Source organism: Microvirga lenta (assembly GCF_020532555.1).
GTDB lineage: Bacteria > Pseudomonadota > Alphaproteobacteria > Rhizobiales > Beijerinckiaceae > Microvirga > Microvirga lenta.
This window is the reverse complement of record NZ_JAJBBR010000001.1, coordinates 437303-492751: the sequence shown is the minus strand read 5'-3', so window position 1 is coordinate 492751 and position 55449 is coordinate 437303. Positions and strand designations below refer to the sequence as shown.

At 66.2% G+C, this 55449-nt stretch carries 55 protein-coding genes and 1 other RNA gene (2 of these 56 only partly in view); 28 read left to right on the top strand and 28 right to left on the bottom strand.

The genetic code is table 11. The annotated features are described in order from the left end of the window. A protein-coding gene (gene pip / locus LGR44_RS02610; protein ID WP_226736887.1) for a prolyl aminopeptidase crosses the window boundary here: on the bottom strand, positions 1–577 show its 5' portion. 368 nt of this gene lie to the left of the window's left edge; the window shows 577 of its 945 coding nt (coding positions 1–577); its start codon is at positions 575–577; its stop codon lies off the left edge, out of view. A gap of 189 nt (positions 578–766) precedes the next feature. Here pip and LGR44_RS02605 point away from each other — a divergent pair, with 189 nt between their 5' ends. From LGR44_RS02605 to LGR44_RS02590, 4 genes are all read left to right on the top strand, one after another. Next, a complete protein-coding gene (locus tag LGR44_RS02605) occupies positions 767–1840 on the top strand; it encodes an extracellular solute-binding protein (RefSeq protein ID WP_226736885.1) in 1074 nt (357 codons plus the stop codon). 68 nt (positions 1841–1908) lie between these two features. Then, on the top strand, positions 1909–2994 hold the full coding sequence (locus tag LGR44_RS02600; protein ID WP_226736883.1) for an ABC transporter ATP-binding protein: 1086 nt from the start codon (positions 1909–1911) through the stop codon (positions 2992–2994). Further along, a complete protein-coding gene (locus LGR44_RS02595; protein ID WP_226736881.1) occupies positions 2991–3854 on the top strand; it encodes an ABC transporter permease in 864 nt (287 codons plus the stop codon). The genes LGR44_RS02600 and LGR44_RS02595 overlap by 4 nt, the downstream gene beginning before the upstream one ends. Before the next feature lies 1 nt (position 3855). Continuing rightward, positions 3856–4695, top strand: a complete 840-nt coding sequence (locus tag LGR44_RS02590; protein ID WP_226736879.1) for an ABC transporter permease — start codon at positions 3856–3858, stop codon at positions 4693–4695. Between the two features lie 10 nt (positions 4696–4705). Here LGR44_RS02590 and LGR44_RS02585 read toward each other — a convergent pair whose 3' ends face one another. From LGR44_RS02585 to LGR44_RS02560, 6 genes are read right to left on the bottom strand one after another with little or no spacing between them, the layout of a single operon-like run. Beyond that, complete coding sequence (locus tag LGR44_RS02585) at positions 4706–5776, bottom strand: dipeptidase (RefSeq protein WP_226736877.1); 1071 nt, start codon at positions 5774–5776, stop codon at positions 4706–4708. Between the two features lie 36 nt (positions 5777–5812). Then, positions 5813–6583, bottom strand: a complete 771-nt coding sequence (locus tag LGR44_RS02580; RefSeq protein ID WP_226736875.1) for an ABC transporter ATP-binding protein — start codon at positions 6581–6583, stop codon at positions 5813–5815. A gap of 8 nt (positions 6584–6591) precedes the next feature. Further along, positions 6592–7431 carry an ABC transporter ATP-binding protein gene (locus tag LGR44_RS02575; RefSeq protein WP_226736873.1) on the bottom strand — a complete coding sequence of 280 codons (840 nt, stop codon included), beginning with the start codon at positions 7429–7431 and terminating at the stop codon, positions 6592–6594. Next, the gene (locus LGR44_RS02570; RefSeq protein WP_226736871.1) at positions 7428–8360 is read right to left on the bottom strand and encodes an ABC transporter permease; all 933 of its coding nucleotides are present in this window, start codon (positions 8358–8360) and stop codon (positions 7428–7430) included. The genes LGR44_RS02575 and LGR44_RS02570 overlap by 4 nt, the downstream gene beginning before the upstream one ends. Next, entirely contained in the window at positions 8360–9400 is a 1041-nt protein-coding gene (locus LGR44_RS02565; RefSeq protein ID WP_226737108.1) for an ABC transporter permease, read from the bottom strand. The genes LGR44_RS02570 and LGR44_RS02565 overlap by 1 nt, the downstream gene beginning before the upstream one ends. A gap of 22 nt (positions 9401–9422) precedes the next feature. Further along, the gene (locus LGR44_RS02560) at positions 9423–11018 is read right to left on the bottom strand and encodes an ABC transporter substrate-binding protein (RefSeq protein WP_226736869.1); all 1596 of its coding nucleotides are present in this window, start codon (positions 11016–11018) and stop codon (positions 9423–9425) included. A gap of 237 nt (positions 11019–11255) precedes the next feature. Here LGR44_RS02560 and argH point away from each other — a divergent pair, with 237 nt between their 5' ends. From argH to LGR44_RS02545, 3 genes are all read left to right on the top strand, one after another. Then, a complete protein-coding gene (gene argH / locus LGR44_RS02555; protein WP_226737106.1) occupies positions 11256–12620 on the top strand; it encodes an argininosuccinate lyase in 1365 nt (454 codons plus the stop codon). Between the two features lie 198 nt (positions 12621–12818). Continuing rightward, positions 12819–13253, top strand: coding sequence for an Hsp20 family protein (locus LGR44_RS02550; RefSeq protein WP_226736866.1), 435 nt, complete (start codon positions 12819–12821; stop codon positions 13251–13253). A 23-nt stretch (positions 13254–13276) separates the two neighbouring features. After that, complete coding sequence (locus LGR44_RS02545) at positions 13277–13543, top strand: BQ00720 family protein (protein WP_226736864.1); 267 nt, start codon at positions 13277–13279, stop codon at positions 13541–13543. Between the two features lie 15 nt (positions 13544–13558). Here the strand turns inward: LGR44_RS02545 and LGR44_RS02540 are convergent, their stop codons facing one another. After that, positions 13559–14320 carry an alpha/beta hydrolase gene (locus LGR44_RS02540; protein ID WP_226736862.1) on the bottom strand — a complete coding sequence of 254 codons (762 nt, stop codon included), beginning with the start codon at positions 14318–14320 and terminating at the stop codon, positions 13559–13561. A gap of 99 nt (positions 14321–14419) precedes the next feature. Here LGR44_RS02540 and LGR44_RS02535 point away from each other — a divergent pair, with 99 nt between their 5' ends. The 6 genes from LGR44_RS02535 to pheT all read left to right on the top strand — a co-directional run bounded on the left by LGR44_RS02535 (position 14420) and on the right by pheT (position 20796). Continuing rightward, the gene (locus LGR44_RS02535) at positions 14420–15634 is read left to right on the top strand and encodes a glycosyltransferase family 4 protein (RefSeq protein ID WP_226736860.1); all 1215 of its coding nucleotides are present in this window, start codon (positions 14420–14422) and stop codon (positions 15632–15634) included. A 139-nt stretch (positions 15635–15773) separates the two neighbouring features. Beyond that, on the top strand, positions 15774–16295 hold the full coding sequence (infC, locus tag LGR44_RS02530) for a translation initiation factor IF-3 (protein WP_226737104.1): 522 nt from the start codon (positions 15774–15776) through the stop codon (positions 16293–16295). A gap of 199 nt (positions 16296–16494) precedes the next feature. Further along, positions 16495–16695: a 50S ribosomal protein L35 gene (gene rpmI, locus LGR44_RS02525; protein WP_226736858.1), complete on the top strand. Its 201-nt coding sequence runs from the start codon at positions 16495–16497 to the stop codon at positions 16693–16695. A gap of 39 nt (positions 16696–16734) precedes the next feature. Beyond that, complete coding sequence (rplT, locus tag LGR44_RS02520; RefSeq protein ID WP_226736856.1) at positions 16735–17106, top strand: 50S ribosomal protein L20; 372 nt, start codon at positions 16735–16737, stop codon at positions 17104–17106. A gap of 170 nt (positions 17107–17276) precedes the next feature. Continuing rightward, positions 17277–18359 (top strand): phenylalanine--tRNA ligase subunit alpha, encoded by a 1083-nt coding sequence (gene pheS, locus LGR44_RS02515; RefSeq protein ID WP_226736853.1) that lies wholly within the window; start codon positions 17277–17279, stop codon positions 18357–18359. Between the two features lie 13 nt (positions 18360–18372). After that, the gene (gene pheT, locus LGR44_RS02510; RefSeq protein WP_226736851.1) at positions 18373–20796 is read left to right on the top strand and encodes a phenylalanine--tRNA ligase subunit beta; all 2424 of its coding nucleotides are present in this window, start codon (positions 18373–18375) and stop codon (positions 20794–20796) included. Between the two features lie 121 nt (positions 20797–20917). Here pheT and LGR44_RS02505 read toward each other — a convergent pair whose 3' ends face one another. After that, positions 20918–21211: a GIY-YIG nuclease family protein gene (locus LGR44_RS02505; RefSeq protein ID WP_226736849.1), complete on the bottom strand. Its 294-nt coding sequence runs from the start codon at positions 21209–21211 to the stop codon at positions 20918–20920. Beyond that, on the bottom strand, positions 21204–22040 hold the full coding sequence (locus tag LGR44_RS02500) for a HesA/MoeB/ThiF family protein (protein ID WP_226736847.1): 837 nt from the start codon (positions 22038–22040) through the stop codon (positions 21204–21206). Before LGR44_RS02500 ends, LGR44_RS02505 begins: the two co-directional genes overlap by 8 nt. Before the next feature lie 153 nt (positions 22041–22193). On the opposite strand from LGR44_RS02500, the gene LGR44_RS02495 reads away from it, so the two are divergent. From LGR44_RS02495 to LGR44_RS02450, 10 genes are all read left to right on the top strand, one after another. Continuing rightward, positions 22194–23198, top strand: coding sequence for a BMP family lipoprotein (locus LGR44_RS02495; RefSeq protein ID WP_226736845.1), 1005 nt, complete (start codon positions 22194–22196; stop codon positions 23196–23198). A gap of 119 nt (positions 23199–23317) precedes the next feature. Continuing rightward, positions 23318–24841 carry an ABC transporter ATP-binding protein gene (locus LGR44_RS02490; RefSeq protein WP_226736843.1) on the top strand — a complete coding sequence of 508 codons (1524 nt, stop codon included), beginning with the start codon at positions 23318–23320 and terminating at the stop codon, positions 24839–24841. Continuing rightward, entirely contained in the window at positions 24841–25275 is a 435-nt protein-coding gene (locus LGR44_RS02485; RefSeq protein WP_226736841.1) for a VOC family protein, read from the top strand. Before LGR44_RS02490 ends, LGR44_RS02485 begins: the two co-directional genes overlap by 1 nt. Next, entirely contained in the window at positions 25272–26375 is a 1104-nt protein-coding gene (locus tag LGR44_RS02480; protein WP_226736838.1) for an ABC transporter permease, read from the top strand. The genes LGR44_RS02485 and LGR44_RS02480 overlap by 4 nt, the downstream gene beginning before the upstream one ends. A gap of 4 nt (positions 26376–26379) precedes the next feature. Next, positions 26380–27285: an ABC transporter permease gene (locus LGR44_RS02475; RefSeq protein WP_226736836.1), complete on the top strand. Its 906-nt coding sequence runs from the start codon at positions 26380–26382 to the stop codon at positions 27283–27285. A gap of 1 nt (position 27286) precedes the next feature. Next, entirely contained in the window at positions 27287–27691 is a 405-nt protein-coding gene (cdd, locus tag LGR44_RS02470) for a cytidine deaminase (RefSeq protein ID WP_226736834.1), read from the top strand. A 10-nt stretch (positions 27692–27701) separates the two neighbouring features. Further along, the gene (locus LGR44_RS02465) at positions 27702–28517 is read left to right on the top strand and encodes a purine-nucleoside phosphorylase (RefSeq protein WP_226736832.1); all 816 of its coding nucleotides are present in this window, start codon (positions 27702–27704) and stop codon (positions 28515–28517) included. Next, complete coding sequence (gene deoC / locus LGR44_RS02460; RefSeq protein ID WP_226736830.1) at positions 28510–29271, top strand: deoxyribose-phosphate aldolase; 762 nt, start codon at positions 28510–28512, stop codon at positions 29269–29271. Before LGR44_RS02465 ends, deoC begins: the two co-directional genes overlap by 8 nt. A gap of 1 nt (position 29272) precedes the next feature. Continuing rightward, entirely contained in the window at positions 29273–30595 is a 1323-nt protein-coding gene (gene deoA, locus LGR44_RS02455) for a thymidine phosphorylase (protein WP_226736828.1), read from the top strand. Beyond that, complete coding sequence (locus LGR44_RS02450) at positions 30592–31533, top strand: 2-hydroxyacid dehydrogenase (protein WP_226736826.1); 942 nt, start codon at positions 30592–30594, stop codon at positions 31531–31533. Before deoA ends, LGR44_RS02450 begins: the two co-directional genes overlap by 4 nt. Here LGR44_RS02450 and LGR44_RS02445 read toward each other — a convergent pair. The 16 genes from LGR44_RS02445 to LGR44_RS02370 all read right to left on the bottom strand — a co-directional run bounded on the left by LGR44_RS02445 (position 31530) and on the right by LGR44_RS02370 (position 49627). Beyond that, positions 31530–32381 (bottom strand): C40 family peptidase, encoded by an 852-nt coding sequence (locus LGR44_RS02445; RefSeq protein WP_226736824.1) that lies wholly within the window; start codon positions 32379–32381, stop codon positions 31530–31532. The genes LGR44_RS02450 and LGR44_RS02445 overlap by 4 nt on opposite strands. Next, complete coding sequence (locus LGR44_RS02440; protein WP_226736822.1) at positions 32378–32725, bottom strand: MarR family transcriptional regulator; 348 nt, start codon at positions 32723–32725, stop codon at positions 32378–32380. The genes LGR44_RS02445 and LGR44_RS02440 overlap by 4 nt, the downstream gene beginning before the upstream one ends. Positions 32726–32799: 74 nt before the next feature. Next, positions 32800–34182, bottom strand: a complete 1383-nt coding sequence (locus tag LGR44_RS02435) for a leucyl aminopeptidase family protein (RefSeq protein WP_226736820.1) — start codon at positions 34180–34182, stop codon at positions 32800–32802. 36 nt (positions 34183–34218) lie between these two features. Further along, entirely contained in the window at positions 34219–35136 is a 918-nt protein-coding gene (locus LGR44_RS02430) for a 2-dehydro-3-deoxygalactonokinase (RefSeq protein ID WP_226736818.1), read from the bottom strand. A 47-nt stretch (positions 35137–35183) separates the two neighbouring features. Then, positions 35184–35813: a uracil phosphoribosyltransferase gene (gene upp / locus LGR44_RS02425; protein WP_226736816.1), complete on the bottom strand. Its 630-nt coding sequence runs from the start codon at positions 35811–35813 to the stop codon at positions 35184–35186. Positions 35814–35849: 36 nt separating this feature from the next. Then, positions 35850–37103, bottom strand: a complete 1254-nt coding sequence (locus LGR44_RS02420) for a URC4/urg3 family protein (protein WP_226736814.1) — start codon at positions 37101–37103, stop codon at positions 35850–35852. A 93-nt stretch (positions 37104–37196) separates the two neighbouring features. Further along, positions 37197–38459, bottom strand: a complete 1263-nt coding sequence (locus tag LGR44_RS02415) for a GTP cyclohydrolase II (RefSeq protein ID WP_226736812.1) — start codon at positions 38457–38459, stop codon at positions 37197–37199. 125 nt (positions 38460–38584) lie between these two features. Continuing rightward, positions 38585–39805, bottom strand: coding sequence for a phosphopentomutase (locus tag LGR44_RS02410; RefSeq protein WP_226736809.1), 1221 nt, complete (start codon positions 39803–39805; stop codon positions 38585–38587). Positions 39806–39847: 42 nt separating this feature from the next. Then, positions 39848–40852 (bottom strand): cation diffusion facilitator family transporter, encoded by a 1005-nt coding sequence (locus tag LGR44_RS02405; RefSeq protein ID WP_226736807.1) that lies wholly within the window; start codon positions 40850–40852, stop codon positions 39848–39850. A gap of 17 nt (positions 40853–40869) precedes the next feature. Then, on the bottom strand, positions 40870–42498 hold the full coding sequence (locus LGR44_RS02400; RefSeq protein WP_226736805.1) for an ABC transporter ATP-binding protein: 1629 nt from the start codon (positions 42496–42498) through the stop codon (positions 40870–40872). Then, entirely contained in the window at positions 42495–43661 is a 1167-nt protein-coding gene (locus tag LGR44_RS02395) for an ABC transporter permease (RefSeq protein WP_226736803.1), read from the bottom strand. Before LGR44_RS02395 ends, LGR44_RS02400 begins: the two co-directional genes overlap by 4 nt. Position 43662: 1 nt before the next feature. Continuing rightward, on the bottom strand, positions 43663–44775 hold the full coding sequence (locus LGR44_RS02390; protein ID WP_226736801.1) for a microcin C ABC transporter permease YejB: 1113 nt from the start codon (positions 44773–44775) through the stop codon (positions 43663–43665). Further along, complete coding sequence (locus LGR44_RS02385; RefSeq protein ID WP_226736799.1) at positions 44775–45179, bottom strand: DUF4260 domain-containing protein; 405 nt, start codon at positions 45177–45179, stop codon at positions 44775–44777. Before LGR44_RS02385 ends, LGR44_RS02390 begins: the two co-directional genes overlap by 1 nt. Before the next feature lie 2 nt (positions 45180–45181). After that, positions 45182–47047, bottom strand: a complete 1866-nt coding sequence (locus LGR44_RS02380; RefSeq protein ID WP_226736797.1) for an extracellular solute-binding protein — start codon at positions 47045–47047, stop codon at positions 45182–45184. After that, positions 47044–48888 (bottom strand): extracellular solute-binding protein, encoded by a 1845-nt coding sequence (locus LGR44_RS02375; protein ID WP_226736794.1) that lies wholly within the window; start codon positions 48886–48888, stop codon positions 47044–47046. Before LGR44_RS02375 ends, LGR44_RS02380 begins: the two co-directional genes overlap by 4 nt. A gap of 139 nt (positions 48889–49027) precedes the next feature. Then, a complete protein-coding gene (locus LGR44_RS02370) occupies positions 49028–49627 on the bottom strand; it encodes a c-type cytochrome (RefSeq protein ID WP_226736791.1) in 600 nt (199 codons plus the stop codon). 289 nt (positions 49628–49916) lie between these two features. On the opposite strand from LGR44_RS02370, the gene LGR44_RS02365 reads away from it, so the two are divergent. From LGR44_RS02365 to LGR44_RS02355, 3 genes are read left to right on the top strand one after another with little or no spacing between them, the layout of a single operon-like run. Beyond that, the gene (locus LGR44_RS02365; protein WP_226736789.1) at positions 49917–50660 is read left to right on the top strand and encodes a 3-deoxy-manno-octulosonate cytidylyltransferase; all 744 of its coding nucleotides are present in this window, start codon (positions 49917–49919) and stop codon (positions 50658–50660) included. Further along, positions 50657–51511, top strand: a complete 855-nt coding sequence (locus LGR44_RS02360; RefSeq protein ID WP_264196278.1) for a prephenate dehydratase — start codon at positions 50657–50659, stop codon at positions 51509–51511. The genes LGR44_RS02365 and LGR44_RS02360 overlap by 4 nt, the downstream gene beginning before the upstream one ends. Next, positions 51508–52044, top strand: coding sequence for a GNAT family N-acetyltransferase (locus tag LGR44_RS02355; RefSeq protein WP_226736786.1), 537 nt, complete (start codon positions 51508–51510; stop codon positions 52042–52044). The genes LGR44_RS02360 and LGR44_RS02355 overlap by 4 nt, the downstream gene beginning before the upstream one ends. Positions 52045–52049: 5 nt before the next feature. Here the strand turns inward: LGR44_RS02355 and nudC are convergent, their stop codons facing one another. Both nudC and LGR44_RS02345 read right to left on the bottom strand, forming a co-directional pair. Next, entirely contained in the window at positions 52050–52952 is a 903-nt protein-coding gene (nudC, locus tag LGR44_RS02350) for an NAD(+) diphosphatase (protein ID WP_226736785.1), read from the bottom strand. Positions 52953–52958: 6 nt separating this feature from the next. Continuing rightward, the gene (locus LGR44_RS02345) at positions 52959–53375 is read right to left on the bottom strand and encodes an HIT family protein (RefSeq protein ID WP_226736783.1); all 417 of its coding nucleotides are present in this window, start codon (positions 53373–53375) and stop codon (positions 52959–52961) included. 306 nt (positions 53376–53681) lie between these two features. Here LGR44_RS02345 and ffs point away from each other — a divergent pair. Both ffs and LGR44_RS02335 read left to right on the top strand, forming a co-directional pair. Beyond that, positions 53682–53778: signal recognition particle sRNA small type (ffs, locus tag LGR44_RS02340), an RNA gene on the top strand. Between the two features lie 46 nt (positions 53779–53824). Beyond that, on the top strand, positions 53825–55449 hold the 5' portion of the coding sequence (locus tag LGR44_RS02335) for a DNA polymerase III subunit gamma/tau (RefSeq protein ID WP_226736781.1). The gene runs 205 nt beyond the window's last position; the window shows 1625 of its 1830 coding nt (coding positions 1–1625); its start codon is at positions 53825–53827; its stop codon lies beyond the right edge, outside the window.

Sequence of the window (55449 nt, the reverse complement as noted above, 5' to 3'; positions counted from 1 at the left end):
CTTCCATCTGGATCACGGGATCCTCGTGGGTGAGGCGCTTGCGGTAGGCGGCCATGAGGTCGCCGTGCTCCTCCGGGGGAATAGGCGCCAGGAACCGCTCCCACTTGTCCGGAAACATCCAGGACGCGCCTTCCTGGTAGTACCAGAGCAGCTCTGCGCGGCGCAGGGTGAAGATGCCCCGCAGCACCAGTTCGCTCACCCGTTCCGGGTGCGTTTCCGCATAGGCGAGCGCAAGGGTGCTGCCCCAGGACCCGCCGAAGACCATCCACTTCTCGACGCCCAGCATCTCGCGCAGGCGTTCGATATCCGCCACCAGATGCCAGGTGGTGTTGGCCTCGAGGCTCGCATAGGGCGTGGAGCGCCCGCAGCCGCGCTGGTCGAACAGCAGGATGCGGTACTTCTCCGGATCGAACAGCCGGCGCTGCGTCGGCGAGCAGCCTCCGCCAGGTCCGCCGTGAAGGAAGACGACAGGCTTGCCGTCGGGGTTTCCGCAGAGCTCCCAATAGACCCGGTGTCCGTCGCCCACATCGAGCAGGCCATGATCGTAGGGTTCGATTTCGGGGTAGAGGGTGCGCATCGGGAGGGCTCCAGGAATGAATGCTCTTCAATAGCCGGGCACCCGGCTCCTGTCAGCCGGCGCCTTCTCTCCTGAGCCGGCTCAGGAAATCAGGACAACTTGCTTAAATCAGTAGCGCGTCGTCGGAGTGTCATATAATTTTGCAACTGGGGAACACGGGCCGAACCCGGACCACAATGGAGGAATATGATGTTGACCAAGCGCGCCGGCTTGAAGCTGGCCACGGCCTTTGCCGCACTCATGGTCGCAGGCACGGCGCACGCCGCCGAGAAGCTGCGGCTCCTGACCTGGGCTGATTACGCTCCGAAGGACATTATCGAGCAGTTCACCAAGGAGACGGGCATCGAGGTCGAGGTCACGCTCTCCAACAACGAGGAGATGATCTCGAAGCTGCGTGCCACTCAGGGGGCCGGCTTCGACCTCGTGCAGCCGAGCCAGGACCGCATTGCCGGGCCGCAGCAGGAATTCGGCATCTACAAGCCGCTCGATCTTTCCAAGATCAAGACGGACCAGTTCATCGGCTCGATGCTCGAAGCCACGAAGAAGAACACGACCGTCGACGGCAAGGTCTACGGCGTACCCCACATCTGGGGCACGGACGGCTTGGTCGTGAACACCAAGGCGGCTCCCAACGTCGCCGACTACACCGACCTCTGCAGCGATGCGGTCGCCGGAAAGGCGAGCTTCCGCGCCAAGCGTCCGACCCTTATCGCCTTCGCGTTCGCCAACGGCATGGATCCCTTCGCCGCCTACAACGATCCGAAGGCCTACACGGAGATGATGGAGAAGGTCGGCGCCAAGCTCGCGGACTGCAAGAAGAACGTGAAGTTCTTCTGGGACGGCAAGGACCAGCTCCTCAATGCCATCCGGTCCGGCGAAGTCGTCGCCGCCATGGCCTGGGATACGGGCGGCTGGAAGCTCAACTCCGAAAACCCGGAGATCAAGTTCGTCGCTCCGAAGTCCGGTGCGCTGGGCTGGGTCGATACCTATGCGATCCCGGCCAAGGGCCGCAACGACGACGCAGCCTACAAGTGGATCAACTTCAACATGCGTCCCGAGATCGCCGCGAAGGTGGCGGCTGCCGCCGGCAACTTCACGGCCTCCAACGGCGCGGACAAGCTCATGCAGGGCAAGCTGAAGGATCAGTTCGCCGAGAGCTTCCCGAAGGCCGCCATCGACAACATCAAGTGGTACCCGGCGGTGCCGGCCGGCATCGAGGAAATCGAGGGCAAGATCCTCGACCGTCTGAAGGCCGGCTCGTAACCACCTCCTCTGCGGATCACCATCCCCCGGCCGGTCCGGGGGATGGCTTTTTTACGTTTGTGGCGTCCATGACATCTCCTCCGGATCTCGACCTTCTCAACATCACGAAACGGTTCGGCTCCCATCGGGCCGTCGACGACGTGACCTTCAGCGTCGCTCCCGGCGAGTTCTTTTCCATCCTCGGGCCGTCCGGATGCGGCAAGACCACGCTCATGCGCATGATCGCGGGTTTCGAGGATCCGACATCGGGGGATATCCGCATTCGCGACAAGTCCATGATCGGGGTTCCGGCCAATCGCCGTCCGGTCAACATGGTCTTTCAGAGCCTCGCGCTCTTCCCGATGATGAGCGTCGGCGAGAACATCGCCTACGGGCTCACGTGCCGCGGCGTCGCCCGCGCCGAAGCGGAGAAGCGGGCCAACCGCATGCTGGAGCGCGTCGGCCTGAAGGGTTTCGGCGACCGTCGGGTGACCGCGCTCTCGGGCGGCCAACGTCAGCGCGTGGCGATTGCCCGCTGCCTTGTCCTGGAGCCGACCCTGGTTCTTCTCGACGAGCCCCTCGGGGCGCTCGACCTCAAGCTGCGCGAGCACATGAAGATCGAGCTCAAGCAGCTGCAGGCGACCTTCAACACCACCTTCGCCTACATCACCCACGACCAGTCCGAAGCCCTCGTCATGTCGGATCGCATCGCCGTCATGAACCAGGGGCGCTTCGAGCAGGTGGGAAGTCCGCGCGAGCTCTACCACAACCCGGCCACGCCCTTCGTGGCGAGCTTCGTGGGCGAGACGAACCGCTGGCAGGGTGAGATTGCTTCCACCGCGGGCGGCACGGTCGCATTGCGGCTTCCCTCCGGCGCGACAATCATGGGGGAGGGGGCTGCTTCGCAGAAATCCGCTCTTGCCTTCGTCCGCCCGGAGGCCATCGCCCTGTCCCAGGATCAGGCTGCTCTCGGCACGCTTCCGAACCGTTTCGAGGGCCGCGTCGCTGCGGTGCTGTTCGACGGGGCCAATTCGAGCCTGCTCGTCGAGACGCCCGGCTTCGACGAGCCCGTGCGCGCGGTGCTGCCCCAGGCCGGGCCGCTGGCCGGCATCGCGGTCGGCGCGCCGATCCATCTCGGCTGGGCGTCCCAAGCGACGAAGGTCTTCGCCGCATGAGATCGGCGCAGCGCCTGACCCTCTTCCTCCTGATGGCTCCGGCCGTGCTCTGGCTGGGGCTGCTCATCGTCCTGCCGCACGTGGAGATCCTCATCCTCTCCTTCAGCGAGAGGGTGGCGCCGCGGGTCTATGCCTTCGGCGCCGGAAACTATCTCGAATTCTTCACCGAGCCGCTCTATTGGCGCACCTTCGCCCGCACGGCGATCATGTCGATCCTCGTCACGGCGATCACGCTCGTGCTGGCTTTTCCCATCGCGCTCTACATCGCCCGCGTGGCGCGGGGACCGACGAAGGCGATGCTCCTCCTCCTGTGCCTGCTGCCGTTCTGGGTGTCGGAACTCGTGCGCACGCTGGGCTGGATGATGCTGCTGCGGGAGACCGGGGTGATTTCCTATCTGCTGCGCATGACCGGCCTCGCCGATCAGCCGGTCGAGATGCTCTACAACGACGGAGCCGTGATCCTCGGCCTCGTCTATGGCGGGCTGCTCTTCATGATCGTGCCGCTCGCCAACGCGCTGGAGAGCCTGGAGCCCGCCGTGGTCGAGGCGGGCTTCGATCTGGGCGGCAGCCGATGGACCGTGCTCCGGCGCATCGTCATTCCCCATGCGATGCCGGGCATCGTCGCGGGCTCGATTATCGTCTTCATGCTGACGGTGGGCAATTTCGCGACGCCGGTGCTGCTCGGCGGCAAGAACGGGCTGTGGTTCACGGAGCAGATCTACGCCCAGTTCATCACTCGCTTCAACTGGCCGCAAGGAGCCGCCTTCGGCATGCTCCTCCTGCTGCTGTCCTCCACCATCGTGTGGGTGGGCCTGCGCCTGACGGGGCAGAGCCTGGGCACGACCTTGAGGCAGGCCTGAGATGAACCGTCCGTCCTTCGTCTGGAAGCTCTACATCGCGGCGTTCTACGTGTTCCTGTTCGCGCCGCTCCTGGTCGTGGCGATCTTCGCCTTCAATGCCAGCCCGTTCCCCTCGCCGCCGTGGCGGGGCTTCACCCTGGCCTGGTTCATCGGCGACGGATCCGCCTTCGGCAAGCCGGGGGTCCTGATGGACCCGATCTGGCTCACGAGCATCGGCAACAGTCTCAAGGTGGCGATTCCCGTCGCCCTGCTCGCCGTCGTCGTCGGCACCGTGAACGCCTGGGTGCTCGAGCGGGCGGAATTCCGCGGCAAGACCTTTCTGGCCATGATGATGCTGTGGCCGCTGGTCATCCCCGGCGTCGTGCTCGGCATCTCGATCCTGGCCTTCTTTTCCCGCGTCGCGAACGGGCTCGAGGACTGGCTTCAGACCGATCTCGATCCTCTCCGTCCGGGCCTGCCGCTCGTGATCCTCGGGCAGCTCTCGTTCATTCTCACGATCTCGACCCTGATCATTGCGGCGCGGCTGCGGAAGTTCGACCGCTCGCTGGAGGAGGCGGCGCTCGACCTCGGGGCCAGCCGGGCGAGGGTCCTGCGGACGATCACGCTGCCGTTCCTGAAACCCGCCCTCATCGGCGCGGGTCTCGTCGCGCTCCTCATGTCGTTCGAGAACTTCAACACGACCCTGATGCTCGTCGGCTCCGACGCACCGCTGCCGATCACCATGTACGGCCAGATGCGCGAGGGCGCCTCGCCGGCGATCAACGCTGTCAGCCTCTTCCTGATGCTCGGGGTCGGCGGGATCGCGAGCCTCTTCGCCCTGACCTCGAAGGCGGAGGCTTGAGGCCCGGGGCTCAGTAGCCCCAGGTCCGCTCCAGGACGTTGACCCAGTTCTCGTAGCAGAGCTTGCGCACGGTGGCCTCGTCGTAGCCGTGGCGGCGCATGGCATCGACGAGGCGCGGCAGGCCGCGCACGTCGCCGATCTCGGCCGGGATCGTCGCGCCGTCGAAATCCGAGCCCAACCCGACGCCGTCAACGCCCACATGCTCGATGAGGTGATCCATGTGGCGGATCATCTCTTCCAGCGGCGTGTCGTCGTTGCGCATCCCGTCGGGGCGGATGAAGGAGGTCGCGAAGTTGACGCCGACCATGCCGCGGCTCTCGCGGATGGCGGCGAGCTGCTTGTCGGTCAGGTTGCGGGAATGGGGGCAGACCGCATGGGCATTGGAGTGGGTCGCCACCAGAGGCGCATCGCTCATCTTCGCGACGTCCCAGAAGCCCTTCTCGTTGAGGTGCGAGAGGTCGAGCATGATCTTGAGCCGGTTGCAGGCCCGGACGAGTTCCCGTCCGTGGTCCGTCAATCCAGGACCTGTATCCGGAGACGACGGATAGCGGAACGGGACGCCATGGCCGAAGATGTTGGAGCGGCTCCAGACCGGCCCGATCGAGCGCAGGCCGCTGCCGTAGAGCACGTCCAGCATGTACAGGTCCGGGTCGATGCCTTCGGCCCCTTCGATGTGGAGAATGGCCGCGAGTATCCCGCTGTCGATGCAATGGCGGATGTCGGACGCGCTCCGGCAGACCTTCACCTCGCCCTTCGAGGCGCGCTCGATCCGCAGGAGCAGGGACGCCATGTGCACCGTCACCTGCTGGCTCGGCGAGAGCTCGAGCTGGGGCGGCAGGGGCACGTCGTATTGCGGCCGGGCCATGAGGGCATCGATGTCGATGCCGCCCGTATTATCGGACGGGACATAAACGGCGAAGAACCCGCCGACGAAGCCACCCTCCTTCATCCGGGGCCAGTCGAGGTGGCCGATATTGTCGCCTTCGAGAAAAGCCTTCTCGGGCTCGGCCCTTCCGCGCATCAGGCGAAGAAGAACGTCGTTGTGGCCATCGAAGACCGGCATCAGGGGAGTGCGGGGCATGGGTCAGTTCAACCGGGTTGACGTCGGACGGAAGGATCAGATGGCCAGAGGTGCAGGCGCCTCTCGCGAGAAGCCCTGGCTCGCCTGGATCAGCGATTGCGTGTAGCTGTTCGAGGCTTGGCCTGACCGGAGCGCCACGGAGGTGGTCTCCTCGACGGCTTCGCCGTGCTGCATCACCAGCAGCCGCTCGCAGAGATGCGCGACCACGGCAAGGTCGTGGCTCACCAGAATGTAGGTCAGCCCCAGCTCGCGCCGCAGGTCGTCGAGCAGATTGAGGATTTCCGCCTGCACGGAGGCGTCCAGCGCCGAAGTCGGCTCGTCGAGCAGCAGAACCTTCGGGCGCAGGATGAGCGCGCGGGCGATGGCGACGCGCTGGCGCTGGCCGCCGGAGAGCTGGTGCGGATAGCGGAACCGGAAGGAGGGGCCGAGCCCCACTTCCTTCAGTGCCTGGAGGATCCGCGCCTCCGCATCCTTCTCCCCATGGATGGCGAGGGGCTCCGAGAGGGTCCGATCCACCGTGTGACGGGGGTGGAGCGAGGCATAAGGGTCCTGAAACACCATCTGGACCGTGCGATAGAAGCTCTTCTCGCGCGGCGTCTTCACTTCCTTTCCATCCACCCGGACATGCCCGCCCGAGATCGGCGCCAGACCGCAGATGGCGCGCAGGACCGTCGACTTGCCGGATCCGGATTCGCCCACCAGCCCGTAGGACGCGCCGGCCTCCACATGAAAGCTGACGTTCTTGACCGCCTCGACGCGAAGGCGGCCCGTTCCGTAGACGACTTTGAGGTTCTGAATATCGAGCATCGGATCTGTCACTGCGCCCAGGCGGGGTCGCGGTTCAGGGTGGGAAGCGGACGCACGTCGTTCGCCAGCGTCGGCAGGCAGCTCATGAGCCCCTGGGTATAGGGGTGCTTCGCCTCACGCAGATGCTTGGCCTGCAGTTCCTCGACCACGCGGCCCGCATACATCACGAGCACCCGGTCGCAGAATGAGGAGACCAGCTTCAGATCGTGCGAGATGAAGATGAGCCCCATGCCGCGCTCCGAAACGAGTTCGTCCAGGATGCGCAGGACCTCCATCGAAACGGTCACGTCCAGGGCCGAAGTCGGCTCGTCGGCGATGAGGAGGTCCGGCTCGGTCACGAGCATCATGGCGATCATGGCCCGCTGCCCCATGCCGCCCGACACCTCGTGCGGATAGAGAGCGAAGACGCGGCCGGGATCGCGCATCTTCACGGCTTCCAGCATGGCGAGAGCCCGGTCCCGCGCCTCGCCGCGGCCGGCCTTCCTCGCATGGGCCCGGTAGGCCTCGATGATCTGCTCGCCGATGGTCATGACCGGGTTCAGCGAGTATTTCGGGTCCTGCATCACCATGCTGATGCGCCCGCCGCGCAGCTCGCGCAGCGTCCGCTTCGAGGCGGTGAGAAGATCGATGCCGTCGAACGCGAGGCGCTGGGCCGTCACCTCGCCGGGCGGCGGGGTGAGACCCAGGATCGCGCGCCCGGTCTGCGACTTGCCGGAACCCGACTCGCCGACGATGCCGAGGCGCTCGCGGCCGAGTTGGAACGACACGCCCCGCACCGCTTCCACGGTGCCGGTGCGAAGGTGGAAGCGGACGCGCAGGTCTTCGACGTCGAGAAGCGGCTTGGTCATTTGGCGGCCTTCGGATCGAGAACGTCGCGCAGGCCGTCGCCCAGCAGGTTGAAGCCGAGGCTCACCACGAAGATGGCGATGCCCGGCATGGCGGCGACCCACCATTGGTCGATGAGGTAGTTGCGTCCGGTCGCGACCATGGCGCCCCATTCGGGCATCGGCGGCTGAGCGCCGAGGCCGAGGAAGCCGAGGCCGGCGGCGGTCAGGATGATGCCCGCCATGTCGAGGGTGACGCGGATGATGAGGGACGAGATGCAGAGCGGCACCACGTGGCCCAGGATGATCCGCGGCGTCGAGGCACCCTGGAGCTTTACCGCCGCGATGAAATCGCTGTTGCGGATGGTGAGGGTTTCGGCGCGTGCGATACGGGCATAGGGCGGCCACGAAGTGATGGCGATGGCGATCACCGCGTTCTCGATGCCCGGACCCAGGGCGGCCACGAAAGCCAGCGCGAGGATCAGGCGCGGGAAGGCGAGGAAGATGTCGGTGATCCGCATCAGGACCGTATCGACCCAGCCGCCGAGATAGCCGGACACCGTGCCGACCAGCAGGCCGATCGGTGTCGCGATGAGAGCCACCAGCACGATGACCCACAGGGTGATGCGGGAGCCGTAGACCACGCGCGAGAAGATATCCCGCGCCAGGTCGTCCGTGCCGAACCAGTGTTCCGCGCTCGGCGGCAGAAGCCGCTCCGTTCGCAGATCTCCGCCCGCGATCGGGGAATAGGGCGCGATCAGGTCGGCGAAGATGGCGACCAGGATCAGCAGCACGACGATGCCGAGGCCCAGCACGGCCAGCGGGTTCTTGGTGAAGGCGCGCCAGCCGAGATAGCCGCGGCCGAGGCGAGCCTGCCAGCGGGAGCTCGGCTCCGGCGAAAGAAGCCAGGCCTGCGTGGCGGACGGTTGCGGAAAGGGAGGGGCGCCGACCATCAGCGTGTCCTCGGATCAAGAAGGCGGTAGAGCAGATCGGACACCAGGTTGAGCAGCACGAAGACGGCGCCGATCACGAGGGTGCCGCCGAGCACGGCGTTCATGTCCGCATTCTGCAGGGAGTTGGTGATGTACTGGCCGAGTCCCGGCCAGGCGAAGACCGTCTCGGTCAGCACGGAGCCCTCGAGCAGGTTCGCGTAGGAGAGGGCGATCACGGTCACGAGGGGAACGGCCGCATTGCGCAAGGCATGGCGCCAGATTACCCGCATCTCCGAGAGACCCTTCACCCGCGCGGCGATCACGTATTCCTGCGCCAGCTCGTTCAGCATGAAGGAGCGGGTCATGCGGCTGATATAGGCGAGCGAGAAATAGCCGAGGAGGCAGGCCGGAAGCGCGATGTGCGAGACCGCGTCCCAGAACGCATCCCACTGCCCCTGCATCGCGGTGTCGAGAAGAACGATGCCCGTGACGGGGGTATAGAGATAGGAATAGGTCACGTCGATGCGGCCCGGCCCGCCGACCCAGCCGAGTTTCGCGTAGAACAGGAGCAGGCTCATGAGGCCGAGCCAGAAGATCGGCACGGAATAGCCGACAAGGCCGAGAAGGCGCACGAGCTGATCGATGAGGCTGCCGCGTTTCACGGCGGCCAGCACACCGAGCGGGATGCCGAGCAGCGTTCCGATGATCGTGCCGAGGGTGGCAAGCTCGAGGGTCGCGGGAAACACGTTCGCAATGTCCGTCATCACCGGATTGGTGGTCAGGACGGAATTCCCGAAATCGCCGGTGACGGCCTTCTTCACGTAGATGCCGAATTGCTGGATCAGCGGCAGATCGAGACCCAGTTCCTCACGCGCCCTCTCGTAGACATGGGCCGGAGCACGGTCGCCGACGATGGCGATGACCGGATCGATCGGCACGACGCGGCCGATGAAGAAGGTGACGGCAATCAGACCGAGCAGGGTCGTCGCCAGCACGAGAAGGAACTGTGCGGTCCTTTTAAGGAAGGAGCGGAGGGCATCGTGCCCTCCGCTCCGAGTCATCGTTTCAGAAGCCATTGAAAATTTAGTTCTTCTTGGCCTGGGCCACGCTGTTGGTATCGAACGAAGGACCGATCACGACGCCATCCACATTCTTGCGCATGGCCATGTTCTCGATCTGCTGCAGGAAGATCACGTAGGGGCCGTCGTCGAGAACCGCCTGCTGCAGCTCCTTGTACATCTGAGCGCGCTTCTCGGGGTCCTTCTCCATCACCGCAGCGCGGGTCTTGGCCGTCAGCGGGCCCGGATCCCAGGCATTGCGCCACGCCAGCGGCTTCGCCGAAGCATTGTCCGCGTTGTTGTCGTTCGCCGCGAAGGTGTCGGCGTTGGTGTTCGGATCCTGATAATCCGCGCCCCACTGGCCGATATAGATGTCGTGCTGGCGGGCACGATACTTGGTCAGGGTCTGCTTGCCGTCGCCCGGGATGATCTCCAGCTTGATGCCGGCCTGCGCGAAGGTCTGTTGGATCGCCTGCGCCATGGCCGTGATGTCGGCGGTGGAGCGGGTATCCATGGTCACCGTGAAGCCGTCCTTCAGGCCGGCCTGGGCCAGAAGCTCCTTCGCCTTGGCGACGTCGAGCTTGTAGGGGTTCTCGTTGACCGCGCCGAGGAAGCCCTCCGGCAGGAAGGCCTGATGGACCTCCGCCTTGTTCTTCATGATCGTGTCCGCGATCGCGGCATAATCGACGAGATATTTCAGGGCCTTGCGAACCTCGGGCTTGGCGAGGTTCGGGTTCTTCTGGTTCAGGCCCAGGTAGTACAGCGTACCCTTGGCGCCGGAATCGACCTCGATGTTCGGGTCCTTCGAGACGGCGGCGAGCTCCTCGGGGTTGAGGTTGCGCGCGATGTCGACGTCGCCCTTCTCCAGCAGGAGGCGCTGGGTGGCCGTTTCCTTGATATGGCGATAGATCACGCGGGCCAGCGGGGTCTTCTTGTCGTAGTTCGGGTTGCGCTCGAGAACGACGACCTCGTTCGCCTTCCAGTCGCGGATCGAGAACGGGCCGGAACCGGCATAATGCGTCTTGAGCCAGTTATAGCCCAGGTCGCCGTCCTTCTCGTTCTGCATCACGAGCTTCTTGTCGACGACGGAGGCGACGGTGGAGGTCAGCGCGTAAAGGACGAAGCTCGGCGCATAGGCCTTGTCGAGCTCCATGGTGACCTCGTACGGGCCGGTCTGCTTGATCTTGTCCTTCACGTTGTCCTTCGTCAGCCCGAACTGGCCGAGGATGAAGGCCGGGGACTTGTCGAGGATGACGGCGCGCTGAAGGGAGAACGCCACGTCCTCGGCGGTCAGCGGGTTGCCGGAGGCGAACTTCTTGCCTTCGCGGATCTTGAAGGTGATCGTCTTCCCGTCGGGGGAAACCGTCCAGGACTCGGCCACCTCGCCATAGATCTTCGAGACGTCCTTGGGATCGTAGTTGATCAGGCGCTCATAGGTGTTGCCGGCGATCTCGGAGGCGGTGAACTCGAAGATCTCGGCCGGATCGAGCGTGATGATGTCGTCGATCTGCCAGGCCTGGACGAGCGTGTCCGGCGGCGTCGCCGCCTTCACGGCCGAGAACGACGTCGCCATGGTGGCCACCATGGCGGCTGATAGGAGAAATTTCGGAAGTCGCTTCATCGTCAATTCCCTCGCGGCGCTGGGGTGCGCCTGTTGTGCGTCGGTAAGAATGCAAATCAAACAGGCTCTGTCGAGTCAATCAACTGGTTTTAAACTGGCAAACATTGCGCAAGGTGATTAATGCACGGGCACGAGGATGCGGCTTGGCGGCAAGGCCCGGCTGTGGCAAAGCTCCTGAACCTCAATCCTGGATGAAACAAAGTGTCCGACGAAGCCAAGAAGCCCGGTGCCAACACCATGTGGGGAGGGCGCTTCTCCTCATCGCCCAGCGCGCTCATGGAGGCGATCAATGCCTCCATCGATTTCGACAAGCGCTTGGCCTCACAGGACATTCAGGGCTCGATCGCGCACAGCGCCATGCTGGCGAAACAGGGCATCATCGCCGAGAGCGACCGGGACGCGATCCATGCGGGATTGCAGCGGGTCCTGGGGGAGATCGAGACCGGCGGCTTCGCCTTCTCGAAGGCCCTCGAAGACATTCACATGAACGTGGAGAGCCGTCTGCGGGAGATCGTCGGAGACCCGGCGGCGCGGCTTCACACCGCACGCAGCCGCAACGATCAGGTCGCCACCGACACGCGTCTCTGGGTGCGCGACGCCCATGACCGCACCGACGAGCAACTGACGAAGCTCCTCACCGCGCTCCTCGACAAGGCCGAGCCGCACGCCGCGACCGTCATGCCCGGCTTCACCCACCTGCAGAGCGCCCAGCCCGTGACCTTCGGTCACCATCTCATGGCCTATGTGGAAATGTTCGGCCGCGACCGCGGCCGCATTCGCGACTCCCGCAGGCGCCTGAACGAGAGCCCTCTCGGCGCCGGCGCCCTGGCCGGAACCTCGTTCCCCATCGACCGGCACATGACCGCGCAGGCGCTGGGGTTCGACGGCCCGACCCGCAATTCCCTCGATTCCGTGTCCGACCGGGACAGCATCCTGGAATTTCTCTCGATCGCCTCGATCTGCGCCGTCCACCTGTCGCGGCTGGCGGAGGAGATCATCATCTGGATGTCGGCGCCCTTCGGGTTCGTGCGGCTGCCGGACCGCTGGACCACCGGTTCCAGCATGATGCCGCAGAAGCGCAACCCGGACGCGGCCGAACTGGTACGCGGCAAGACCGGGCGGATCGTCGGCTCGCTCATGTCCCTCCTGACCGTGATGAAGGGTCTTCCGCTCGCCTATGCGAAGGACACCCAGGAGGACAAGGAGCCGCTGTTCGATGCCGCGGACACCCTCGAGATCGTCCTTGCCGCCATGACGGGCATGATCCAGGACCTGGAGCCGGTGCCGGAGCGCATGGCCGCCGTGGCCGGAGCCGGCTACTCCACCGCTACCGATCTCGCCGACTGGGTCGTGCGGAGTCTCAACATTCCCTTCCGTGATGCTCACCACATCACCGGGCGGATCGTTTCGGAGGCGGAGCGGCGCGGCTGCAGCCTCGAAGACCTGCCTCTCGACGCCATGCAGGCGGTCGAGCCCCGGATCCATCAGGGCATCTACGATGTTCTCGGCGTGGAGAACTCCGTCCGTTCGCGCACGAGCTTCGGCGGCACCTCGCCCGTCCGCGTGTCCGAGCAGATCGCCTGGTGGCGGGAGCGCCTCTGATCCGGCGCGTCCGCCGCCGCACGCTTGAAAGACAATTTTAGCCATAACCGGGCGGCCGCGAAGGGCTTGCCGGGCGTGGGGCTTGATCGCCCCCTTGAGCATATCCATATTGCTGAGAGCGAACCTGTCATGGTCGCTTGAGTGCCGCAGGAGCGGGCTCAAAACCACCCGAAGTGCCTCTAACCTTGGGCTTCGAACATGTCGCGTCAGTCGCCTTTTGGGCATCCGTTTCTGTTAGGCTTCGATGAGATCGAGCAGGCGCTCGACCGGGTCGCAAAGGCAGCAGGGGACGGGTATCCGCCCTACAACATCGAGCGTCTGGCTCGAACCGAGCACGCCCCCGAGCGTCTCCGGATCACTCTTGCGGTCGCCGGCTTCACCCGGGACCAGCTGGAGGTGACTTTGGAGGAAAACCAGCTCGTCATCAGGGGGCGGCAGACCGACGACAAGGCAAGGCACTTCCTACATCGCGGCATCGCCGCCCGTCAGTTCCAGCGCGCCTTCCTCCTCGTCGACGGCATGGAGGTTCTCGGCGCCGACTTGTCCAACGGATTGCTGTCGATCGATCTGGCCCGTCCCGAGCCGGAGCGGATCATCCGCAAGATCGATATCATCAGCCAGGACAAGGCGTGACGGCGTCCGCAAAGGAGAGGACCATGAACCACAACACCAAGATCCATCCTGAGATCCCCCTGAACGCGGCGGAATTGGCCACGTTGGGCGAGGGCCAGATGGCCTATGTGAAGCCCCTGCGCTCGGACGACGTCGCAAGGCTCTTCCCCCAGGCGCCGAAGATCCAGCCCGGCCTGCAACTCTTCGCACTCCTGTCCGCCAGCGGCGAGCCCATCGTCCTGACCGACACCCGCGATGCGGCCGTGGCCAATGCCTGGGCCCACGATCTCGAGACGGTGAGCCTCCACTAAGGCTCACCTCTCGCCTCAGACGATCGCCTCGATCGCCCCGATCAGGCGCTCCAGATCCTCCGGCCGGGAAAGGCGGTGATCTCCATCCTTGATGAGGGTAAGAGAAACGCTGTCCCCCGGCAGGTGCTCCACGAGCTGCAGCGCGTGCTGCCACGGCACGTCGGGATCCTCCATCCCCTGCAGGATGTGGACGGGGCAGCCCGTCTGGATCGGCCCGCCGAAGAGAAGATGATGGCGGCCGTCCTCGATCAGTCCCTTCGTGATCGGATAGGGATCCTCCGAGTACGCCGAGGGGCGGTGATAGACGCCGGTCTCCTCGACGGCCCGCTTGATGTCTTCCGGAAACCGATCCCACATCAGTCTTTCCGTGAAATCCACCGCGGGAGCGATCAGCACCATTCCCACCGGGCTGAGGTCCGGACGCGCCGCCATCAGGCGCCGTGCGGTCAGAAGGGCGATCCACCCTCCCATCGAGGAGCCGACGAGGATGGGCCTGCCGGTGACGAACCGCTCCAGGACCTGGAGCGTATCCTCCAGCCAGCGGGAGATGGTGCCGTCCTCGAAGGCTCCGCCCGACTCGCCATGGCCGCTATAGTCGAAGCGCAGGAAACTGCGCCCGGTTCGCTCCGCCCACTCGTCCAGAAAGGCCGCCTTCGTGGAACGCATGTCCGATTTGAAGCCGCCGAGCCAGACGACCGGAGGGCCCTTGCCCTCCCGTATGAGCACAGCAATCTGACGCGCCTCGGCCCCCTGGCCGACGGTGTGGCTTTGCGGCATGGTTAACTCATCCTCAACTGCTTTGACGCAACGTTTACGCATGATTCTCCGACAAAGGCTCTTACATCTGTGAGTTTTTCAACGCGACCCGGCGGAGGGATGGCGTTTCCGACCTCCCAGTTCCATCCGCTGGCGGGACGGACGATCCTCCAGATCATTCCAGAGCTCGAGGCCGGCGGTGCGGAGCGCACCACCGTGGACATCGCCGAGGGGCTTGCCCAGGCGGGAGCCCGGGCCCTGGTGGCGACCGAAGGCGGGCGCCTCGTCGGCGAGCTTCAGGCCAAGGGCGGCGTCTGGATACCCTTTCGCGCCGCGACCAAGAATCCGTTCTCCATGATGGTCAACGTGCGGCGGCTCGCCCGCATCTGCTACCACGAGAGAGTGGCTCTCATCCACGCCCGCTCCCGTGCCCCCGCCTGGGTCGCCCTGGGGGCTGCGCGCTCGCTCAACCTTCCCTTCGTGACGACCTATCACGGAAGCTATTCCGGCCGGTCGTCGGTGAAGGTTCTCTACAATTCCGTGATGGCGCGCGGCGACGCGATCATCGCCAACTCATATTATACGGGCGACCTGATCCGGTCGGTCTATCCCCAGGCCGCGGATCGGATCCGGGTCATCCATCGCGGAACGGACTTCTCCGTGTTCTCGCCCTCCGCGGTCGCTCCCGAGAGGGTGGAGAACCTGCGGAAGGTCTGGAACGTCGCTCCTCACGAGCGGATCGTGCTTCTGGCGGCGCGCCTGACGGGCTGGAAAGGCCAGAAGATCCTCATCGAGACGGCGGCCAAGCTTCGCGACCAGGGGGTGAGGGACGTGGCCTACATCCTGGCCGGCGACCCCCAGGGACGCGATTCATACGTTCGTGACCTGGAAAATCTCATCGAAGCCCGCAAGCTGACGGGTGTCGTCCGCCGGGTGGGGCACTGCACCGACATGCCGGCGGCCTTCCTGGCCGCGTCGGTCGTGACCGTTCCCTCCACGGAGCCGGAGGCCTTCGGCCGTTCGGCCGTGGAGGCCCAGGCCATGGGAACGCCCGTCGTCGTGTCGGATCTCGGCGCCGTGCCGGAGACGGTCCTGTCCCCGCCCGCGGTCCAGTCCCATGAACGGACGGGCTGGCGGATCCCGCCGGCCGATGCGGATGCCCTGGCGGAGGCCGTGGGCGAGGCCCTGGGGCTGGGCGCCAGCGCCCGAATCGCGCTGGGAGCCCGTGCGCGGGCTCATGTGGAGCACCACTTTTCGCTGGAGCGGATGGTCGCCAGCACGCTGGATGTGTATTCCGAGCAGCTGGAAGGCCATTTCACGCGCAGAACAAGTTGACTTCGCGCGCATTTGCGCGAAATGTCAGGTTATCCGTGGCAAAAGTCGAGCATGAGTCAGCGGGCCCCGTCAGTGGCCGCCATTCCCGACTGAGCCCGTCAAACAGGAGATACGAGCCATTCGCAGACCAATGAGACCGATGCCGGTTCCGCAGAAAGACGGACCGCGCGCCAACCGAGACATTCGCGGTGTTCGCGAAGTGCAGCTGATTGACGAATCCGGCCAGAACAAGGGTGTGATGCCCTTCTTCGACGCATTGCGCCTGGCCGAGGATGCGGGGCTCGATCTGGTGGAGATCGCCCCCAACTCGTCCCCGCCGGTCTGCAAGATCCTCGACTACGGCAAGTATCGCTTCCTGGAGCAGAAGAAGGCCGCCGAGGCGCGCAAGAAGCAGAAGACCGTCGAGGTCAAGGAGGTCAAGCTGCGCCCGGGCATCGACGATCACGATTACGACGTCAAGATGCGGGCCATGAAGGGCTTCTTCGAGGAAGGGAACAAGGTCAAGATCACCTTGCGCTTCCGCGGCCGCGAGATGGCGCACCAGGACCTGGGCCTGAAGGTCCTGGACCGGGTCAAGTCCGACGTGGGCGATCTCGCTAAGGTCGAGCAGGAGCCGAATTTCGAAGGCCGTCAGGTCGTCATGGTCCTGGCGCCGCGGTAAGCCGCCGGCCGGGACGGAATTCGTGGCCGTCGGGCAACCGGCGGCCATTGCTTTTTGGGCGGTCTTCTGCCATAAGCCGCCCTTCATCGAACCGCCCGGCTGATTAAGGGCTGCCGTGGCGGTTTGTTTTGCTCATAGCAGCAATGAAAAGGCCGAAAGGGCGGTTCGCCCCCTCGCGGCCTGTCCAAAGGAGAGCCAAATGCCCAAGCTGAAGACGAAGTCGGGCGCGAAAAAGCGCTTCAAGATCACTGGCACCGGCAAGGTCGTTTACGCCCAGGCCGGCAAGCGCCACGGGATGATCAAGCGGACCAACAAGCAGATCCGCAACCTGCGCGGCACCAACGTCCTGTTCGAGGGCGATGCGTACAACGTGAAGAAGTACTTCCTGCCGAACGGCTAAGGCGGTCTCTTACATCCCTGATTTTGAAGGAGTTTTTAAATGGCCCGCGTCAAACGGGGCGTTACCGCCCACGCCAAGCACAAGAAGGTTCTGAAGGCCGCCAAGGGTTTCTACGGCCGCCGCAAGAATACTATCCGCATCGCCAAGCAGGCGGTCGAGAAGAGCATGCAGTATGCTTATCGCGACCGTAAGAACAAGAAGCGCACGTTCCGCGCTCTGTGGATCCAGCGTCTCAACGCGGCGGTCCGCGAGCACGGCCTGACCTATTCCCGATTTATCGACGGTCTCGGCAAGGCCGGGGTCGAGGTCGATCGCAAGGTCCTGTCCGAAATGGCCATCCACGAGCCGGCGGCCTTCGCCGCTTACGTGGAGCGCGCCAAGGCCTCCCTGCCTCAGCAGGCGGCTGCGTAAGGACAACCTGGCTTCGGCGCGGCGGGGATCTCCCGTCGCGCCGCCCTTTCCCGCCACCGAGACCATCCGCACCGACGGCCCGAAGGCCGTCATTGACATTTTGCGGCTCGGAAGGCTTGACGGTTCCCGTGCCGCGCATCACTCAAGCGCTTGCATCTGGCAAGGGACCGATGACCGATCTCAATCAACTCGAACGTGACCTGCTGACCCAGGTCGAAGCTGCCGGCGACGAAGCGGCTCTCGAATCCGTGCGCGTCTCCGCGCTCGGCAAGAAGGGCTCCGTCTCCGAACTGCTCAAGACCCTCGGCGCCATGACGCCCGAGGAGCGCAAGGAGCGCGGCCCTCTCATCAACGGCCTGCGCGACAAGGTGCAGACCGCCATCGCGGCCCGGCGGGACACCCTGGCCGAGGCAGCCCTCGAGGCCCGGCTCGCCGCCGAGCGCATCGACGTGACGCTGCCCGTGCCGGAGGCTCCCGAGAGCCGCGGGCGCATCCACCCGATCAGCCAGGTGATCGAGGAGCTGACGGCGATCTTCGCCGATATGGGCTTCTCCGTGGCCGAGGGGCCGGACATCGAGACGGACTACCTCAACTTCACGGCCCTGAACTTCCCCGTCGGCCACCCGGCCCGGGAGATGCACGACACCTTCTTCCTCGCCCCGGACGAGAAGGGCGAGCGCAAGGTGCTGCGCACCCACACCTCGCCGGTGCAGATCCGCACCATGACCAGCCAGGCGCCGCCGATCCGGGTCATCATCCCGGGCCGGACCTACCGTCATGACTCCGACCAGACCCACACGCCGATGTTCCATCAGGTGGAGGGCCTCGTCATCGACAAGCAGGCCAACATCGCGCACCTGAAGTGGATCCTGGAAGAGTTCTGCAAGGCCTTCTTCGAGGTCGACCAGGTGAAGATGCGCTTCCGCCCGTCCTTCTTCCCCTTCACCGAGCCTTCGGCCGAGGTGGACATCCAGTGCTCGCGCAAGGGCGGCGAAATCCGCTTCGGCGAGGGCGAGGACTGGCTCGAAATCCTCGGCTGCGGAATGGTGCACCCGAACGTGCTGCGCAATTGCGGCCTCGATCCCGACGAGTACCAGGGCTTCGCCTGGGGCATGGGGATCGACCGCATCGCCATGCTGAAATACGGCATGCCGGATCTGCGCCCCTTCTTCGAGGCGGATGTGCGCTGGCTGAACCATTACGGCTTCCGCCCGCTCGACATTCCGAGCCTCGTGAGCGGCCTGACGGCGTAAAAGGAGAGCAACGATGAAATTCACCCTCTCCTGGCTCAAGGATCACCTCGAGACCACGGCTTCTCTCGACGAGATCGTGGAGACGCTCACCCGCATCGGCCTGGAGGTCGAGGGCGTGGAGGACAAGGCGAAGACCCTGGCGCCCTACAAGGTGGCCTATGTGGTCTCCGCCGAGCAGCACCCCAATGCCGATCGCCTGCGCGTCTGCGTGGTCGATACGGGCGAGGGCGCCCCGATCCAGGTGGTCTGCGGCGCTCCCAATGCCCGCACCGGCATGAAGAGCGTGTTCGCGCCTCCCGGCACCTACATTCCGGGCAAGAACATCACCCTCGGCATCGGCACGATCCGTGGCGTCGAGAGCCGGGGCATGCTGTGCTCGGCCGCGGAACTCGAGATCTCCGACGATCACGACGGCATCATCGACCTGCCCGAGGATGCGCCGGTCGGTCAGGCCTACGCGGCCTATGCGGGTCTCGACGACCCGGTGATCGAGATCAACCTCACGCCGAACCGGCCGGACTGCACCTCGATCCACGGCATCGCCCGCGATCTTGCCGCTGCGGGTCTCGGCACGCTCAAGGACGGAACGGTTCCGTCCGCCGCGGGGAAGGGGGCCTGCCCGGTCTCGGTGACCCTGGACTTCGCCTCCGGGGACGAGAATCTGTGCCCGACCTTCGCGCTCCGCCTCGTGCGCGGCGTGAAGAACGGCCCGTCCCCCGAATGGATGCAGCGCCGGCTTCTCTCCATCGGCCTCCGGCCGATCAACGCGCTCGTCGACATCACCAACTACGTGACCTTCGACCGGGGCCGTCCGCTCCACGTCTTCGACGCCAGGAAGGTGAAGGGCAACCTCACCGTCCGGCGGGCGAAGGAGGGTGAGGAGGTGCTGGCCCTCGACGGGCGCACCTACAGGCTCGATCCTGGCACCGTGGTCATCGCCGACGAGGCCGGCGTCGAGTCGATCGCCGGCATCATGGGCGGCGAGCATTCCGGCTGCGACGAGACCACCACGGACGTGCTGATCGAATCCGCTCTGTGGGACCCGCTCAACATCGCGCAGAGCGGCCGGAAGCTCGGCATCATCACCGATGCCCGCTACCGCTTCGAGCGCGGCGTCGATCCGGAATTCACCGTGCCGGGGCTCGATCTGGCGACCAAGCTGGTTCTCGATCTCTGCGGGGGCGAACCGACGGAGGCCACGGTGGCGGGCGAGGTGCCCGACACCAGCCGGGCGATCGACTTCCCCTGGTCGGAGGTGCCGCGCCTGTCGGGGCTCGACGTGCAGCCGTCGGAATCGAAGCAGATCCTGGAAAAGCTGGGCTTCGGCCTGTCCGGCTCGGGCGACCGGGTCAGCGTCACGCCGCCGTCCTGGCGGCCGGATATCGAGGGCAAGGCCGACCTGGTCGAGGAGGTGATCCGCATCGCCGGCGTCGACCGCATCGAGCCGAAGCCGCTGCCGCGCCTCGAGGCTGCGGTCGCCAAGCCGATCCTGACCCTGATCCAGAAGCGCACCCGGCTCGCCAAGCGCACGCTGGCGGTCCGCGGTCTGGTGGAGGCCGTGACATGGTCCTTCATCGCCAAGCACGAGGCGGAGCTTTTCGGGGGCGGCGATGCGCGTCTGGCGCTGGCCAACCCGATCGCATCCGAGCTTTCGGACATGCGCCCGAGCCTGCTGCCGGGCCTGATGAAGGCCGCGCAACGCAATGCGGATCGCGGATTCGGCGATGTCGCCCTGTTCGAGGTCGGCCAGACCTTCTCTTCGGATGAGCCGGAGGGCCAGAACGTCAAGGCGGCGGCCGTCCGTCGCGGCACCGCAAGGGCCGAGGGCGTGGGCCGCCATTGGAACGGCGGCGGGCAAACCGTCGATGCCTTCGATGCCAAGGCCGATGTCATGGCGCTGCTGGCGACGCTCGGCATTCCGGCCGGCGGCCTGCAGGTCGTCGCCGGCGGTCCCGCCTGGTTCCATCCCGGCCGCTCGGCCACCCTCCAGTTCGGCCCCAAGAACGTGGTCGGCGCCTTCGGCGAAATCCACCCGAAGGTGCTCAAGGCGCTCGATCTCAAGGGGCCCCTGGTCGGCTTCGAGCTGAACCTGGATGCACTTCCGCCACCGAAGGCGAAGCCCACCAAGATGAAGCCGAAGCTGGCGCTGTCCGATTTCCAGCCGGTCACCCGCGACTTCGCCTTCGTGGTGGGCCGTCAGGTGCAGGCCGGAGACATCGTGAAGGCGGCTCAGGGCGCCGAGCGCCAGCTCATCGTGGGCGTCGACGTGTTCGATATCTACGAAGGCACCGGCATCGACCCGGACAAGAAGTCCGTCGCCATCGCCGTGACGCTCCAGCCGACCGAGAAGACGCTGACCGACACCGAGATCGAAGCCGTCTCGGCCAAGATCGTCGGCGAGGTCTCCAAGAAGACCGGCGCGGTCCTGCGGGGGTGACCCCTTGGCAGTCATCCCGGGGCCGCGCAGCGGAACCCGGGATCGCCCTCGGAACAGGGCGCTTTACTCGTCCTTCAATCCCGGATCGCGGTTCTGCCCGATTCGGGATGCCGATTGGGATCTAGGGAACGAACTCTTCCGCCAAGTCGCGCCACTCGGGGTTGTCGCGCTCGATCAGCTCAATTTTCCAGGCTCGCCGCCATTTTTTGAGCTGCTTTTCACGGGCAATGGCCGTCAAAGGGTCGTCGAAGACTTCGAAGTAAACGAGCCGATCCACATTATAGCGGGCGGTAAACCCAAGGATGGTATGGGTTTTATGCTCAAACACCCGCTTATGCAGATCGCTGGTTATGCCGATATAAAGCGGCCCGTCCTTTCGCGTCGCCAAGATATAGACGTAGAAGGCTTCAGCCATCTGCGAGCTTTCCGAACGATCCCGGATCTTCGCTGCGCTCCGTCCGGGATGACGCCGGTGGGGTACCGCTCAACGGATTGTTCTCGTCCCAGCCGTAGCGGACCGTATCGAACCGCATCGAGCGGGCATCCACCATCAGAAGCCGGCCGACGAGGCTCTCGCCGAAGCCGGTGATCTCTCGGATCGCCTCCATGGCCATCAGGCTGCCCATGACCCCGGCCAGCGCCCCCAGGACGCCGGCCTCGGCGCAGGTCGGGATCGCACCCGGCGGAGGCGGGGAGGGGAAGAGGCAGCGATAGGTCGGGTTCGGCCGCCCGTCCGGTCCCGCCTCATGGGCCCGGATCGTGGTAAGCGAGCCGTCGAACTGCCCGAGGGCCGCCGTGACGAGGGGCTTGCCCTCGAAGAAACAGGCGTCCGAGACCGCATAGCGGGTCTCGAAGTTGTCCGATCCGTCCGCCACCACATCGTATGAGCCGACCAGGCTGCGGGCATTCGTCTCCGTCAGGCGGCTGGCATGAACCTCCACGGCCACGTGGGGGTTGATCCGCCGGACCGCCTCCGCCGCGCTCTCCGCCTTGGGGCGTCCGAGGTCGGCCATTCCATGGATGACCTGCCGCTGAAGATTGGACAGGGAGACCTCGTCGTCGTCCACGATGCCGATCGTGCCGATCCCCGCCGCGGCCAGATACTGGATCAGCGGCGCACCCAGGCCGCCGGCGCCGATCACGAGTATGCGAGCGGCCTTGAGCTTGAGCTGCCCGGGGCCGCCGATATCGCGAAGGACCAGATGCCGGGCGTAACGTTCGATTTCGTCGCTGGAGAGGGTCATGGCCAGACCTTATCGACATGCGCGCGCCTATCAACCATTCTGGGAGGAATTGACCGGTGCGGCTTGACAGGCGCTTGGCGGCATGGCCCTTCCCGTGCCATCGTCAAGGCGCAACCGGGTAACAAAGCCGGCGTCAAACAGGGAACTTTGCCGATGACAGTCACCAAATTCGGTCTTGCACTCGCAGGCCTCGCTTTTTCCGCTACGGCAGTTTTTGCTCAGCAGCCAGCCTTCAAGCCCGCCGTCGTCTACGATCTCGGCGGCAAGTTCGACAAATCCTTCAACGAAGGCGTTCACGCGGGCGCGGAGAAGTACAAGAAGGACACGGGCACCGAATATCGCGATTTCGAACCCCAGAACGATGCGCAGCGTGAGCAGGCGCTCCGCCGCTTCGCCCGCGACGGCTACTCGCCGATCGTGGCGGTGGGCTTCAGCCAGGAATCGGCCCTGAAGAAGGTGGCCGAGGAATTCCCGAAGACGCAGTTCGCCATCATCGACGCCGTGGTCGAGAAGCCGAACGTGCAGTCCATCGTGTTCAAGGAGCACGAGGGCTCGTTCCTGGTCGGTCTCCTCGCCGCCATGGCCTCCAAGACCGACAAGGTCGGCTTCGTCGGCGGCATGGACATTCCGCTCATCCGCAAATTCGCCTGCGGCTACGTCCAGGGCGTGAAGCACGCCGAGCCCAACACCGAAGTGTTCCAGAACATGACCGGCACCACTGGCGCTGCCTGGAACGACCCTGTGAAGGGCGGCGAACTCGCCAAGAGCCAGATCGACCGTGGCGCGGACGTGATCTACCACGCGGCAGGCGGCACCGGTGTCGGCGTTCTGCGCGCTGCCGCGGATGCGGGCAAGCTCGGCATCGGCGTCGACTCCAACCAGAACGGTATGCACCCGGGCAAGGTCCTGACCTCGATGGTCAAGCGTGTCGACAACGCCACTTACAACGTGTTCGATCAGGCCAAGAAGGGCACCTTCAAGTCCGGCGTCTCCGTGCTCGGCCTCAAGGAGGACGGCGTGGCCTGGGCGCTCGACGAGCACAACAAGGCGCTCATCACCCCCGAGATGAAGGCTGCTGCCGACAAGGCCGCCGAGGGCATCAAGTCCGGCGCCATCAAGGTCCACGACTACATGTCGGACTCGAAGTGCCCGGTCTAAGATAAAGTCTCGCCGGACGCCGGTTTTCATGCCGGCGTCCGGAACTGTTTTGACGATAGTTTCTTCATGTTTCTGATCCCGGCATCCACGCGCACCGGCCGGGAGGATGTTTGAGGCTCATGTCCCCCGCCATCCAACTGTCCGACATCAACAAGCGCTTCGGCGAGGTTCATGCCAACAAGGACGTGAATCTCACCGTCGAGCGCGGCACGATCCACGGCATCGTCGGCGAGAACGGCGCGGGCAAGTCGACGCTCATGTCGATCCTCTACGGGTTTTACGAAGCGGATTCCGGCGAGGTCCGGGTCGGCGGCAAGCCCGTCGCGATCCGCTCCCCCGCCGACGCCATTCATGTGGGCATCGGCATGGTCCACCAGCACTTCATGCTGGTGGAGACATTGACCGTGGTCGAGAACGTGATGCTCGGCGCCGAAGGCGGGACGATGCTGCGCGCGGGCGAAGCGAAGGTGCGGGCAGAGCTCGCGCGTCTGGCGCGGGACTACGGCCTGGAAATCGACGTGGATGCCATCGTGGGCGACCTCTCCGTCGGCCTGCAGCAGCGCGTCGAGATCCTCAAGGCTCTCTATCGCGGGGCGGACATCCTCATCCTCGACGAGCCGACGGCGGTGCTGACGCCGCCGGAGGCGGATGCGCTTTTCGAACTGCTCCAGGCCCTGAAGGGCCAGGGCAAGACGGTCATTCTCATCACCCACAAGCTGCGCGAGATCATGGCCGTGACCGACCGCGTCTCGGTCATGCGCCGCGGCGAGATGGTCGCCACCGTGGAGACCAAGGATACATCTCCGCCGGAGCTTGCGGAGCTCATGGTCGGGCGGCGCGTCCTGCTGCGGGTCGAGAAGTCCGAACGCCAGCCGGGAGCGCCCCTGCTCGAAGTCGAGAACCTCTCCGTCATCGACCATCGCGGCGTGCAGCGGGTTGCGAGCGCCTCCTTCAAGGTCCATGCGGGCGAGATCGTCGGTATCGCCGGCGTCGCCGGCAACGGACAGAGCGAATTGCTCGAAGCGCTCGCCGGAATGCGGCAGCCCACGGTCGGCACCATCCGGTTCGAGGGGCGCCACATCCGCCTCAGGGACTACAATCCGCACCACATGCGGCAGCTCGGGCTGCTCCACGTGCCGGAGGACCGGCTGCGCATGGGGCTCGTTCCGGCCTTTCCGGCTTTCGAGAGCGCGGTGCTCGGCTTCAGCGACGAGCCGCATCTCGGCCGCGGGCCGATCCTCGACCACGACCGCATGGTCGCGGATCTCGCCGCCAAGATGGAGCATTACGATGTCCGCCCGCCGGCGCCCCGGCTGAAGACGTCGAAATTCTCCGGCGGCAACCAGCAGAAGATCGTGCTGGCCCGCGAGATCGAGCGGAACCCGAAGGTGCTTCTGGTCGGCCAGCCGACACGCGGCGTCGATATCGGCGCCATCGAGTTCATCCACCGCCGCCTGATCGCCCTGCGGGATGCCGGCGTCGGCATCCTCCTCGTCTCGGTCGAGCTCGACGAGATCATGAACCTGTCCGACCGCATCCTCACCATGTGCGGCGGCCAGATCACCGGCGAGCGCAAGCCTTCGGAGACCAGCGAGCAGGATCTCGGCCTCCTGATGGCCGGCGTCGCCGACGAGGCCGCGTGATGCAGCCACGCCTTTCCCTCGTCACCCTGGGCGTCGCCGACATCGCCAGATCGCGTGCCTTCTACGAGGCCTGGGGCTGGAAGGCGTCCTCGATCAGCCAGCCGCAGGTCGTCTTCTTCCAGGCGAACGGGCTGGCGCTTGCGCTCTTCGGCCGTGGGGATCTCGCGAAGGATGCCGGCGTGGAGGATCGCCCGACCGGGTTTTCCGCCGTCACGCTGGCCTACAACGCGCGCTCGAAGGCGGAGGCGGATCAGGTCTATGCCCGCGCCGTCGAGGCCGGAGCTCATCCCGTCAAGCCGCTGCAGGATGTGTTCTGGGGCGGCTACTCGGGCTATTTCTCCGATCCGGATGGGCACCTTTGGGAGGTGGCCTGGAATCCGTCCTTTCCTCTCGATGAGCAGGGCCATCTGTTCCTGCCGGATAGTCTGACGTGAGCGCTCCCATCGACCTGCCCAAATGGGCCGACACCGTCGTCGTGCCTGCTCTCTCTGTCGTTGCGGCCTTTCTCGTCGCCGGTCTCGTCGTGCTGGGCATCGGCGAAAACCCGCTGACGGCGACGCGCGTGCTCCTTCAGGGAAGTCTCGGCACAGGGGAGGGGCTCGGCTTCACCCTGTTCTACATGACGGATTTCATCTTCGTCGGGCTCGCCGTGGCCGTGGCCTTCCATGCGGGCCTGTTCAACATCGGCGGCGAGGGTCAGGCGACCCTGGCGGGGCTAGGGGTGGCGCTCGTTCTCAACAACCTCACCTTCCTGCCGGGCTTCCTGCTGATCCCGCTCGGCATCTTGGGCGCAGCCGCCTTCGGCGCGGCATGGGCCGCGATCCCGGGCTATCTCCAGGCCAAGCGCGGCAGCCACATCGTCATCACGACGATCATGTTCAACTGGCTCGCCAGCGTGCTGATCGTCTATCTGCTCGTGAACGTGCTGCGCGAACCGCAATCCATGAACCCGGAAACGCGGGCCTTTCCCGAGCAGTCCTACATTCCGTTCATGCACGAGGCGCTGGGCGCCTTCGGCATCCAGGTGCCGCCGTCCCAGCTCAACCTCACCCTGTTCCTGGCGCTGGCCGCCGCCTACGGCGTGTGGCTCCTCATCTACCGCTCGCGTCTTGGCTATGCGATCCGCGTGGTCGGCGCGAACCCGACGGCGGCGGTCTATGCAGGCATCTCTCCCGCACGGATCATCATCATCGCCATGGTGATCTCGGGCGCCCTCGCCGGAGGCCTCGCGGTCAACGAACTGATGGGCTACCAGCATCGCCTGCTGCTCGAGTTCACGGCGGGTTACGGATTCGTGGGAATCGCGGTGGCCCTGATGGGACGTGCGCACCCGGTGGGTATCATCCTGGCTTCGCTGCTGTTCGGCATCCTCTATCAGGGCGGCGCGGAACTCGCCTTCGAGCAGCCTGCCATCACCCGCGACATGGTGGTGGTCATCGGCGGCATCATCATTCTTTTTGCGGGAGCCCTGGACGGGCTGTTCCGACGCCTCGTGGCCCAGGCCATGACGCGGTCGCGGTTGGCGAGGGCCTGAAGCCATGGATCTCGGCACCATCGTCACCATCTTCGACTCGTCCCTGCGGCTGTCCATTCCTCTTCTGGCCGCGTGTCTGGCGGGCCTCTGGTCCGAGCGCTCGGGGGTGGTCGATATCGGCCTCGAGGGCAAGATGCTGGTCGCGGCCTTCGCGGCCGCCGCCGCATCCTATGCGTTCGGCTCGGCCTGGATCGGCCTTTTCGCCGGCATCGGAGCCTCCATCGTCTTCGCCCTGATCCATGGCTTCGCCTCCATCAGCCAGCGCGGCAATCAGATCGTCTCCGGCGTCGCCATCAACATGCTCGCCGCGGGACTGACGGCCATCGTCGGCAACGCCTGGTACGGACAGGGCGGACGGACGCCGCCGCTCGAGGGCGAGCAGCGCTTCGGGGACGTGATCCTCGGGCATTCGGCGCTGGTCTACATCGTGCTCCTCGCCGTGCCGCTGACCTGGTTCGTGCTGGGGCGCACTCGCTTCGGGCTGCGCCTGCGGGCAGTCGGCGAGAACCCGGCCGCCGTCGATACGGCGGGCATCTCGGTCACGGGTCTGCGCTATGCCGCGGTCGTCATCGGCGGTGTCCTGTGCGGCTTCGCGGGAGCCTATCTGTCCGTCGGCCAATCGGCGGGCTTCCTGCCCAACATGACGGCAGGCAAGGGCTTCATTGCGCTTGCGGCGCTGATCTTCGCCAAGTGGCGCGCGTGGCCGGCGCTCGGAGCCTGCTTCCTGTTCGGCCTTCTGGACGCGGTCGCCATCCGCCTCCAGGGTATCGCGCTCCCCGGCATCGGCGAGGTGCCGGTGCAGGCCATCCAGGCCTTGCCGTATCTCATGACCGTCATCCTGCTCGCAGGCGTCATCGGAACCGCCATTCCGCCTCGCGCGTCCGGCATTCCCTACGTGAAGGAGCGCTGACATGCCCTCGATCGATGCGCTTTTCGAAGCCGCGAAGGCGATTCAGGCCAAGGCCTATGCCCCCTATTCCCGCTTCAAGGTAGGGGCCGCCATCGCGACGCCCGATGGCAAGGTCTTCACCGGCTGCAACGTGGAGAACGCGGCCTATCCGGTCGGGAGCTGCGCGGAGGCAGGCGCCATTTCGGCGATGATCGCGGCCGGCGGGAGCCGTATCGCGCAGATCGTCGTGATGGGCGAGGGCGAGAATCTGGTCACGCCCTGCGGCGGCTGCCGCCAGCGCATCCGCGAATTCGCGATGCCCGATACGCCGATCCACATCGCGGGACCCGAGGGAATCCGGAAGAGCTTCACGCTCGATGAGCTGTTGCCCTTCTCGTTCGGACCCGACAATTTAGGTGCTCGATAAGAGATTTGAGATGCAGCAGAACGTTCAGGAGGCGGCCGAATTCGCGCGCGCCCGCGGCTTCGACGGCCGCTTCGACGCCGCCTTCGTGCTCGGCACCGGGCTCGGCCCTCTGGTCGATGAGCTCAGCGACCCGGTGAGCCTGCCTTACGCGGAGATTCCGCACTTTCCCAGGAGCGGCGTGTCGGGCCATGCGGGCCGCCTCGTGGCCGGCACCCTGGAAGGCAAAAGGGTTCTCCTGTTCCAGGGACGGGCGCATTACTACGAGACGGGCGATGCGGGCGCCATGCGGGTGCCGGTCGCCTTCGTCAAGGAACTCGGTGTTTCCACCCTTGTCCTGACCAATGCCGCCGGCTCCGTCCGCCCGGAGATACGCCCGGGCAGCCTCGTGGCGATCGGCGATCATCTCAATCTCTCGGGCAGCAACCCGCTGCTGCGCGATCACACGGAGGGGCGCTTCGTCTCCCTCACGGGCGCCTATGACGAAGACCTGCGCCGGACGCTGCAGAAAGCAGCCGGAAAGATCGGCCTCGAACTGCCCGAGGGCGTCTATGCGTGGCTCTCCGGCCCGAGCTTCGAGACGCCCGCCGAAATCAGGATGGTTCAGATCCTGGGCGGCGATCTCGTCGGCATGTCCACGGTGCCGGAAGTGATCCTCGCGCGCTATTACGGCCTCCGGGTCGCGGCGGTGTCCGTCGTCACCAACCTGGCGGCCGGAATCGAGGGAGCCTCGCCCTCGCATCAGGAGACCAAGGACACGGCGGCCGAGGCCTCGGACAAGTTCAAGCGTCTCATTCGTGCATTCGTTGCGGAGCTCTCCCATGTCTGATGTCGGAACGGCCGAGCGCGCCTTGCGCTGCCTGGATCTCACGGACCTGACGGACAACTGCACCGATCAGGCCATCGACGCCCTCTGCGCCAAGGCTCTCGATCCGCGCGGGCCTGTGGCTGCGGTCTGCGTCTGGCCGCAATTCGTCGTCCGTGCGCGGGAGACGCTGCGCGGCTCGTCCGTTCGCATCGCGACCGTCGTGAACTTCCCCGGCGGCGGCGAGGATGTGGGACGCGTCACGGACGACGTACAGGAAGCGCTGGCCGACGGCGCGAACGAGATCGACCTCGTGCTGCCCTACGATGCCCTGCGCCGCGGCAATCCTGCGATTGCGGCCGAGATGATCGAGGCCGTGCGTGAGATGACCGATCAAGGCCGCCTGCTCAAGGTCATCCTGGAAACCGGTGAGTTGAAGGAGCCGGCCCTGATCGAGAAGGAGAGCCGCCTCGCGGTCGATGCCGGGGCGGACTTCATCAAGACCTCGACGGGAAAAACGCCGGTTTCGGCCACGCCCGAAGCCGCCGAGATCATGCTGAACGTCATCAAGGCGTCCGGCCGCCCTGTCGGGCTGAAGCCCTCGGGCGGCATCCGCACGCTCGCCGACGCCAAGATCTATCTCGACCTTGCCGACCGCATCATGGGACCGGGCTGGGCGACGCCGCAGACATTCCGCATCGGCGCCAGCAGCGTCTATGATGCGCTCATCGCCGCCATCGAGGGACGGGCCAGCACGGCAGCCGTCGGAACCTACTGACATGACCCACCTCCCGCAGGAAATCATCCGCCGCAAGCGCGACGGCGGCGTGCTCGCAGCCGAGGACATCCACAGCTTCATCGAAGGCCTCACGTCGGGCCGCGTCTCCGAGGGGCAGGCGGCATCCTTTGCAATGGCGGTGTTCTTCCGCGGCCTTTCGATTCCGGAGCGCGTGGCGCTGACCCAGGCCATGACGCAATCGGGGGAAGTGCTGAAGTGGAACCTGCCCGGGCCGGTGCTCGACAAGCACTCCACGGGCGGCGTGGGCGACACGATCAGCCTCGCGCTCGCTCCCGCCGTGGCCGCGTGCGGCGGCTATGTGCCGATGATCTCGGGCCGAGGCTTGGGCCATACCGGCGGAACGCTCGATAAGCTCGATTCCATTCCCGGCTACGTGTCGCAGCCCGACATCGAAACGTTCCGGCGCGTCACCGCCGAGATCGGCTGCGCCATCATCGGGCAGACGGCCGATCTCGCACCGGCCGACAAGCGCCTGTACTCGATCCGCGACGTGACCGCGACCGTGGAATCCATCGATCTCATCACCGCCTCCATCCTGTCCAAGAAGCTCGCCGCCGGCCTGCAGGGCCTCGTCATGGACGTGAAGTTCGGCTCCGGCGCCTTCATGGACAATGCCGCCGACGCACGCGCCCTGGCGGAGAGCCTCGTTCTCGTCGCGAACGGCGCCGGACTGCCTACGAGCGCGCTGCTGACCGACATGAACGAACCCCTGGCATCGGCCGCCGGAAATGCGGTCGAGGTCCGGTACATCGCCGATTACCTCACGGGCCGCCGCCGCGAGGCCCGCTTTCACGAGGTGAACGTGGAGCTGTGCGCGGAAATGCTCGTTCTGGGCAGGCTCGCCTCGGGCATTGCGGACGCCCACGCCAGGATCGAGGACGCCATCTCGTCGGGCAAGGCGGCTGAGATTTTCCAGCGCATGGTCGTTGCGCTCGGCGGGCCTGCCGACCTTCTCGATCACCCCGGCCAGCATCTCAAGGCCGCTCCCGTCATCCGCCCGGTCCATGCGGAGCGGCCGGGCACCGTGCAGACGATCGCGACCCGCGACGTCGGCGTTGCCGTCGTGGCGCTCGGCGGAGGACGGACCCGGCCGCAGGATCCCGTCGATCATGCGGTCGGCCTGACCGATCTCGCCGGGATCGGAGAGACGGTCGACCGGGAGCGCCCGCTCGGCATCGTCCATGCCCGCAGCGAAGAGGCCGCAGAAGCCGCCGCTCGCCATCTTCGCGCCGCCTACGGCGTCGGCGACGGAGCGGTCGAGCCCGGCGCCATCGTCCTCGAACGGATCGGAGCTTCCGCGTGACCTTGCTCGTTGCTCTCACCTGGCAGCCGGAGCCATGGGTGGAACGCTTCAGGGCGCACCTGCCCGGGCGCGAGATCGTGGTGCTCGGCGAGGATCTCGACAGAAGCAGCGTGCGCTATGTGGCGACCTGGGGCCCCAAGCCCGGCAGCCTCTCGGGGCTGCCCGCGCTGGAGGCGATCTTCTCGCTCGGGGCCGGCGTCGATCATCTGATGGGCTATCCCGATCTGCCTGACGTGCCCATCGTGCGCGTCTCCCAGGACGATCTCACCCATCGCATGAGCGAATACGTGGTGATGCACTGCCTCATCCATCTGCGCGACCAGCGCCGCTACGATGCCGATCAACGCGCCAGGCGCTGGGACGGGGAACGGGCTCCGCCGATTGCGGGCGATGTGCGCGTCGGCGTGATGGGCTTCGGCGTCCTGGGCCAGGACGCGGCGAGAAAGCTCAAGGTCATGGGCTTCGATGTGGCCGGCTGGAGTCGCAGCCCGAAATCGGTCGAAGGCTTCGAGGTCTATTCGGGAGAGGATGGCCTCCGCGCATTCCTCGCCCGCACGGACATCCTGGTGAGCCTGCTCCCCCTCACTCCCGAGACACGCGGCATCCTCAATCGCAGCCTGTTCGAGAAGCTTGCCCGCGACGGGCGCCTCGGCGGACCGATCCTGATCAATGCCGGGCGGGGCGGCTCCCAGGTGGAGGCGGACATCGTCGCCTGCCTCGACGACGGGACGCTGAAGGCCGCAACCCTCGACGTGTTCGAGGTGGAGCCCCTGCCGCAGGATTCGCCGCTCTGGACGCATCCGCGCGTCACGGTCACGCCGCATAATTCGGCGGTGAGCGATCCAGAGATGACCGCGCGCTACATCGCCGACCAGATCCGCCGCCACGAGGCGGGGCAGCCGTTCCAGAACGTGGTGGACCGCACGCGCGGTTATTAGCCGAGCCGCTTGATCGCGCTGATCGGGCCGTAGCTGGTTTTCCGGATGCGTTCCTCGGCCACGGCCAAGGGCTCGATAGAGACCGTCATGCTGTGACCGGTCGCATGGATGAGGCGGCTCTCGTCCAGCATCAGGCCCACATGCCCCTTCCAGAATACGAGGTCGCCGCGCTTGAGGCCGCCGAGGTCGGGGCGCACCTCGACCGCCGTTCCAAGCTGCTCTTCCTGCATGTCGCTGTCCCGGGGCGCCTTGATGCCCGCAGCCGTTAGCACGGTCTGGGTGAGGCCGGAGCAGTCGAGGCCGGTGCTCGTCTTGCCTCCCCAAAGGTAAGGCGAATGGAGGAAGCGTTCGGCCACGGCGACGTAGTCGCTCTCGTGGCTGTCGAGGTCGGACAGGTGCGCGGCGAAGACCCAGCCGCCGGTGGCGAGGCGGGCGTAGTCGCCCTGAAATTCCGTGATCGCCAGCTTCGAATTGAGGGTCAGGCAGCCCAGGTCGGGCAGCTTCAGATTGGGGCCGGGATACACGAAGGTGCGGATGGCGCCGACCCGGTGGGTCGGCGCAGGACCCGACTCGCCCAAGGCCTCGCTCGGCAGGTAGCCCACATAGCCGTCGTCGTGGAGCTGGACCCAGGACCAGCCCTCGTGCTCGTCGTAGACGGTCACGCCTTCGCCCATGATCGCCTGCGTATCGACCGGAGCCTCCCGCGACGGGTGCCGGTGCAGGGATGCGTAGGGGACGGCAACGCACATGGGGGTGCCGGTGGCGAAACGCTCCGCTTCCACCTGCCCGCGCAGCTTCTCGTCGGCCAGGTCCGGACGGAAGGGCGTGATGCGGCGGTCGAAGGTCATAGGGGCAGCTCCTTGGCGCGGGCAGTGATAATGTCTCCTAACCGCTCCACCGCCAACGCGCCAGCCACCGTGCGCTGAATGATGACATTGCGCCGATCCGTCTCATCCCGGCGGCGGGAAACCAGGTCGAGCTTGCCCATGGTGTCGAGCGCGCGCGTGATGACGGGCTTGGTCACGCCGAGCTTCTTGGCGAGCCCGCGTACCGTGTGCGGCGGCGTCTCCAGGTAGATGGTCAGCAGAATGGCCATCTGACGCGCGGACAGGTCCTCGCCCTGATGCACCAGGTCGAGATGCACGTCGTGCCAGAGCTTGAGGGATTGGAAAGCACGCAACTCGACAGGCATGGCTGCACCGCTCGTTTCGGGCCCGCATTATTGGCCCTGGAGCAGGCGGTGCAACCGCTCTTCGGAACTATGCTTTAGGAACCGTATCGCTGCTTGAGCAGGGCATAGATCAGCCGCGCCGCCTGCACCTCGCCTCCTTCGGGGCGGGCGGGCTTGGCGGAGCTGTTCCAGGCGAAGATGTCGAAATGGACATAGGCCTTCGCCGCGCTCACGAAGCGGCGGAGGAACAGGGCGGCGGTGATCGAACCGGCCAGGGGACCGCCGGTGTTGTTCATATCGGCGAATTTCGAGTCCAGCTGGCTCTGATACGGCGCCCAGAGGGGAAGCCGCCAGACCGGATCGTTCACGGCCATGCCGCACTCGGCGATCTCCGCCGCCAGCGCATCGTCGTCCGTGAAGAAGGGCGGAAGCTCGGGGCCCAGGGCAACGCGCGCCGCGCCCGTGAGGGTCGCGAAATCCACGACCAGCTCGGGGCTCTCCTCGTCCGCGAGCGCCAGGGCGTCGGCCAGGATGAGGCGTCCCTCGGCATCCGTGTTGCCGATCTCGACCGTGATGCCCTTGCGGCTGTTCAGGATGTCGCCGGGACGGAAGGCGTTGCTGGAGATCGAGTTCTCGACGGCAGGGATGAGCACGCGCAGACGGACCGGAAGGTCGGAGCCCATGATCATGGCGGCCAGAGCGAGCGTCGCGGCCGCGCCGCCCATGTCCTTCCTCATTAGGAGCATGGACGAGGACGGCTTGATGTCGAGGCCGCCGGTGTCGAAAGCCACGCCCTTGCCGACGAGCGTGATGCGCGGCGCATCCTCCCGCCCCCAGGTGAAGTCGATGAGGCGCGGCGGCGTGGCCGAGGCGCGGCCGACCGCGTGAATCATCGGGAAGTTCTGCTTGAGCAGATCGTCGCCGACGATGCTGCTGAAGGCGGCGCCGTGCTTGTCCGCGAGCTTCCGGGCGGCGGCCTCGATCCCGTCGGGGCCGAGATCGCTGGTCGGCGTGTTCACGAGGTCCCGGCCCATGGCAACGGCATCGGCGATGCGGGACACCTCGTCCGCATCGACCCCGCTCGGCACGACCAGGCGAGCCGATTTGGCCGGGCGCTTGCGATAGCGATTGAACGAGTAGGAGCCGAGCAGCCACGCCAGAGCGGCAAGGGCGGGGTCGGGTGCTTCGGTCTCGAAGCGGTAGACGCCGTCCGGAAGCAGAGCGGGCAGCTTGCCGACGAGGAAGGGGTTGGGGTGCTTGGCACCGTCCCCATCGAGGCCGAAGACGGCGCCCAGCAGGCCTCCATCCGCATCCGGCAGCAGGCAATGGCTGCCTGCCTTCGCCTCGAACCCTTGAGCCTTCGCGAAGTTCTGAGCAGCGGCCGGGAGATCGGTCGCCAGCTGAGGCCACGTTGCTTCGCTCACGAGCCAAATCGGCAGCGAACTTTCCGTCGAGGAGGCGAGAAGGGGGTGGTGCATCGGTGAAATCTCGGCGAGGGGAACGAAGGGGCGGGTCTATGCTGCGGCCTGCGCATGGTGGCGCACGATTCGCGCAAGGCCTGCGATGAGAGCCTGCTTCGGAGCGCGGATCTGCGCCGCGATGCCATGGCGCGCGAGAGCGCGGACATAGAGGTCGGCTCGCGGGGCATCGGCCAGGATCGTCACGGAGGCAGGCTTGTCGAACTGGAACAGGGCACTGTTGATCTCGTCCCCCGTGAGGAGGCCCGAGAGGTAGGGGCCCAGCAGATTGGTTTCCATGCGCCCGGACACCACGGCCGCGCGGGCGCCGAAGAGCAGGTGAAGGAGGCCGACCCGCCGGTCGCCCGTCTCGCCGCTGTTGCGGGCCGCCGCATCCAAGCCCAGATCGAACCCCTTCGGGTCGCCGGGCTCCGTTGCGGGCCGCCCGATCATGGAATGCTCGCGGAGCAGGGCGTACATCTCGCCCGTCATGTAGGTGGCGAAGCGCTGGACGCGTCCCGCCCGCATCTCGATCCACTTCGGGTGGGTGCCGGGCGAGCAGACGATCCCGTCCTCCACGCCGGAGCCGAGCACCAGCGTTTCCTCTCCGCGCATGACGTCGGAGGCGCCGGGCGCCGGTTCGCAGAAGAGGCCGGGCACGATATGGGCCTTGCGCCCGCCGTCCAGATCCACGGGGATCATCGCCTGCGCGATTTCCGCCGGGCCTGCGGGGCAGGTGGCATAGGGCGCCATGACCCAGCCTTCGCGGCTTCCGACCATGCCCACGAGGAGAACCGGCGCCGCGGGCTCTGCTTCGAGCCAGCGTCCGCATTGCCGCAGGAAGACGCCGCGATGCTCTCCCGCCTTCAGGGCGGACACTCCCTCGTCGGAGGAGACCTCGTCGAGAATGGTCTCGTTCTCGATGAGATATCCGCGGAAGCGGGTGGTTCCCCAATCGGCGACGATGAAGCGCAAGGCCGGCAATCCCCTGGTTTTCAGAGAGGGCTTAACAGAACAGGCGTTCAGCGCGTTCCATACATCCGGTCGCCGGCGTCGCCGAGGCCCGGAACGATGTAGCCGTGATCGTTGAGATGGCTGTCGACGGCGGCCGTCCAGATATGGACGTCGGGGTGCGCGCCGCGCAGCTTCTCGATGCCTTCGGGGGCTGCGAGCAGGCACACGAAACGCAGATCCTTCGCTCCGCGCTCCTTGAGCCGGTCGATGGCGGCCACGGCGGAGTTCGCCGTGGCGAGCATGGGATCGAGCACGAGCACCATGCGGTCGGCGAGATCGGAGGGCGCCTTGAAGTAGTACTCCACCGCCTGCAGCGAATCCGGGTCGCGGTAGAGGCCGATATGGGCGACGCGCGCGGCGGGGACCAGGGTCAGCATTCCGTCGAGAAAGCCGACGCCGGCCCGCAGGATCGGCGCGAAGACCAGCTTCTTGCCGGCGATCTGCGCCCCTTCCATTGTGGTCATCGGCGTTTCGATCTCGATCCGCTCCATGGGAAGGTCGCGGGTCACCTCATAGCAGAGGAGCATGCCGATCTCGTTGAGGAGCTGGCGGAATCCCTTCGTGGAACGCTCCTTGTCCCGCATCAGCGTCAGCTTGTGCTGAACCAGCGGATGATCGACCACGGTCACGCCCTGCATGCTCTTTCCCTCTTTGAAGCTCGTGTGCTGGTTCATCTAAAACACCGTTCCGTCGCTGATGATCGTGAGGGGCGGCGAGCCGTCCTGGCGCCGCTCCCTGGCCAGTCTGCGCCCGGTCGCCCAGGTGCCGCCTTCGAGCACCTTCGCGAGCGGAAAATCCTCCGCCTTGAAGCCCAGCCTGGACCTGATCGGATCGGCAATGCGGTCGAGAAGGGCAACCGTCAAGGCCCGCCACTCGACGACGAGCGTCGAATCGACGGTGTGGGAGCGCTCGGTATCCGCCGGATCCTTCAAGGCCAGCACGCCTGAATCGAGGAAGAGGCCGCCGTTGCGATATTCGGGCAGGCCGGTGAGGCCATCGACCTCCACGACCGTGTAGCCCGCCCATTCCAGGGGCTCGATCAGCGAGTAGGCCAGCCATTGGGACAGCTTGTGAAAAGGCACCAGGCCTTTGGTCACGTCGGGCGCCTCGACCAGCGGATGGCGCCAGGTATCGCCGAGGTCGACGCCGCCGAGGGTGATGCGGCCGGGCCAGATCGGGCCGAGATGGTCGAGAAGGGCATCCAGAATGGAGGTCGCCCGAATCGTGTCGCCCTCGGCGGTCTCCGCAATCACGTCGAAGAGGCCGCCCGGACGCGGATCGTCATGCTGACCGAAGATGTCCGGATTGGTCGCGACGACCCGGCCGAGGCGGTTGAGCAGGGAAGCCCGGCCCTCGACTCCGATCAGGGGATTGTCCTGCGTCACCTGAAATCCGGATGCCAGATCGTCCGGCGCAAGAGTGAGCAGAACATCCGCATCGACGCGGAAAGGATCCTCGGGCCGGCTGGAAAAGGCGCCGCCGATGAACATGTCGAAGCTTGCGACGGCCAGGCCTTCCGACCGGATATAGGTTTCGCCCGTTCGCCCTTCTTCGTAGCGCCACTGCGCGCCGGCACCGGCATCGAGCAGCACCGAGACGATGGCGAGGTCGAACGCGGAACGGGCCATGGCGGCGGCGTCGGGCCAGGGGGCCCCGTGCATCACCGCGTCCCACCGGTCGTGACCTCCCGCGGAGAAGTGGCGCCAGCGGGCATGGAAGGGGATCTCGAGGGCGGGATAGGCCTCACGGATCGTGGCGACGACCTCGTCGGCGCAAGAGTCGAGCCGGTCGAGATGAACGTTGAAATGCCGGAGGCGGCCGTCGAGGCCATGCCGGAGAATCTGGTGAGACCTGTCGCGAACGGCCGCGGCGGACAACAGGCTGCGGGCGGCTTGTGTTTCCGAGGAAATATTCAGCTGATCCGTCACGCAAGGCCCCGATGCTTCCGAAGGAGAAGCGTTAGCATAGAGTGAGGCTCCGCAGCACTCTCGCACGGAGCCGTTTGAAGAGAAGGTTAAGAGCTAGAAGCGCTCGAGGTCGCGGCCCTTCACCTTGTCGAGTTCCGAGGCATCGGGCGCGCCGTCGGGAGTGTAGTAGCCGGCCGCCTTCTTCGCCTCCAGCTCCACCTGCGCATCCGGAGGCACCAGCTCGGGCGGGATGGGGACACGCTCCACCACCTCGATTCCGGAACCCGTGATGGCGTCGTACTTCATGTTCGACATGGACATGAGCCGGTCGATGCGGCGGATGCCGAGCCAGTGCAGCACGTCGGGCATGAGCTGCTGGAAGCGCGCGTCCTGCACCCCGGCCACGCACTCGGTACGCTCGAAATAGGTGGTTGCGGAATCGCCACCCTCCTGCCGTTTGCGGGCATTGTAGACGAGGAACTTCGTGACCTCGCCGAGCGCCCGCCCTTCCTTGCGGTTATAGGCGATGACGCCGACGCCGCCGGACTGGGCCTCGCGCACGCATTCCTCGATGCCGTGGACCAGATAGGGACGGCAGGTGCAGATGTCGGAGCCGAACACGTCCGACCCGTTGCACTCGTCGTGCACGCGGCAGGCGATCCTGCGCTTCGGATCGCTCAGGCCCGCCACGTCGCCGATGATGTAGACGGTGGTGTTGCCGATCGGCGGCAGGAAGACGCTCATGTCCGGGCGCGTGACGAGCTCCGGGAACATGCCGCCCGTCTGCTCGAACAGGGTGCGCCGCAACTCGCCCTCGGAGCAGCCGAACCGAGCCGCGATGCCGGGCAGGTACCAGACCGGATCGACCGCCACCTTCGTGACGGAGATGTCGCCCGATTCATGCAGGACGCCACCGTCGGCCTTCAGGCGGCTGGAGCCCATGGCGGAGAGGATCTCCGGCATGTTGAGGCGCGCCTTGGTGACCGCGATGGTGGGGCGGATGTCGACGCCTCCCGCAATCTCGTCCTTGAAGACCTGCCCGACCATGTGCCCCCAGGGATCCAGGGAGACGATCTTGCCGGGCTCGAACCATTGCGGATGGGGGCCGATCTCCGTGGTGGGGTGGGTGTTGTGCAGATCGGGCCGCGCCACGGGATTGAGGGCGCGGGCGGAGATCGCAAGGGCCCTGTAGAGCGAATAGGAGCCGCCATGGGCCCCGATCACGTTACGGTCTGCGGGATTGGTCACCGACCCGATGATGGGGCCGCGCTCCCTCGGATTTTCGGCTCCCCACTTGATCGGATGGCGGCTTGTGGCGGCTGAAGGCTCCGGGTGGGACGTAAGCCGGATATGGGTCGAGCGGTTGGGTGAGCTCATAAAATCATCTTCCACGCGTGAACGGGAAGACTCCCCATGGACCGTCCGGAGAGTCTCCTTACGATCTATGGGAATCTGATCCAAAGTTGCGGGCGCGTCAATGACCCCCGGTCCACGCCGGGCGTCTAGAGCCAGGATCGGCCTTTTCCCGCATGGCCGACATCGAGATGGGCCAGCACACTGGCTCCGATATCGGCGAAGCTGCTGCGCTTGCCGATGGCGGCCGGCTCGACCTCCGGCCCGAAGCACAGGATCGGGATGTTCTCCCGCGTGTGGTCCGTGCCCTGCCAGGAGGGATCGTTGCCGTGATCGGCGGCGATGATGACGAGATCGCCCGGTTCGAGGACGGCCTCGATCTCCGGAACGCGCCGGTCGAAGGCCTCCAGCGCCGCCGCATAGCCGGGAATGTCGCGGCGGTGGCCGTACTCGCTGTCGAAATCGACCAGATTGGCGAAGACGAAGCCGCCGTCGCCCAGACCCCGCATGGCGTCGATGGCGGCCGACAGGCAGGCGTCGTTGCCGTTGGGCTTGATTTCCCGCCCTGTGCCGCGGTGGGCGAAGATGTCGCCGATCTTGCCGACGGTGACGACCGGGCGGCCCGCCTTCGCCAGCGTGTCGAGAATGGTGTCGGATGGGGGAGGGGTGGCGAAATCCTTGCGGTTGCCCGTGCGCCTGAAGCCCTCCTCGGGCGAGCCGACGAAGGGGCGGGCGATGACCCGGCCGATCTTGTACCGGTCGCAGAGCTCGCGCCCGATGCGGCAGAGGTCGTAGAGCCGCTCCAGCCCGAAGGTTTCCTCATGGGCGGCGATCTGCAGCACGCTGTCGACGGAGGTGTAGCAGATCGGCTTTCCCGTCCGCATGTGCTCGGCGCCGAACTCGTCGATGATCTCCGTGCCCGACGCGTGCTTGTCGCCGAGAATTCCGGGAAGCTTGCCCCGTTCGATCAGCGCATCCGTCAGCTCCTTCGGAAAGGACGGAACGGTGTTCGGGAAGTAGCCCCAGTCGAAGGCGACCGGCACGCCTGCGATCTCCCAGTGACCCGAGGGTGTGTCCTTGCCTTTCGAGGTCTCGATGCCGTAGCCCCAGGCGCCCTTCAAGGGGCCCTTCGGCTCCAGATTGGGCGGGATCCTGCCCGTGGACGCCTCGCAGGCGAGGCCGAGGCCGAGCGCCGCCATATGGGGCAGATGGAGCGGACCCTGGCGCAGGCCCGCCCGGTCGCCGCGGCCCGTGGCGCAGGCCTCCGCAATGTGCCCGACCGTATCGGCGCCCGCATCGCCATAGGCGGCAGCGTCCTGCGCTCCGCCGATGCCGACGGAATCGAGCACGATGAGAAGGGCGCGGGGCATGGTGTCTGTCCTTCGGGTCAGGGAGTCACGACCGATACTGCATTACGGCCGCAGTGGCGACCCCTGCTCGCCGTGGGGGTGTCCCTCATGGGCGTGCCCCTCATCATCGTGCGCATGGGGCCTGGGCGGGCATTCCGGGCCATGCAAGGACCCGCCGGAGGCATGGATTTCGATCTGGATCGTCGCGTGCCCGATGCCGAAATGCTCCTGCAACTCCCGCTGCACGTCGGCCAGGAAACGGTCTCCGGGGTGGCCACCGGGCATGGCCAGGTGCACCGTCAGGGCGGTCTCGGTCGTGCTCATGGCCCAGATGTGCAGGTGGTGCACGCGGGCGACGCCCGGGAGTTCGGCCAGGAACCGCCGAACCTCGGCCACGCCAATGCCCTGCGGCACTCCATGGAGCGACAGCGTCAGGGACTGGCGCAGCAGATCCCAGGTGCTCCAGACGATGACGCCGGCGATGACGAGGCTGAGGACGGGGTCGATCCAGGTCGCTTCGGTCCACAGGATCGCCGCACCGGCAAGCACGACGCCCAGCGAAACCGCCGCGTCGGCCACCATGTGCAGGAAGGCGCCGCGGATGTTGAGATCCTGGTGGCTGCCGCGCATGAAAAGAAAGGCGGTGAAGCCGTTCACGATGATCCCGATGCCGGCCACGATCATGACCGTGAAGGCCGCGACAGGAGCAGGGTTCATCAGGCGGCTGATGGATTCCCAGACGATGCCGCCGACCGCGACCAGGAGCAGGAGCGCGTTGAAGAGAGCCGCGAGGATCGAGCTCGAACGCAATCCATACGTGAATCTCTCGGTCGGGCTGCGCTTGGTGAGCAAGGCCGCGCCCCAGGCGATGGCGAGGCCGAGCACATCGCTCAGGTTATGGCCCGCATCCGACAGGAGCGCCATGGAATCCGCGAGGAACCCATAGACGGCTTCGATAATGACGAAGCCGAGATTGAGAACGATCCCGATGACGAAGGCGCGGCCATGCCCGGCCTGATGGGCATGGTCGTGGTGGGAATGGCCTGCTTGGTGGTGATGTGCGTGCATGGTCCGACCGCCCAGCCTCACTGCCTGACGGCGCCGGCTCCGACCGTCTCGAGGTTGAAGGCCGCGGCGAAGAGAGCCCGGGTATACTCCGTCTTCGGCTCCGCGAAGATGCTCTCGGCCGAACCCTCCTCGACGATCTGGCCGTTCTGCATGACCACCACGTGGTTCGCGAGCGCCCGCACCACCTTCAGGTCGTGGCTGATGAACATATAGGCGAGATTGCGGCGCTTCTGGAGGTCGCGCAGAAGCTCCACGATCTGCGCCTGGACCGACATGTCGAGAGCGGAGGTGGGCTCGTCGAGCATGATGAATTCCGGCTCCAGGGCCATGGCGCGGGCGATGGCGATGCGCTGGCGCTGACCGCCCGAGAATTCGTGCGGGTAGCGGTCCATCGTCGCCGGATCGAGCCCCACATCGTGCAGGGCGCGGGCGACCACGTTGCGCCGCTCGCCATAGGAAAGGCCCTTGTCCTGCACGAGCAGCCCTTCCTCGACGATCTCCGCCACCGACATGCGCGGCGACAGGGAGCCGTAGGGATCCTGGAACACGACCTGCAGGTTCTTGCGCATCGGCCTGATCTCGTTCGCGCGAAGACCGTCGATGCGCTTGCCGAGGAAGACGACCGGCCCTTCCGACGCGACGAGCCGCAGGATCGCAAGTCCCAGAGTCGTCTTGCCGGACCCCGACTCGCCGACCACGCCGACGGTCTCCCCCTTGCGGATGCGCACGGACACGCCGTCGACGGCCTTCACATGGCCGACGGTCTTGCGGAAGAAGCCGCGCTTGATCGGAAACCACACCTTGATCGGGCCCGCATCGACGACGACCGGCGCATCGGTCGGCACGGGATTGCCGCGGCCCTTCGGCTCCGCTGCCAGAAGCCTCTGGGTGTAGGGATGCTGGGGATGGCCGAACACCTCCTCGACCGTTCCCTGCTCCACGATCTTGCCCTGCAGCATGACGCAGACACGGTCCGCCACCTTGCGGACGATGCCGAGATCGTGGGTGATGAACAGCATGGCCATGCCGAGCCTGCTCTTGAGCTCCGCGAGCAGCTTCAGGATCTGGGCCTGAACCGTCACGTCGAGAGCCGTCGTCGGCTCGTCGGCGATGAAGAGATCCGGCTCGTTTGCAAGCGCCATGGCGATCATGACGCGCTGACGCTGGCCGCCGGAGAGCTGATGCGGATAGGCGCCGAGCCGGCTCTCCGCGTCGCGGATGCCGACGAGGTCGAGGAGTTCGAGCGTGCGGGCGCGGGCATCCCGATCGGACATGCCGCGATGGAGCTTGAGGATCTCGCCCACCTGCCGTTCGATGGTGTGGAGCGGGTTGAGCGATGTCATCGGCTCCTGGAACACCATGGCGATGTCGTCGCCGCGAACCTTCCGCATCTCGTTCTCGTCGGCGGCGATCAGGTCCTTGCCCTTGAAGAGGACGCGCCCGGACGGATGATGTGCGGTCGGATAAGGCAGGAGCTTGAGGATCGACAAGGCCGAGACGGACTTGCCGGAGCCGGATTCGCCGACGAGCGCCACCGTCTCGCCAGCCCTGATGTCGAAGGAGATGCGGTCGACCGCAAGCGTGTCCCGCTCTCCCTGGCGGAAGGCGACCGACAGATCCTGAACCGAAAGAAGGGGCTCCGTCATCGGAAGGCCTTTCTGGGGTCGAAGGCGTCGCGCACGGCCTCGCCGACGAAGATGAGGAGGCTCAGCATGAGCGCGATCACGAAGAAGCCGGTGAGCCCGAGCCACGGCGCCTGAAGGTTGGCCTTGCCCTGAGCGAGCAGCTCACCCAGCGACGGAGATCCCGGAGGCAGGCCGAAGCCGAGGAAGTCGAGGGAGGTCAGGGTCGTGATCGAGCCGTTGAGGATGAAGGGCAGGAAGGTCAGCGTGGCCACCATCGCATTCGGCAGGAGATGCTTGAACATGATGGTGGCGTTGGACAGCCCGAGGGCGCGCGCGGCGCGCACATATTCGAAGTTCCTGGCCCGCAGGAATTCCGCCCGCACGACGCCCACGAGGGAGACCCAGGAGAAGAGCAGCAGGATGCCCAGGAGCACGAAGAAGCTCGGCGTGATGATGGACGAGATGATGATCAGCAGGTAGAGCGCCGGAATCGCGGTCCAGATCTCGATGAAGCGCTGGAAGAGAAGGTCGACCCAGCCGCCGAAATAGCCCTGCACGGCGCCGGCCAGGACCCCGATGACCGACGAGATGCTGGCGAGCGCAAGGCCGAACAGAACCGAGATGCGGAAGCCGTAGATCAGGCGCGCCACCACGTCCCGGCCCTGATCGTCGGTGCCGAGCCAGTTCCACTCGATGTCGCTGCAGCCGGTGCCGCCGGTGCGCTCCGCGATCGGGCGGCACTGCTCGTCCGTCAGCATCCAGGTCGGAGGCGCCGGGGCGGGCACCGGCAGGTCCAGATTGTGGGTGTTGTAGGAGAAGCGGATCGGCGCCCACAGGAGCCAGCCGTTCTCCTGGATTTCCTGGGAGATGACGGGATCGCGGTAATCGGTCTGCGCCAGGAAGCCGCCGAATTTCTCCTCCGGATAGTCGACGAAGGCCGGGTACAGCAGCTCGCCCTTGTAGGAGGCCAGGATCGGCCTGTCGTTGGCGATGAATTCCGCAAACAGGCTCAAGGTGAAGAGCACCAAGAAGATCCAGAACGACCAGTAGCCGCGCCGGTTGGCCTTGAAGTTCTCCAGCCGGCGCCGGTTGAGCGGCGAAAGACGGATGAAGCCCTGGCGCGGAAGCGGCGGCGCCACCGGGATGCTGGCGGCAGGGGAGACGACGGGAACGTTCTCGTTCATCTCATGCCTCCCGTGTCTCGAAATCGATGCGGGGATCGATCCAGGTATAGGTGAGGTCCGAGACCAGGTTCACCACGAGGCCCACGAGCGAGAAGATGTAGAGATTGGCGAAGACCACGGGATAGTCGCGGTTCACGATCGACTCGAAGGAGAGAAGGCCCAGGCCGTCGAGGGAGAAGATCGTCTCGATGAGGAGAGCGCCGGCGAAGAACGCGCCGATGAAGGCGCCCGGGAAGCCCGCGATCACGATCAGCATGGCGTTGCGGAAGACGTGGCCGTAGAGCACCTGCCGTTCCGACAGGCCCTTCATCCGAGCGGTGAGCACGTATTGCTTGCGGATCTCGTCGAGAAACGAGTTCTTCGTGAGCAGGGTCGAGGTGGCGAAGGCGCCCAGCGCCATGGCGGTGATGGGCAGGGCGATGTGCCAGAAATAGTCGAGGATCTTGCCCGCGAGCGAGAGCTGCTCCCAGTTCTCCGAGGTCAGGCCGCGCAAGGGGAAGATCTGCCAGAAGGAGCCGCCCGCGAAGAGCACGATCAGGAGGATCGCGAAGAGAAAGCCCGGAATCGCATAGCCGACGATGACGACGGCGGATGTCCAGATGTCGAAGGTGGAACCGTCCCTCACGGCCTTCTTGATGCCGAGCGGAACCGAAATGGCATAGGACAGGAGCGTCATCCAGAGCCCGAGGGAGATCGAAACCGGCAACTTCTCCTTGATGAGCTCCAGCACCGAGATGTCGCGGAAATAGCTCTTGCCGAAATCGAAGCGGGCATAATCCCAGAGCATCTTGAGGAAGCGCTCGTGGGCCGGCTTGTCGAAGCCGAACTGGGTCTCCAGCTGCTTGATGAATTGCGGGTCGAGGCCCTGCGCGCCGCGATAGCGGGAGGAGGTGGTGTCTCCGCCGCCGCCTCCGGGGGCGCCTTGCCCGCCCGAGAAGTCGCCGCCGCCGCCGGAGATGCGGGAGGTGGCGCCCGAATCCTGTCCCTGCAGCTGCGCGATGATGCGCTCGACAGGGCCGCCCGGGGCGAATTGCACGATCACGAAGGAGATGAGCATGATCCCCAGAAGGGTCGGGATCATGAGGAGGATGCGGCGCGCGATGTATGCGAGCATCAAGCACCCGCCCGTGCACGGCCGATGCGGCCGAGATGGGTGTCGCTGAAGCCGGAGGCGTATTTCAAGCCGTATCCTAACATGCGGTCAAACCCGATATGAGCGGCCCAGATCGCGGCCATGCCCAGGAAGATAGGGCTGTCGAGCAACAGCCCAACCCCGGCCAGGGCCGCCGGTCCGACGGTCGAATGCAGGATATTGTAGACCATAGCCCCCAGCCGAGGACCAGCCCCATAGGCGGCAAAGCTTGCATCGGGAGCGAAGAACAGGATCGCGTAAAGCCACCAGGACAGGCCCGTGAGGCCGTAGGCCGCCGTCGCCGCGGCGAGCAGCGCCACGCCTTCCGCACGCAGGAACACTCGGGGAGCGCCGGTCACGGCAGGTGTTTCGAGTAGTCTCTCCAAGCTTATCCTCGTCCGATCCGTTTCGCCTTCTCCGCATCATACCACCATATTCCAGGTGCGCCCGATCCGAAGCGCGGCTTCGTTTCGGGACGGGAGAACTGATCCCAATAGGCGAGCCAGTCTTCGGCCTTGTACCACATGGGAACCCAGTAATGGCCGGAGCGGAGAACCCGGTCGAGCGCCCGGCAGGCGATGACGAGGTCGGGCCGGGTCTTGGCCTGGGAGATGCGCTCGATCAGGGCGTCCACGGCGGGATGGGCGATTCCTGCGATGTTGCGGCTTCCCGGCGTCTGCGCGGCCTGCGAGCCATAGACGATGCGCAGGCCGTCGCCCGGCGTCGCCGAACCGCCGAGGCTGCGGCTTGCCATGTCGAAGTCGAACTCGTCCATCCGGCGCTGATACTGGGCCGCATCCACGATCCTCGACCGGGCCTCGATGCCGAGCCGCTTCAGATTGGCCTGGAACGGCTGGGTATGCGGCTGCAGGGCGGACTGGAAATCGAGAAACTCGATGGTGAAGGGCTGCCCGTTCGGCAGTTTCAGCACGCCGCCCTCGCGCTTGCATCCGGCCGCCCGCAGGAGCTCGTCCGCGCGGCGCAGGAGCCTGCGGTCCTGCCCCGAGCCGTCGGAGACCGGCGGCACGGGCGGCTCGCCGAAGACGGAGGCGGGAAGCTTGTCGCGGAACGGTTCCAGGAGCGCCAGCTCCTCGGGAGAGGGCGCACCGACCGCCTTCATGTCGGTGTTCTCGAAATACGACGTGGTGCGCTCGTAGGCGCCGAACATGATGTTCGTGTTCGTCCATTCGAAATCGAAGGCGAGGCCGATGGCTTCCCGAATGCGCGGGTCCTTGAAGGCGTCGCGGCGGGTGTTGAAGTACCAGCCCTGGATGGAGACCGGGGACTCGTTCGGGATCTCCTCCTTCTTCACGCGTCCTTCGCGGACGGCCGGGAAGTCGTATCCCGTCGCCCAGATCCGCGAGGTGTATTCCTCGTGGAAGTTGAGCGTGCCGTTCTTGAAGGCTTCGAAGGCGACCGTGCGGTCGCGGAAGTACTCGTAGCGGATGCGGTCGAAGTTGTTCTGGCCGACATTCACCGGCAGATCCTTGGCCCAGTAATCCGGCACGCGCTCGAACTCGATGAAGCGCCCCTGCTCGAACCGTCCGACCTTGTAAGGGCCCGAGCCGAGCGGCGCTTCCAGGGTGGAGGCCTCGAAGTCGCGTCCCTGCCAGTAGCGCTCGGAGAAGATCGGCATTCCCGCGACGGTCAGATGCAGGTCCCGGCTCCGCTCCGGAGAGAGCTGCACCCGCAGCACGTCCTCCGCCTCCGCTTCGGCGGAAGCCATCTGGGTGAGGATGGAGCGGAAGATCGGGTGCCCCTTTTCCTTGAGCACGTTCAAGGAGAACGCCGCATCCCGCGCGGTCAGCCGCGATCCGTCATGGAAGCGCGCCTCGGGGCGCAGGATGAAGCGGTAGGTCAGCCTGTCGTCGGAGATGCGGATGCTCTTGGCGACGAGCCCGTAAAGGGCGTCGGGCTCGTCGCCCGATCCGGCCATGAGGGTGTCGAAGGTGCCGCTCATGCCGGCGGCGCCGTCCCCCCTCAGCACGTAGATGTTGAGGGTGTTGAAGGTGTCGAAGTTCTGATTGCCGATGGCCTGCTTGATCTGGACCGCAAGCGTGCCGCCCTTGGGGGCCGCGGGGTTCACATAGGCGAAATGCTTGAAGTCGGGGCCGTATTTCAGGTCGCCGAAGCTGGAGAGGCCATGGGTCTCGGTCTCGCCGCCTTCCTGCGCCCAGGCGAAGCGGGGCAGGCCGGCGAGGGCCATGGCGGCCACACCGCTCTGGAGAAGGGTTCGGCGTGTCGGCTGCGTCATCGGGGTGCTCCGGTCTTGGCGGCCTTGGCCTCGTCGTACCACCAGATGGTGGGGAAGGCGGCTCCGCCGTAGCGCGGCATCGTTTCGGGATGGCTGAAGCGGTCCCATCGCGCGGTCCGCTGCTTCAGATAGGTCCATTGCGGGACCATGTAGTCGTGGGCGAGCAGAACGCGGTCCAGGGCCTTGGTGGCGGCCACCAGCTCGGCGCGGTCCTTGGCGAAGATGACCCGGTCGATGAGGGCGTCGACGCCCGGATCGGCGATGCCGGCGAGGTTGCGCGAGCCCTCCCGCTGCGCCGCCTGGGAGCCCCAGTATTCGCGCTGCTCGTTGCCCGGGGACAGGGATTCGGGCCAGACGCTGGAGATGACGTCGAAGTCGAAGGAGCGGACGCGGTTGACATACTGGACGTCGTCGACCGTTCGCACCGACGTGACGATGCCCAGGCGGTCGAGCGCCGCCTTGTAGGGCAGGAAGACGCGCTCGTCGTTCGGGGAATCGGCCAGAAGCTCGATCGTCAGGGTCTCGCCCTTGGCATTCACCCGGCGGCGGTCCTTCAGTTCCCATCCCGCCTCGCGCAGGAGCCTGTCGGCCTCGCGCAGGTTCTCGCGGATCGCCGTGGGCGAGTCGCTGACCGGGTTGGTGTAGGATGTCGTGAAGACCTGAGGCGGCACCTTGTCGCGCACGCTTTCGAGGATCGCCAGTTCCTGTCCCTCCGGCAGGCCCGAGGATGCGATCTCCAGGCCGTGGAAGTAGCTCGAGACCCGCTCGTACTGACCGGAGAAGATGGTCTTGTTGATCTCCTCGTAGGGAAAGGCCAGATTGAGGGCACGGCGCACCCGCTGGTCCTTGAACTTGTCCCGCCGCAGGTTCAGCACGAAGGCCTGCATGACGCCTGTCGCGCGCAGGGGGAACTCCTCCAGGATCACGCGGCCTTCCCGGCGGGCCGGAAAGTCGTACCCTGTGGCCCAGTTGCGGGCGCTGTTCTCGGTGCGGAAGTCGATCCGGTCGCCTTTGAAAGCCTCCAGCAGCACCGTCGCGTCCCGGTAGTACTCGTTGCGGATCTCGTCGAAGTTGTGCTGCCCGACATTCACGTTGAGGTTCGCGCCCCAATAGTCCTTCACACGCTCGTAGGTGGCGCTGCGCCCGGCCTCGAAGCTCTTGAGGCGGTAGGGACCCGAGCCCAGCGGCGGTTCGAGGGTGGTCTGCGTGATGTCACGCTTGCGCCCGTCCGGCGCCGTGCCCTCCCACCAGTGCTTCGGAAGCACGAGAAGCTGCCCCATGATCTGCGGCAGCTCGCGGTTGCCCTTCTCGTCGAAGGTGAACCGCACCTCGCGCTCGCCCACCTTCTCGGCCTTGGTCACATTGGCGTAATAGAAGGCGTAGGTCGGGCTGTTCTCCTTCAGGGTCTCGAAGGAGAAGATGACGTCCTCCGCCGTGACCGGCTTGCCGTCGTGCCAGCGCGCCTCGGGGCGCAGGCGGAAGGTCACGGACGAGTAGTCCTCGGGATAGGAGAAGGACTCGGCCAGGAGGCCGTAGGAGGCGCTCGGCTCATCGAGGGAGGAGGTGGTCAGGGTCTCGTAGACGAGCCCGAGGCCCTGCTCCGGGGCGCCTTTGACCCCGGCGACCACGATGTTGAAGCTGTCGAAGGTGCCCTGGGCGCCGAGCCGGACCAGCCCGCCCTTCGGGGCGTTCGGGTTCACGTAGTCGAAATGCTTGAAATCCGGGGGGTACTTGGGCTCTTCGAGCAGACCGGAGCCATGCCGCCACCGCGCTTCCTGGGCCGCAAGGGGAGAAGAAGCCAGGCACGCGGCCAGGAGGCTCAGCAGAATGGTTCGGAACAAAAAGCGTCTCCCTCGTCGGGGCTTCCATCGGTCAGGTACATTTTTGTCCAGAACCCGACGAGCGCAAGGGACGAGGCGCAAAAGAAAAGCCGGGCCGCCAGGGCCCGGCTTCAAGATTGCGAGAGATCGCTTCGCCGTCTTACTGAGCGGCAGGCTGAGCGGCAGGCTGACCAGCCGGCGGAGCGGCAGGCTGGGCCGCAGGCTCGGCCGCCGGAAGCGGCACAGGGTTGTCGGAGAGGGTCCGCATATAGGCGAGGAGATCCGCACGGTCCTGGGCCGTGGCAATGCCCGCGAAGGCCATGATGGTGCCGGGGACGGCCTGCTTCGGATTGTGAACGAAGGCGTCGAGCGCCTCATAGGTCCACTCGCCGCCCTTTTCCTTCAGGGCCGCCGAGTAGTTGAAGCCGGCGTGAGAGGCGACGGGGCGGCCGACGATGCCGTAGAGGTTCGGGCCGACCTTGTTGGCGCCGCCGTTCTCGAAGGTGTGGCAGGAGGCGCACTTGCGCGCCTGGGCCTGACCCTTGGCCGGGTCGGCCCGGGCCAGGAGAACCGGGAGAGGCTCGGCCGGGGCGGCCGGAGCGGCGCCTGCGCCGGCGGCCTCGTCGGGAGCCGGAAGATCGTAGCCCGCGACTTCGGGCCTCTCGGGGGCGAACAGGCCGCCAGCGATGACGTTGACGCCGACCACGAAGAGAAGCGTACCGAAGACGGCGCCCGCGATCTTATTGGTCTCGATATTCATGAATTAGGCTCTCCTCGCCTTGGGAAACCGGCGGAACCAGCGCAACGGGTGGGTCGAGCGCGGGCGGGTGCCCGCGACGGGGCGTTGCTTAGCCGTAGAGATAGGGTTTTGACAATGGGGTTTTCTGGTGTTTTCGCCGGTCTCGTCGTCGCAGAGCGATCTTTAGGGCCCGAAACGGTCGCGGCCACCCCGTAGGGCGCCTTGCCGCAGGACGGGAAGACGTCAGGGCGCCCATGACAAAACGGCCACGCCTTGTTAAGGACGCGCAGCTTCCATCCGAGCGTCCTCCATGTCCGATCCTCTCGTCCTGATCCCGGCGCGCCTCGCCGCAACCCGCCTGCCGAACAAGCCCCTGGCCGACATCGCGGGCGAGCCCATGATCGTCCATGTCTGGCGCAGGGCGGTCGAGGCGGGAATCGGCCCCGTCGCCGTTGCGACCGACGCCCCGGACATCGCCGACGCCGTCGCTCGGGCGGGAGGGACGGCGGTCATGACCCGGGCCGACCACGCCTCGGGTTCCGACCGCATCTTCGAGGCTGTGGAAAAGCTCGATCCGGAGGGGCGGCACGACGTGGTCGTGAACGTCCAGGGTGACCTGCCCACCATCGATCCCGCCGCCATCGCGGCCTCGGTCACGCCCCTCGCGGACGCGACCGTCGATCTCGCGACCCTGGTGGCCCTCATCCACCGGGACGAGGAACGGACCAATCCGAACGTGGTCAAGATGGTGGGCAGCGAAGTCGCGCCCGGCCGCTTCCGCGCCCTCTACTTCACCCGCGCCACCGCACCCTACGGCGAAGGGGCCCTCTACCATCATATCGGGCTCTACGCATATCGCCGCAGGGCTCTGCAACGGTTCGTCGGCCTGCCTCCGTCCCGGCTCGAGCTTCGCGAGAAGCTGGAGCAGCTGCGCGCGCTGGAGGCGGGCATGCGCATCGATGCCGTCGTGGTGAACGACGTGCCGCTGGGGGTCGATACTCCCGAGGATCTGGAAAGGGCGCGCGACATCATTTCTGCGCGGAGAACATCATGAACAAGATCATTTCGTTCCAGGGCGAGCCCGGGGCCAATTCCCACACCGCCTGCGAGGAGGCCCGTCCCGACTGGCAGATCCTGCCCTGCGCGACCTTCGAGGATGCCTTCGCGGCCGTGATCGAGGGGCAGGCGGGGCTGGCCATGATCCCGATCGAGAACTCGATCGCCGGCCGCGTGGCGGACATCCACCACCTGCTGCCGACCTCGGGCCTGCACATCGTCGGCGAGCACTTCCTTCCCATCCATTTCCAGCTCATGAGCGTGGCCGAGGCCGACCTCGGCACGATCAAGAGCGTGCACAGCCATGTCCACGCGCTGGGCCAGTGCCGCAAGATCATCCGCAAGCTCGGCCTCAAGGCCCATGTGGCGGGTGACACCGCGGGCTCCGCCCGGGAGGTGTCCGAGTGGAAGGACCCGACCAAGGCCTCCCTCGCGCCCCGCATGGCGGCCAAGATCTACGGCCTGAAGATCCTGGCCGAGGACGTGGAGGACGAGGCGCACAACACGACCCGCTTCGTCATCCTGTCCAAGACGCCGCAATGGGCTCCGGCCGGACAGGGGCCGGCGGTCACGTCCTTCATCTTCCGCGTCCGCAACCTCCCGGCCGCGCTCTACAAGGCGCTCGGCGGCTTCGCGACGAACGGCGTCAACATGACCAAGCTCGAAAGCTACATGCTCGAGGGCGATTTCACGGCCACTCAATTCTATGCCGAGGTCGACGGCCATCCGGAGGACCCGAACCTCAAGCTGGCGCTCGAAGAGCTCGAGTTCTTCTCGCGCGAACTGCGCATCCTCGGCGTCTATCCGGCCGATCCCTTCCGCGAGAAGATCAAGGAAGCGGCGGAGTGACGGTCATCGTCCGCGACGGCCGCGAAGCGGATGTGGAGGGCATCGCCCGGGTCCACGTCCAGGGCTGGCGGGAATCCTACGGGGACTTCCTGTCGCCCGAGGCCCTTGCCGGTCTCTCGGTCGAGGAGCGGGCGCGGATGTGGCGGTCGATTCTGGCCACGCCCGACCCCAAGGGGAAGCTCCTCGTCGCCGAGGCGCTCGGCGGGGAGATCGTCGGCTTCGCCCGCGGCGGGCCCGTCAGTCCGAAGGGCGCCGATCTTCTCGGAACCGAGACCGAGATCTTCGCCATCTACCTGCTCGATCGCGTGAAGCGGCAGGGCATCGGCCGCAGGCTGATGGCCGGCATCTTCGGCCACCTGGCCGAGCAGGGCTTCGGCTCCACCGGGTTATGGGTTCTGAAGGACAACCTCCCGGCCCGCCGTTTCTACGAGGCGCTCGGAGGCGTTGCCGGCCGCGAGCAGTCCTTCGACCTGCGCGGGCAGATGGTGACCGAGGTCGCCTATCGTTTCGAGCCCATCCCGCATTCTACCTGAGGCGCTCAGGCCTTTACCCATTCGCGGATCAGGTGGTTGGCGATGGCGATGGGGGAGGGCGCGGCGAAATCCTCGTGCGTGCCGTCCAACATGCGGCGGATATCGTCCTTGGTGAACCAGCGGGCGTCCTCCAATTCGTCCTTGTCGATGTCGATCTCGTCCGTCAGCGCTTCGCCGACGCAGCCGATCATGATGGAGGAGGGGAAGGGCCAGGGCTGGGACGCGAGGTAGCGCACCTCGCCGACGCGGATGCCGGCCTCCTCGAAGGTTTCCCGCCGAACCGCGGCCTCGATGGTCTCACCCGGCTCCAGGAAGCCGGCGAGGCAGGAATACATCTTTTCCGGAAAACGGGCCTGACGGCCGAGCAGGCATTTGTCCCCGCGCGAGACCAGCATGATCACGACGGGGTCGGTCCGGGGGAAATGCTGGGCGCCGCAGGCGGCGCAGTCGCGGCGGAAACCGGCCTGGGCGGCTTGCGTGGGCGCCCCGCAATTGGCGCAGAAGCGGTGCCGGTTGTGCCAGTCGAGCATGGATTTCGCCATGGCGAGCAGACCGAGCTCTTCCGCCGGCACGAGGCCGCGGACCGCGATGGAGCGCAGGTCGGCCACCGCGAAGGACGGATCGTCCTGGAACAGCTCCGCCGCCTCCGGCGCCGCCAGGGTGGCGACGACGGGACGGCCGCCCATGGTGCCGAGAAAGACCTGTTCCTTGTGGGCGGAAAGGCGCCCCAGAGTCGAGGCCGGCAGCAGGCCCGTGCCGGGCTCTCCGGCCAGGAGGATCGGCAGGTCGCCCGCCACCAGCACCATGGCGGTCTGCGGGTCCTTGGCGAACCGGTCGAGAAGGCTCGGGTCGCGCTCGGAGCTGTGGCGCACGAGGGGGTTGGTGATGTAGCCGATCGGCATGGTCATGGAGGGTCAGGCTTCTGCGAAAAGGGTGGCGGCGCGTTCGATCAGGGCGGTGGCGGCGTGGGCCGGATAGGGCGTCCGGGTGCCATGGCCCCAGACAGGCCCCGGCCAGGCAGGATCGGAGCGGAAGCGCCCGATCACATGGACATGGAGCTGGGTGACGATGTTGCCCAGGGCGCCCACATTCACCTTGTCGGGCTTGGAGAGGGCGGTCATGACCTTGGTCGCGATTCGGATCTCCTGCATCAGCTGCACGGCCTGCTCGTCCGAGAGGTCCGTCAGCTCGCTGGCGCCGCCGATGCGGGGCACCAGCACGAACCAGGGAAAACGGGCGTCGTTCAGGAGCAGGACCGAGGACAGGGAGAGGTCCCCGATCGGGATCGTATCGGCGTCGAGCCGGGAATCGAGCTGGAAGGCTGAGGTCATGGCGCCACGTTAGCCGAGCTTGGCGGCCAATGCCTATCCCCGACTTGAGCCTGCATCCTCGGTGGTGAGTGAGTGCGCCGTCATTCCGGGATGGCGGAGCCAGGCCCGGAACCCATAGCCGCCTGCGCCTCAGAAATGAGCGGCGAACGTCCCGCCTCATTCCGCATCGCTGCGTTTATGGGTTCCAGGTTCCGCTTGCGCGGCCCCGGAATGACAGGGCGTCACGCTTGGCCGAACTTCGAACCGAGTCGCCACTGCGGCTCAATGCGGCTTGCGTTCGGATTGCGAAACCCTCATATAGGCGGTGGGAGGTTGGCGAGGGACGTCTCACTCGCCAACCGGGTCAGGTCCGGAAGGAAGCAGCCCTAACGAGACCGAACGGGTCTTCGTCCAGCCTCCCACCCCGGCGCTTCCGCAAGCGCCCAATGTGATCCCAAGCCTTGCAGCCGATGGACGAAACCACAGCCGGCACGCCCCTGATCGACGAGCCGGCCTTGCCGGGTTTCCCTCCTGCGCCCGTGGCGGCGCCGGCCTCGCCCTACCGCGTCCTCGCCCGGAAATACCGCCCCCGCACCTTCGACGATCTGATCGGCCAGGAAGCGATGGTCCGCACGCTCTCGAACGCGTTCGAGGCCGGGCGCATTCCGCAGGCCTGGATGCTGACCGGGGTGCGCGGCGTCGGCAAGACCACGACCGCCCGCATTCTCGCCCGCGGCCTCAACTATCAGAAGCCCGACGGCACCGGCGGCCCGACGATCCACATGCCCGAGCTCGGCCTCCACTGCGAGGCGATCATGGAATCGCGCCACGTGGACGTGCTGGAGATGGACGCCGCGTCCCATACCGGCATCGACGACGTTCGCCAGATCATCGACGGCATCCGCTACTCGCCGGTTTCGGCCCGGTACAAGGTCTACATCATCGACGAGGTCCACATGCTCTCGGAGAAGGCGTTCAACGCCTTCCTGAAGACGCTGGAGGAGCCGCCGCCGCACGCCAAGTTCATCTTCGCCACCACCGAGATCCGCAAGGTTCCCGTCACGATCCTGTCCCGTTGCCAGCGCTTCGACCTGCGCCGCATCGAGGCGGACAAGCTCGTGGCCCATCTCGGCCGCATCTGCGACGCGGAAGGCGTCACCGCCGATCAGGAGGCGCTGGCCGCCATCGCCCGCGCGGCCGAGGGCTCGGCGCGCGATTCCCTGTCCCTGCTCGATCAGGCCATCGCCCATGGGGCGGGAATCGTGCAGGCCGAGACCGTCCGCGACATGCTGGGCCTCGCCGACCGCACCCAGGTGATCGACCTGTTCGAGGCGGTCATGCGCGGCGACGTGCCGGCGGCCTTCGCGGGCCTGCGCGCGCAATACGATTCCGGCGCCGATCCCGGCGTCATCCTGTCGGATCTCGCCGCCTTCTCGCACGTGGTCACGCGCCTGAAGCTGATCCCCGATGCGGCCAAGGATCCGGCCCTGTCGGAGATCGAGCGGAGCCGGGGCACGGATTTCGCCCAGAAGCTCACCGTGCGGACCCTGTCCCGCGCCTGGCAGATCCTTCTGAAGGGCATTCCCGAGGTCCAGGCTTCGAGCCGCCCCGTCGCGGCGGCCGAGATGGTGCTCGTCCGCCTGGCCTATGCGGCCGACCTGCCGACCCCGGACGAGGCTCTTCGCGCCCTGAAGGACGGCGCGCCGCTGCCCGCCGGCGGCCCGCCGGCACCGTCCGCCAGCCCATCCCCTCCCGCCACGTCGGGCAACATGGCGCTCGCCACGTCCCAGCCCAGGCCGCAGCCGAGGCCCGACCCCTCCGGGGGCGCGCCGGCCCTGCGCCTGCGCCGCTTCGAGGACGTGGTCGCCCTCGCCGGGGAGAAGCGGGAGATCGTTCTCAAGTCCGCCCTCGAGCGGGATGTCCGTCTCGTCCGGTTCGAGGAGGGCAGCATCGAGCTCAGCCTCGCCGAGGGCGGCAGCCGCACCATCGCCAACGATCTTGCCCGCGCCCTCCAGCTCTGGACGGGGCAGCGCTGGATGGTCGCCCTGTCCTCGGAAGAGGGGGCGCCGACCCTGCACGAGCAGGCGGCCACCGC

Excerpts from the sequence above, each read along its gene's own strand:
- LGR44_RS02605 (WP_226736885.1), top strand. The coding sequence starts at position 767 with ATGTTGACCAAGCGCGCCGGCTTGAAGCTGGCCACGGCCTTTGCCGCA.
- LGR44_RS02600 (WP_226736883.1), top strand. The coding sequence starts at position 1,909 with ATGACATCTCCTCCGGATCTCGACCTTCTCAACATCACGAAACGGTTC.
- LGR44_RS02595 (WP_226736881.1), top strand. The coding sequence starts at position 2,991 with ATGAGATCGGCGCAGCGCCTGACCCTCTTCCTCCTGATGGCTCCGGCC.
- LGR44_RS02590 (WP_226736879.1), top strand. The coding sequence starts at position 3,856 with ATGAACCGTCCGTCCTTCGTCTGGAAGCTCTACATCGCGGCGTTCTAC.
- LGR44_RS02585 (WP_226736877.1), bottom strand. The coding sequence starts at position 5,776 with ATGCCCCGCACTCCCCTGATGCCGGTCTTCGATGGCCACAACGACGTT.
- LGR44_RS02580 (WP_226736875.1), bottom strand. The coding sequence starts at position 6,583 with ATGCTCGATATTCAGAACCTCAAAGTCGTCTACGGAACGGGCCGCCTT.
- LGR44_RS02575 (WP_226736873.1), bottom strand. The coding sequence starts at position 7,431 with ATGACCAAGCCGCTTCTCGACGTCGAAGACCTGCGCGTCCGCTTCCAC.
- LGR44_RS02570 (WP_226736871.1), bottom strand. The coding sequence starts at position 8,360 with ATGGTCGGCGCCCCTCCCTTTCCGCAACCGTCCGCCACGCAGGCCTGG.
- LGR44_RS02565 (WP_226737108.1), bottom strand. The coding sequence starts at position 9,400 with ATGACTCGGAGCGGAGGGCACGATGCCCTCCGCTCCTTCCTTAAAAGG.
- LGR44_RS02560 (WP_226736869.1), bottom strand. The coding sequence starts at position 11,018 with ATGAAGCGACTTCCGAAATTTCTCCTATCAGCCGCCATGGTGGCCACC.
- argH (WP_226737106.1), top strand. The coding sequence starts at position 11,256 with ATGTGGGGAGGGCGCTTCTCCTCATCGCCCAGCGCGCTCATGGAGGCG.
- LGR44_RS02550 (WP_226736866.1), top strand. The coding sequence starts at position 12,819 with ATGTCGCGTCAGTCGCCTTTTGGGCATCCGTTTCTGTTAGGCTTCGAT.
- LGR44_RS02545 (WP_226736864.1), top strand. The coding sequence starts at position 13,277 with ATGAACCACAACACCAAGATCCATCCTGAGATCCCCCTGAACGCGGCG.
- LGR44_RS02540 (WP_226736862.1), bottom strand. The coding sequence starts at position 14,320 with ATGCCGCAAAGCCACACCGTCGGCCAGGGGGCCGAGGCGCGTCAGATT.
- LGR44_RS02535 (WP_226736860.1), top strand. The coding sequence starts at position 14,420 with ATGGCGTTTCCGACCTCCCAGTTCCATCCGCTGGCGGGACGGACGATC.
- infC (WP_226737104.1), top strand. The coding sequence starts at position 15,774 with ATGCCGGTTCCGCAGAAAGACGGACCGCGCGCCAACCGAGACATTCGC.
- rpmI (WP_226736858.1), top strand. The coding sequence starts at position 16,495 with ATGCCCAAGCTGAAGACGAAGTCGGGCGCGAAAAAGCGCTTCAAGATC.
- rplT (WP_226736856.1), top strand. The coding sequence starts at position 16,735 with ATGGCCCGCGTCAAACGGGGCGTTACCGCCCACGCCAAGCACAAGAAG.
- pheS (WP_226736853.1), top strand. The coding sequence starts at position 17,277 with ATGACCGATCTCAATCAACTCGAACGTGACCTGCTGACCCAGGTCGAA.
- pheT (WP_226736851.1), top strand. The coding sequence starts at position 18,373 with ATGAAATTCACCCTCTCCTGGCTCAAGGATCACCTCGAGACCACGGCT.
- LGR44_RS02505 (WP_226736849.1), bottom strand. The coding sequence starts at position 21,211 with ATGGCTGAAGCCTTCTACGTCTATATCTTGGCGACGCGAAAGGACGGG.
- LGR44_RS02500 (WP_226736847.1), bottom strand. The coding sequence starts at position 22,040 with ATGACCCTCTCCAGCGACGAAATCGAACGTTACGCCCGGCATCTGGTC.
- LGR44_RS02495 (WP_226736845.1), top strand. The coding sequence starts at position 22,194 with ATGACAGTCACCAAATTCGGTCTTGCACTCGCAGGCCTCGCTTTTTCC.
- LGR44_RS02490 (WP_226736843.1), top strand. The coding sequence starts at position 23,318 with ATGTCCCCCGCCATCCAACTGTCCGACATCAACAAGCGCTTCGGCGAG.
- LGR44_RS02485 (WP_226736841.1), top strand. The coding sequence starts at position 24,841 with ATGCAGCCACGCCTTTCCCTCGTCACCCTGGGCGTCGCCGACATCGCC.
- LGR44_RS02475 (WP_226736836.1), top strand. The coding sequence starts at position 26,380 with ATGGATCTCGGCACCATCGTCACCATCTTCGACTCGTCCCTGCGGCTG.
- cdd (WP_226736834.1), top strand. The coding sequence starts at position 27,287 with ATGCCCTCGATCGATGCGCTTTTCGAAGCCGCGAAGGCGATTCAGGCC.
- LGR44_RS02465 (WP_226736832.1), top strand. The coding sequence starts at position 27,702 with ATGCAGCAGAACGTTCAGGAGGCGGCCGAATTCGCGCGCGCCCGCGGC.
- deoC (WP_226736830.1), top strand. The coding sequence starts at position 28,510 with ATGTCTGATGTCGGAACGGCCGAGCGCGCCTTGCGCTGCCTGGATCTC.
- deoA (WP_226736828.1), top strand. The coding sequence starts at position 29,273 with ATGACCCACCTCCCGCAGGAAATCATCCGCCGCAAGCGCGACGGCGGC.
- LGR44_RS02445 (WP_226736824.1), bottom strand. The coding sequence starts at position 32,381 with ATGACCTTCGACCGCCGCATCACGCCCTTCCGTCCGGACCTGGCCGAC.
- LGR44_RS02440 (WP_226736822.1), bottom strand. The coding sequence starts at position 32,725 with ATGCCTGTCGAGTTGCGTGCTTTCCAATCCCTCAAGCTCTGGCACGAC.
- LGR44_RS02435 (WP_226736820.1), bottom strand. The coding sequence starts at position 34,182 with ATGCACCACCCCCTTCTCGCCTCCTCGACGGAAAGTTCGCTGCCGATT.
- upp (WP_226736816.1), bottom strand. The coding sequence starts at position 35,813 with ATGCAGGGCGTGACCGTGGTCGATCATCCGCTGGTTCAGCACAAGCTG.
- LGR44_RS02415 (WP_226736812.1), bottom strand. The coding sequence starts at position 38,459 with ATGAGCTCACCCAACCGCTCGACCCATATCCGGCTTACGTCCCACCCG.
- LGR44_RS02410 (WP_226736809.1), bottom strand. The coding sequence starts at position 39,805 with ATGCCCCGCGCCCTTCTCATCGTGCTCGATTCCGTCGGCATCGGCGGA.
- LGR44_RS02405 (WP_226736807.1), bottom strand. The coding sequence starts at position 40,852 with ATGCACGCACATCACCACCAAGCAGGCCATTCCCACCACGACCATGCC.
- LGR44_RS02400 (WP_226736805.1), bottom strand. The coding sequence starts at position 42,498 with ATGACGGAGCCCCTTCTTTCGGTTCAGGATCTGTCGGTCGCCTTCCGC.
- LGR44_RS02395 (WP_226736803.1), bottom strand. The coding sequence starts at position 43,661 with ATGAACGAGAACGTTCCCGTCGTCTCCCCTGCCGCCAGCATCCCGGTG.
- LGR44_RS02390 (WP_226736801.1), bottom strand. The coding sequence starts at position 44,775 with ATGCTCGCATACATCGCGCGCCGCATCCTCCTCATGATCCCGACCCTT.
- LGR44_RS02380 (WP_226736797.1), bottom strand. The coding sequence starts at position 47,047 with ATGACGCAGCCGACACGCCGAACCCTTCTCCAGAGCGGTGTGGCCGCC.
- LGR44_RS02370 (WP_226736791.1), bottom strand. The coding sequence starts at position 49,627 with ATGAATATCGAGACCAATAAGATCGCGGGCGCCGTCTTCGGTACGCTT.
- LGR44_RS02365 (WP_226736789.1), top strand. The coding sequence starts at position 49,917 with ATGTCCGATCCTCTCGTCCTGATCCCGGCGCGCCTCGCCGCAACCCGC.
- LGR44_RS02360 (WP_264196278.1), top strand. The coding sequence starts at position 50,657 with ATGAACAAGATCATTTCGTTCCAGGGCGAGCCCGGGGCCAATTCCCAC.
- nudC (WP_226736785.1), bottom strand. The coding sequence starts at position 52,952 with ATGACCATGCCGATCGGCTACATCACCAACCCCCTCGTGCGCCACAGC.
- LGR44_RS02345 (WP_226736783.1), bottom strand. The coding sequence starts at position 53,375 with ATGACCTCAGCCTTCCAGCTCGATTCCCGGCTCGACGCCGATACGATC.